This is a genomic window from Streptomyces sp. DF42, from assembly GCF_058267695.1.
Genome location: NZ_CM177859.1, coordinates 5814073 through 5871283, shown reverse-complemented (window position 1 = coordinate 5871283; position 57211 = coordinate 5814073). Strand labels below are relative to the sequence as shown.

48 protein-coding genes, 4 tRNA genes and 5 pseudogenes (2 of these 57 running past the window's edge) are annotated in these 57211 nt (G+C 69.0%); 14 read left to right on the top strand and 43 right to left on the bottom strand.

Features of this window, described 5'->3' with window-relative positions:
• The 4 genes in view from ACYUED_RS26980 to ACYUED_RS26965 are tightly spaced (at most 45 nt apart) and all read left to right on the top strand, a layout consistent with a single transcriptional unit that may run on beyond the window.
• Positions 1 to 2160, top strand: the 3' portion of a protein-coding gene (locus ACYUED_RS26980; RefSeq protein ID WP_491285830.1) for a hypothetical protein. It extends 51 nt beyond the left edge of the window; only the last 2160 of its 2211 coding nucleotides appear in the window; its start codon lies off the left edge, out of view; the stop codon is at positions 2158 to 2160.
• A 29-nt stretch (positions 2161 to 2189) separates the two neighbouring features.
• A complete protein-coding gene (locus ACYUED_RS26975; protein WP_491285829.1) occupies positions 2190 to 3794 on the top strand; it encodes a hypothetical protein in 1605 nt (534 codons plus the stop codon).
• Positions 3791 to 4342, top strand: a complete 552-nt coding sequence (locus tag ACYUED_RS26970; RefSeq protein ID WP_491285827.1) for a Pycsar system effector family protein — start codon at positions 3791 to 3793, stop codon at positions 4340 to 4342. Before ACYUED_RS26975 ends, ACYUED_RS26970 begins: the two co-directional genes overlap by 4 nt.
• 45 nt (positions 4343 to 4387) lie before the next feature.
• Positions 4388 to 5611: a M48 family metalloprotease gene (locus ACYUED_RS26965; RefSeq protein ID WP_491285825.1), complete on the top strand. Its 1224-nt coding sequence runs from the start codon at positions 4388 to 4390 to the stop codon at positions 5609 to 5611.
• Between the two features lie 70 nt (positions 5612 to 5681).
• On the opposite strand, the gene ACYUED_RS26960 is transcribed toward ACYUED_RS26965, so the two are convergent.
• The 11 genes from ACYUED_RS26960 to ACYUED_RS26910 form a co-directional block, all read right to left on the bottom strand.
• Positions 5682 to 9581 (bottom strand): DNA-directed RNA polymerase subunit beta', encoded by a 3900-nt coding sequence (locus ACYUED_RS26960; RefSeq protein ID WP_491285823.1) that lies wholly within the window; start codon positions 9579 to 9581, stop codon positions 5682 to 5684.
• 100 nt (positions 9582 to 9681) lie between these two features.
• Positions 9682 to 13167: a DNA-directed RNA polymerase subunit beta gene (gene rpoB, locus ACYUED_RS26955; RefSeq protein ID WP_491285821.1), complete on the bottom strand. Its 3486-nt coding sequence runs from the start codon at positions 13165 to 13167 to the stop codon at positions 9682 to 9684.
• A gap of 614 nt (positions 13168 to 13781) precedes the next feature.
• The gene (rplL, locus tag ACYUED_RS26950) at positions 13782 to 14165 is read right to left on the bottom strand and encodes a 50S ribosomal protein L7/L12 (protein WP_491294448.1); all 384 of its coding nucleotides are present in this window, start codon (positions 14163 to 14165) and stop codon (positions 13782 to 13784) included.
• A gap of 123 nt (positions 14166 to 14288) precedes the next feature.
• Positions 14289 to 14819 (bottom strand): 50S ribosomal protein L10, encoded by a 531-nt coding sequence (gene rplJ / locus ACYUED_RS26945; protein ID WP_266519626.1) that lies wholly within the window; start codon positions 14817 to 14819, stop codon positions 14289 to 14291.
• 281 nt (positions 14820 to 15100) lie between these two features.
• A complete protein-coding gene (locus ACYUED_RS26940; protein WP_491285819.1) occupies positions 15101 to 15958 on the bottom strand; it encodes an SCO4651 family lipoprotein in 858 nt (285 codons plus the stop codon).
• Between the two features lie 109 nt (positions 15959 to 16067).
• On the bottom strand, positions 16068 to 16979 hold the full coding sequence (locus ACYUED_RS26935) for an SCO4651 family lipoprotein (protein ID WP_491285818.1): 912 nt from the start codon (positions 16977 to 16979) through the stop codon (positions 16068 to 16070).
• Between the two features lie 140 nt (positions 16980 to 17119).
• On the bottom strand, positions 17120 to 17845 hold the full coding sequence (gene rplA / locus ACYUED_RS26930) for a 50S ribosomal protein L1 (RefSeq protein ID WP_266519620.1): 726 nt from the start codon (positions 17843 to 17845) through the stop codon (positions 17120 to 17122).
• Positions 17846 to 17928: 83 nt separating this feature from the next.
• The gene (gene rplK, locus ACYUED_RS26925; protein ID WP_005481290.1) at positions 17929 to 18363 is read right to left on the bottom strand and encodes a 50S ribosomal protein L11; all 435 of its coding nucleotides are present in this window, start codon (positions 18361 to 18363) and stop codon (positions 17929 to 17931) included.
• 169 nt (positions 18364 to 18532) lie between these two features.
• Positions 18533 to 19351, bottom strand: coding sequence for a transcription termination/antitermination protein NusG (nusG, locus tag ACYUED_RS26920; protein ID WP_491285816.1), 819 nt, complete (start codon positions 19349 to 19351; stop codon positions 18533 to 18535).
• Between the two features lie 80 nt (positions 19352 to 19431).
• Positions 19432 to 19716: a preprotein translocase subunit SecE gene (gene secE, locus ACYUED_RS26915; RefSeq protein WP_491285814.1), complete on the bottom strand. Its 285-nt coding sequence runs from the start codon at positions 19714 to 19716 to the stop codon at positions 19432 to 19434.
• Positions 19717 to 19824: 108 nt separating this feature from the next.
• Positions 19825 to 19897 (bottom strand) — tRNA-Trp (locus tag ACYUED_RS26910).
• 282 nt (positions 19898 to 20179) lie between these two features.
• On the opposite strand from ACYUED_RS26910, the gene ACYUED_RS26905 reads away from it, so the two are divergent.
• On the top strand, positions 20180 to 21406 hold the full coding sequence (locus ACYUED_RS26905; RefSeq protein ID WP_491285812.1) for a pyridoxal phosphate-dependent aminotransferase: 1227 nt from the start codon (positions 20180 to 20182) through the stop codon (positions 21404 to 21406).
• A gap of 118 nt (positions 21407 to 21524) precedes the next feature.
• Entirely contained in the window at positions 21525 to 22586 is a 1062-nt protein-coding gene (locus tag ACYUED_RS26900) for an adenosine deaminase (RefSeq protein WP_491285810.1), read from the top strand.
• A gap of 1 nt (position 22587) precedes the next feature.
• Here the strand turns inward: ACYUED_RS26900 and ACYUED_RS26895 are convergent, their stop codons facing one another.
• Positions 22588 to 23184, bottom strand: coding sequence for a TetR/AcrR family transcriptional regulator (locus ACYUED_RS26895; protein ID WP_491285808.1), 597 nt, complete (start codon positions 23182 to 23184; stop codon positions 22588 to 22590).
• A gap of 104 nt (positions 23185 to 23288) precedes the next feature.
• Here ACYUED_RS26895 and ACYUED_RS26890 point away from each other — a divergent pair, with 104 nt between their 5' ends.
• Entirely contained in the window at positions 23289 to 23921 is a 633-nt protein-coding gene (locus ACYUED_RS26890; RefSeq protein ID WP_491285806.1) for an NAD(P)-dependent oxidoreductase, read from the top strand.
• 63 nt (positions 23922 to 23984) lie between these two features.
• Here ACYUED_RS26890 and ACYUED_RS26885 read toward each other — a convergent pair whose 3' ends face one another.
• From ACYUED_RS26885 to ACYUED_RS26850, 8 genes are all read right to left on the bottom strand, one after another.
• Positions 23985 to 25040 (bottom strand): UDP-N-acetylmuramate dehydrogenase, encoded by a 1056-nt coding sequence (locus ACYUED_RS26885; protein WP_491285804.1) that lies wholly within the window; start codon positions 25038 to 25040, stop codon positions 23985 to 23987.
• A gap of 296 nt (positions 25041 to 25336) precedes the next feature.
• On the bottom strand, positions 25337 to 26779 hold the full coding sequence (locus tag ACYUED_RS26880) for a DHA2 family efflux MFS transporter permease subunit (protein ID WP_491285803.1): 1443 nt from the start codon (positions 26777 to 26779) through the stop codon (positions 25337 to 25339).
• Positions 26780 to 26901: 122 nt separating this feature from the next.
• A complete protein-coding gene (locus ACYUED_RS26875) occupies positions 26902 to 27471 on the bottom strand; it encodes a TetR/AcrR family transcriptional regulator (protein WP_491285801.1) in 570 nt (189 codons plus the stop codon).
• Positions 27472 to 27855: 384 nt separating this feature from the next.
• Entirely contained in the window at positions 27856 to 28284 is a 429-nt protein-coding gene (locus ACYUED_RS26870) for a MaoC family dehydratase (protein WP_491285800.1), read from the bottom strand.
• Between the two features lie 7 nt (positions 28285 to 28291).
• Positions 28292 to 28744: an FAS1-like dehydratase domain-containing protein gene (locus ACYUED_RS26865; RefSeq protein WP_491285798.1), complete on the bottom strand. Its 453-nt coding sequence runs from the start codon at positions 28742 to 28744 to the stop codon at positions 28292 to 28294.
• Between the two features lie 262 nt (positions 28745 to 29006).
• Positions 29007 to 29171, bottom strand: coding sequence for a 50S ribosomal protein L33 (rpmG, locus tag ACYUED_RS26860; RefSeq protein ID WP_003948671.1), 165 nt, complete (start codon positions 29169 to 29171; stop codon positions 29007 to 29009).
• A gap of 89 nt (positions 29172 to 29260) precedes the next feature.
• Positions 29261 to 29333, bottom strand: a tRNA-Met gene (locus tag ACYUED_RS26855).
• Positions 29334 to 29378: 45 nt separating this feature from the next.
• Positions 29379 to 29451: transfer RNA gene (locus ACYUED_RS26850), tRNA-Thr, on the bottom strand.
• A gap of 266 nt (positions 29452 to 29717) precedes the next feature.
• On the opposite strand from ACYUED_RS26850, the gene ACYUED_RS26845 reads away from it, so the two are divergent.
• The 3 genes from ACYUED_RS26845 to ACYUED_RS26835 all read left to right on the top strand — a co-directional run bounded on the left by ACYUED_RS26845 (position 29718) and on the right by ACYUED_RS26835 (position 32676).
• Positions 29718 to 31106, top strand: a complete 1389-nt coding sequence (locus ACYUED_RS26845) for an amidohydrolase family protein (protein ID WP_491285782.1) — start codon at positions 29718 to 29720, stop codon at positions 31104 to 31106.
• Between the two features lie 521 nt (positions 31107 to 31627).
• The gene (locus tag ACYUED_RS26840; protein WP_491285780.1) at positions 31628 to 32284 is read left to right on the top strand and encodes an NAD(P)H-binding protein; all 657 of its coding nucleotides are present in this window, start codon (positions 31628 to 31630) and stop codon (positions 32282 to 32284) included.
• Positions 32285 to 32286: 2 nt separating this feature from the next.
• Positions 32287 to 32676, top strand: a complete 390-nt coding sequence (locus ACYUED_RS26835; RefSeq protein ID WP_491285778.1) for a nuclear transport factor 2 family protein — start codon at positions 32287 to 32289, stop codon at positions 32674 to 32676.
• 68 nt (positions 32677 to 32744) lie between these two features.
• On the opposite strand, the gene ACYUED_RS26830 is transcribed toward ACYUED_RS26835, so the two are convergent.
• Positions 32745 to 32957, bottom strand: coding sequence for a hypothetical protein (locus tag ACYUED_RS26830; RefSeq protein WP_491285776.1), 213 nt, complete (start codon positions 32955 to 32957; stop codon positions 32745 to 32747).
• A 252-nt stretch (positions 32958 to 33209) separates the two neighbouring features.
• Positions 33210 to 33682, bottom strand: a pseudogene (locus ACYUED_RS26825) (NUDIX hydrolase).
• A 221-nt stretch (positions 33683 to 33903) separates the two neighbouring features.
• Here ACYUED_RS26825 and ACYUED_RS26820 point away from each other — a divergent pair.
• Both ACYUED_RS26820 and ACYUED_RS26815 read left to right on the top strand, forming a co-directional pair.
• Positions 33904 to 36360 carry an MFS transporter gene (locus ACYUED_RS26820; protein WP_491285774.1) on the top strand — a complete coding sequence of 819 codons (2457 nt, stop codon included), beginning with the start codon at positions 33904 to 33906 and terminating at the stop codon, positions 36358 to 36360.
• 169 nt (positions 36361 to 36529) lie between these two features.
• Positions 36530 to 36640, top strand: a pseudogene (locus ACYUED_RS26815) (IS630 family transposase); the annotation flags it as partial.
• A gap of 20 nt (positions 36641 to 36660) precedes the next feature.
• On the opposite strand, the gene ACYUED_RS26810 reads toward ACYUED_RS26815, so the two are convergent.
• The 8 genes and pseudogenes from ACYUED_RS26810 to ACYUED_RS26775 all read right to left on the bottom strand — a co-directional run bounded on the left by ACYUED_RS26810 (position 36661) and on the right by ACYUED_RS26775 (position 43321).
• The gene (locus tag ACYUED_RS26810; protein WP_491285772.1) at positions 36661 to 37128 is read right to left on the bottom strand and encodes a hypothetical protein; all 468 of its coding nucleotides are present in this window, start codon (positions 37126 to 37128) and stop codon (positions 36661 to 36663) included.
• 227 nt (positions 37129 to 37355) lie between these two features.
• The gene (locus ACYUED_RS26805) at positions 37356 to 38312 is read right to left on the bottom strand and encodes a hypothetical protein (protein WP_491285770.1); all 957 of its coding nucleotides are present in this window, start codon (positions 38310 to 38312) and stop codon (positions 37356 to 37358) included.
• Positions 38313 to 38505: 193 nt separating this feature from the next.
• Positions 38506 to 39957: an amino acid permease gene (locus ACYUED_RS26800; RefSeq protein WP_491285768.1), complete on the bottom strand. Its 1452-nt coding sequence runs from the start codon at positions 39955 to 39957 to the stop codon at positions 38506 to 38508.
• 541 nt (positions 39958 to 40498) lie between these two features.
• A complete protein-coding gene (locus ACYUED_RS26795; RefSeq protein ID WP_491285766.1) occupies positions 40499 to 40675 on the bottom strand; it encodes a hypothetical protein in 177 nt (58 codons plus the stop codon).
• A gap of 330 nt (positions 40676 to 41005) precedes the next feature.
• Entirely contained in the window at positions 41006 to 41785 is a 780-nt protein-coding gene (locus tag ACYUED_RS26790) for an inositol monophosphatase family protein (RefSeq protein WP_491285764.1), read from the bottom strand.
• A gap of 290 nt (positions 41786 to 42075) precedes the next feature.
• Positions 42076 to 42417, bottom strand: a pseudogene (locus ACYUED_RS26785) (transposase); the annotation flags it as partial.
• Positions 42418 to 42810: pseudogene (locus tag ACYUED_RS26780) on the bottom strand (IS982 family transposase); the annotation flags it as partial.
• Between the two features lie 429 nt (positions 42811 to 43239).
• Positions 43240 to 43321, bottom strand: a tRNA-Tyr gene (locus ACYUED_RS26775).
• A 224-nt stretch (positions 43322 to 43545) separates the two neighbouring features.
• Between ACYUED_RS26775 and ACYUED_RS26770 the strand changes: the two genes are divergently transcribed.
• Complete coding sequence (locus tag ACYUED_RS26770; RefSeq protein WP_266519581.1) at positions 43546 to 44034, top strand: YajQ family cyclic di-GMP-binding protein; 489 nt, start codon at positions 43546 to 43548, stop codon at positions 44032 to 44034.
• Positions 44035 to 44143: 109 nt separating this feature from the next.
• Here ACYUED_RS26770 and ACYUED_RS26765 read toward each other — a convergent pair whose 3' ends face one another.
• Positions 44144 to 44410, bottom strand: coding sequence for a GlsB/YeaQ/YmgE family stress response membrane protein (locus tag ACYUED_RS26765; RefSeq protein ID WP_491285761.1), 267 nt, complete (start codon positions 44408 to 44410; stop codon positions 44144 to 44146).
• Between the two features lie 153 nt (positions 44411 to 44563).
• Between ACYUED_RS26765 and ACYUED_RS26760 the strand changes: the two are divergent.
• Positions 44564 to 45376, top strand: a pseudogene (locus ACYUED_RS26760) (APC family permease); the annotation flags it as partial.
• A gap of 92 nt (positions 45377 to 45468) precedes the next feature.
• Here ACYUED_RS26760 and ACYUED_RS26755 read toward each other — a convergent pair.
• From ACYUED_RS26755 to ACYUED_RS26700, 12 genes are all read right to left on the bottom strand, one after another.
• Positions 45469 to 46035: an SMI1/KNR4 family protein gene (locus ACYUED_RS26755; protein ID WP_491285760.1), complete on the bottom strand. Its 567-nt coding sequence runs from the start codon at positions 46033 to 46035 to the stop codon at positions 45469 to 45471.
• A gap of 120 nt (positions 46036 to 46155) precedes the next feature.
• Positions 46156 to 46548, bottom strand: coding sequence for a YccF domain-containing protein (locus tag ACYUED_RS26750; protein WP_266798831.1), 393 nt, complete (start codon positions 46546 to 46548; stop codon positions 46156 to 46158).
• Positions 46545 to 47408 carry a zinc metalloprotease HtpX gene (gene htpX, locus ACYUED_RS26745; RefSeq protein ID WP_491285758.1) on the bottom strand — a complete coding sequence of 288 codons (864 nt, stop codon included), beginning with the start codon at positions 47406 to 47408 and terminating at the stop codon, positions 46545 to 46547. The genes ACYUED_RS26750 and htpX overlap by 4 nt, the downstream gene beginning before the upstream one ends.
• A 193-nt stretch (positions 47409 to 47601) precedes the next feature.
• Complete coding sequence (locus tag ACYUED_RS26740) at positions 47602 to 49125, bottom strand: NADH-quinone oxidoreductase subunit N (protein ID WP_491285756.1); 1524 nt, start codon at positions 49123 to 49125, stop codon at positions 47602 to 47604.
• Positions 49122 to 50696, bottom strand: a complete 1575-nt coding sequence (locus ACYUED_RS26735; protein WP_491285755.1) for an NADH-quinone oxidoreductase subunit M — start codon at positions 50694 to 50696, stop codon at positions 49122 to 49124. Before ACYUED_RS26735 ends, ACYUED_RS26740 begins: the two co-directional genes overlap by 4 nt.
• Before the next feature lie 6 nt (positions 50697 to 50702).
• On the bottom strand, positions 50703 to 52697 hold the full coding sequence (locus ACYUED_RS26730) for an NADH-quinone oxidoreductase subunit 5 family protein (RefSeq protein WP_491285753.1): 1995 nt from the start codon (positions 52695 to 52697) through the stop codon (positions 50703 to 50705).
• Complete coding sequence (gene nuoK, locus ACYUED_RS26725) at positions 52694 to 53083, bottom strand: NADH-quinone oxidoreductase subunit NuoK (protein WP_491285751.1); 390 nt, start codon at positions 53081 to 53083, stop codon at positions 52694 to 52696. Before nuoK ends, ACYUED_RS26730 begins: the two co-directional genes overlap by 4 nt.
• Positions 53083 to 53775, bottom strand: a complete 693-nt coding sequence (locus ACYUED_RS26720; protein ID WP_491294446.1) for an NADH-quinone oxidoreductase subunit J family protein — start codon at positions 53773 to 53775, stop codon at positions 53083 to 53085. Before ACYUED_RS26720 ends, nuoK begins: the two co-directional genes overlap by 1 nt.
• 65 nt (positions 53776 to 53840) lie before the next feature.
• Positions 53841 to 54485, bottom strand: a complete 645-nt coding sequence (locus tag ACYUED_RS26715; protein WP_491285750.1) for a NuoI/complex I 23 kDa subunit family protein — start codon at positions 54483 to 54485, stop codon at positions 53841 to 53843.
• Positions 54485 to 55453, bottom strand: a complete 969-nt coding sequence (locus ACYUED_RS26710) for a complex I subunit 1/NuoH family protein (RefSeq protein WP_491285748.1) — start codon at positions 55451 to 55453, stop codon at positions 54485 to 54487. Before ACYUED_RS26710 ends, ACYUED_RS26715 begins: the two co-directional genes overlap by 1 nt.
• Positions 55450 to 57150, bottom strand: coding sequence for an NADH-quinone oxidoreductase subunit C (locus ACYUED_RS26705; protein ID WP_491285746.1), 1701 nt, complete (start codon positions 57148 to 57150; stop codon positions 55450 to 55452). Before ACYUED_RS26705 ends, ACYUED_RS26710 begins: the two co-directional genes overlap by 4 nt.
• Positions 57147 to 57211, bottom strand: the end of a protein-coding gene (locus ACYUED_RS26700) for an NADH-quinone oxidoreductase subunit B (protein WP_491285744.1). It continues 577 nt past the right edge of the window; 65 of the gene's 642 nt are visible here — the last part of the coding sequence; its start codon lies off the right edge, out of view; the stop codon is at positions 57147 to 57149. The genes ACYUED_RS26705 and ACYUED_RS26700 overlap by 4 nt, the downstream gene beginning before the upstream one ends.

Here is a 57211-nt window from a genome sequence, read left to right as displayed (position 1 = left end):
GACCAGCGCCCCGCCGACCCCGACGCGAAGGACGAGGCCCGAAGAGAGGGCGCGGACGACGAGTCCGAGGAGCGCGACCAGCCGCAGAAGGCCTGGTCGGCCCGGCGGGACCTGGTCGACCACAGCCCGCGGAGCATGAGCATCGGCGCCCGGGCGCGCTTCGGCGGCGGCACGGTGAGCGGCGACCAGAACAACGTCACCGGCAACCAGGTCAGCGGCGACGTGATCATGGGCACCAAGACGGAGGTCTACCACTTCTCCATACCCGGGTTCGGATCGTCGGCGTCGGCGTCGGGGGAGGTCCCCCGGGCCGCCCTGGACCACCTGGACGAGCACTTCACCGCCGACGAGGAAATCGTGGCGAGCCTGCTCGACCGGCTGCGCCACGACCACGTCCTCGTCCTCTCCGGTGCCCGCTTCACCGGCCGCCGCACGGCCGCGCTGATGCTCCTGCACCGCCTCGGCGTCGCCTCGGTGCGCACCCTGGACCGCGACACGGGCCCGAGCGCCCTCGCCGACCAGGTCGCCGCCGCGCAACCCGACGAGGATCCGTCGCGCGGATACGTCCTGTGCGACCTGGCCACCCGCCGCGACCGCCCGCTGCGCGAGCCGCACCTGCTCGCGGCCCGCGACCGGCTCGGCGAGCACGGGTACCTGATCGTCACCGTCGACGACACCGCCGTACTGGAGGACGTGGCGTTCACCGCGGCCTGGCGCCCGCCCGCCCCCTCCGACGTCCTCGCCGCCCATCTGCGCACCCGCACCGATACCGAGACCGCCGCCAAGCTGCTCCAACTCCCGGACGTCACCGGGTTCCTGGACCGCAGCCACCAGTTGCGCGAGGTCGCCGCCTTCGCCCAGCTGCTCGCCCGGCACGCGGCCGGCGAGGTCGGCGCGGACGCGGTCGCGCAGTTCTCGCTCGTCTCGCTGGAGAACCAGGTCCAGGAGTGGTTCGAGGAGGACGAGGCGTCGATCCACCTGCGGGACAAGGCGTTCCTGGTGGCCCTCGCCGCCTTCGACGGCGGCCCGTACGCGCTCACCGCCGAGGTCAGCGACCTGCTCTACCGCCTCCTCCAGGAGACCTGGAACCGGTCCCAGGTCCCGGAGGTCCCCGTCTTCGGCACGCACATCGGCAAGCGCCTCCAACTGGCCCGTGCGGAGAGGTTCGAGGAGGACGAGCACACCGAGTGGGGGCCGGTCCCCCAGCAGAAGGCCAGGTTCCTCGACGAGCGGGCCTCCCTCGTGCTGCTGCGCGAGGTGTGGCTCGGCCATCCCTCCGCCCGGCCCGCGCTGATCGGCTGGCTGCGCCGGCTCGCCGACGACGGCCGTCCCCTGGTCCGCACCCGCGCCGCGTCCACCGTCGCGGTCCTCGCCCGCACCGACCTGCCCTCGGCGATGGCGCTGGTCATCGAGCCCTGGTGCACCTCGAAGCGGTACCGGCACCGGCTGGTCGCCGTCAACGCGCTCACGCTCGCCCACCTCATCGACACTCCGTACATCCCGCGCATCCTCGACGACTGGTGCGAGGGCGAGGACGCACGGCTGCGCTGGGTTGCCGTACGGGCGTACGGGCTGATCGGTCCGGAGCGGCCTGAGCAGGCCCTCGCCGCGCTGCGCAAGGCCGTACGCAGGTTCTACGAGGACAATCCCGACGACATGGACGGCGAGATGGCAGGCGAACTCGCCGAAGCCGTCGAGCTGTTGCTGCTCTCCCCCGCCGGTGACCGGGTCCTGGCCGGGCTGCGCGAGCACCTCGACGACGATCGCGCCGTGCACGACCTGACGCTCGGCGGCTTCGTGGGCGCCTGCCTCCGCACGCAGGACGACGAGCGGTACGGCACCCCGCTGGTCCTGGACTGGTACGCCCGTACCGCCCACGAGGACGGTGACCCCGCGCACGGCATCCCCACCCTGTGGCGGGCGGCGCTCGCCGACCCGCGGACCACCCAGGACGCGCTCAAGGTCCTGAGCGACTGGGTGCTGATCGCCGACCGCTCCACGGCCACCGAGTGGGCGCTGGCCGCCCTGCTGCCCCGGCTCGTCACCACGCCCGCCGAGCACGACCGGCTGAGCCATCTGCTGCGGACCATGCCCGGCGAGGACGGCAGTGCCCCGCCCAAGGTGGCCGCCCGCCTGCTGGCCGTCCTGCCGAACCGCTGACCTGTCACGTCCCCGAGGAGAAACGCACCATGCCCTCTTTCCACCGCCCGCCCGAGTGGCAGCAGCAGGCGGACCGGCACACCGAACTGGTCGACCCCGTGCTCACCGTGCGCCAGCTGGGCCGCTTCGACCTCAACCTCAAGTCGCTGATCCGCATCGACCACGCCCTGGTCTTCTCCACCCCGAAAGGAGGCTACGACCCGTATCTGCCGCCCCGCCGCCCCACGCGCAGCGAGATAGCGGCGAATCGGTACACGGCCGTGTACGAGGTGGACATGGGCGTGCACCCGTTCTCCGCCGAACTCGCCCTGCCCAGCGACAACGACGCGTTCGAGTTCACGGCCGCGGTCGAACTGTCCTGGCAGGTCCTGGACCCCGCCCGGTTCGTGGCCGGCGGACACCGGGACGTGCCGGGTCTGGTGCTGGGCGAGCTGCAACGGGCGGCCAGGCCGGTGACCCGGCGCTTCGCCATCGCCGACAGCGCGGACGCCGAGCGCGAACTGCTGCGGGCGGTCACCGTGCTGGGGCCGCTCGGGGCGCCGGCGGGGCTGCAGGTGACCTGGACCCTGCGGCTGAGGCGCGACCAGGAGAACATCGACCACCAGCGTCGGCTCCAGGCCATCGACCACTCCGCCACCGAGCAGATCCGTGCGGCCGAGCGGGGCATGGAGATCGACGTCGAAGTCGACCGCCGCAACCGGCAGCAGGACCATCTGCAGATCGGACGGGCCACGGAATACGGCCGTCAGCAGCAGGAGTTGATCCTCCAGCAGCAGCGATGGCAGCACGATCAGGCGATGCTGGCGAGCGGTCAGCAGCACGAACTGGCTCTGCAGCAGGGGGAGCAGATGCTGGAGCTGCAGCGCATCGAGGCGCAGAAGATCGAGTTCTTCCAGTGGCATCTGTCGCAGGGCGGCGTCCAGGCCTGGGCCATGCATCTCGCCCAGCACCCCGAGGACTCCCGGCTGGTGATGACCAGCATGCGCGAGGACCAACTCCGCATGATCCAGGCCCAGATGGACCTTGTGGGCCAACTCCTCAGCGGCGACACGGCCGAGAGCTACGAACTGGAGGGCCCGAAGCAACTCGCCCTGCGCACGGTCAGCGACATCCTGAACCAGCGCCTTCCCGGCGTCCCCCAGACACCGCCGCTGATCGCGCCGCAGGGGGACGGACCGGGGTACCCCGACACTCCGGACCACCAGGGCCCGGGCGGCCGGGCTCCCGCTCAGACGACGCCGGGCACCCAGGCGCCCGGCCCGGGAACCTACGCCCCGCAGCCACCAGCCCCTCCGGGACCCCAGGAACCCCAGGCACCCCCCACGCAGCATCCCGCCGCTGCCGCCCCCGGCACCCCTCTGCCCGACCGGACCTCCTGGGGGCCGTCGACGCCCTACGCTCCCCCGCCCACGCCGTACGCCCCTCCGCTCACGCTCCCCGGTTCCCACCCCGGCGCTCCCGCCCCGCCGGCGGCTCCTGAGCGGACCCCGGCCTGGCAGCCGCCGCCCGGCTACGGCAGCACCCCGACCCAGCCCGCGCAGGCGCCACCGCCCGAGCCCGGCCATCCGTCCGACCAGGCTCCTCAGCCCCACGCGGACGACCCGAACAACTCCCAAGAGGCAAGCAGCACATGACGACCACCGACCCGGCGCCCGCACCCACCGTCGGCACCCCCCGGCCCGTCGGCTCCGCGGAGCGCATACGGCTCTGCGAGCGCCTCCTCACCGAGCTGCGCATCGAGATCGCGCGGGCCGACAGCAAGGCCTCCGTGCTGGTGGCCGCACTCGGCCTGACGGCCGGCGTGTTCAGCGGGCTGCTCGCCGGACGGGGCTGGACCCCGGCAACGCTGTCCGGCGCGGGCACGGCACTGTGGTGGTCCGGGACGCTGTTCCTCGCCGTATCCCTCTTCGCCATGCTGCTGGCCGTACTCCCGCGTTACCGCTCCGGATCGTGGCGGCCGGGGCAGCCGCTGACGTACTTCGGCGACATCCAACAGGCGGTCCGGCAAGGCCACTTGGAGTCCGCTCTCGCCGACACGGAACAGGATCCCGTCGCCGGTCTGACCGTGGCCCTCACCGAGTCCAGCCGCCTCGCCGCCCGCAAGCACCAGTGCATCCGTGCCGGCCTGATCGCCTTCTGCCTCGGCACGGTCCTGCTGCCCGCGTCCCTGCTCATCGGCTGAGCCGCCGCACAGCGTCCCCCACTGAAGCAACCACTAGGAACCGCCGTGACCCAGCAACCTCCGGAGTATCCCCCGTACCCGACGCATGCGTCCCAGCCGTCGTCACCGCCGCAGTACCCGCCACCGGCAGAGCCTCCCCAGTACCCGCAGGCACCCCAGTACCCGCAGGCACCGCAGTACCCCACCGCTCAGACGCCGCCCCCGTACCCGCAGGCCACCCCGCCCCCGCAGTATCCGCAGACACCCCCTGCCGCACCCACTCCACCGCCCACACCATCCATACCGCTCACACCGCCCACACCGCCCGCTCGCTCCACCCACGCGCACCACATCAGCACCGACCACGGCCGCGTCCACATCCGCCGCGATCAGCGCCGCACCGACGCCACCACCGTCGGCAGCCTGCTGCTCCACCTGCCGAACTTCCTGTGCAGCCTGTTCGTCGTCGGCCTCTTCTCGCTCTTCTTCGGCGGGTTCGGCATCGTCGTCATGCTGGCCTGGCTCGCCAGCGGCGCCCTCGTGTTCCACCGCCCCACCGAAAGCGCCATCGCGCGCCGTCTGCTCCGTTTGCGCTACCCCACTCCGCAAGAACAGGCCAAACTCGAACCGGTCTGGCGCGAGGTCACGGCCCGCGCCGGCGTGGAGGGCCGCAACTACGAGCTGTGGGTTGAGGACAGCGACGGCCTGAACGCGGTCGCCGCGGCGGGCCACATCGTCGGCGTCACCCGCTTCGCCATGAACGAGCTGCCCAACGGCGAACTCGCCGCCGTCATGGCGCACGAGCTGGGCCACCACGTCGGCGGCCACGCCTGGTCCGGGCTTCTCGGCTACTGGTACGCGCTGCCCGGCCGGATCGCGTGGCGCGTCCTGAAGGCGTTCTCCGGCTTCGTGTTCAAGGTGTCGAGCGCGTTCGGCTGCATCGGCACCGCCGTGGTGGCACTGGTCATCGGAAGCATCGCCCTGGCGACGATCAGCACGCTGTACGGACTCCCCCTGCTCGTCCTGGCCGTGCCATACGCCCTCGCCGCGGTCGGCCGGCGTTCCGAGCTGCGGGCGGACCAGCATGCGGCCGCGCTGGGCTTCGCCCCGATGCTGGCCGCCGTACTCGACAAACTGCACCGGCAGGAGCAGCACGCCCAGGCCGCGCTCACCGCGGCGAACGGCGGCGTGCAGCTCGAGGAGGGCGCGCTCAGCAAACTGCTCTCCTCACACCCGGACTACCACACCCGCCTGCACCACCTGCAGCCGTATCTGCAACCGCCGAGCTGACGCCCCGCGCACACGCCGAAGGGCGGCCACCCCGTGGGGTGACCGCCCTTCAGTGCTTCAGACCTACGCCTTACTGGTTGTACGGACCGTAGTCGTAGTCCTCCAGCGGCACGGCCTGGCCGGAGCCAGTGCCGAACGGCGAGTAGTCGATGTCGTCGTAGCCGACGGCCGAGTACATCGCGGCCTTGGCCTCCTCGGTCGGCTCGACCCGGATGTTGCGGTAGCGGGACAGGCCCGTACCGGCCGGGATGAGCTTACCGATGATGACGTTCTCCTTGAGGCCGATGAGGCTGTCGGACTTGGCGTTGATCGCCGCGTCCGTCAGAACTCGGGTCGTCTCCTGGAAGGAGGCGGCCGACAGCCAGGACTCCGTCGCCAGCGAGGCCTTGGTGATACCCATCAGCTGCGGACGGCCGGAGGCCGGGTGGCCGCCTTCCTGGACCACACGACGGTTCTCGACCTCGAACTTCGAGCGCTCGACCAGCTCGCCGGGCAGCAGCTCGGCGTCGCCCGACTCGATGATCGTCACACGGCGCAGCATCTGCCGGATGATGATCTCGATGTGCTTGTCGTGGATCGACACACCCTGCGAGTTGTAGACCTTCTGGACCTCGCCGACCAGGTGGACCTGGACGGCACGCTGGCCCAGGATGCGCAGCACGTCGTGCGGGTTGGTGGCACCCACGGTGAGCTTCTGGCCCACCTCGACGTGCTCGCCCTCGCTGACCAGGAGTCGGGCACGCTTCGAGATCGGGAACGCCGTCTCGTCGCTGCCGTCGTCCGGGGTGACGACGAGCTTCTTGGTCTTCTCGGTCTCCTCGATCCGCACGCGGCCGGAGGCCTCGGAGATCGGGGCGACACCCTTGGGCGTACGGGCCTCGAAGAGCTCGACGACACGGGGCAGACCCTGGGTGATGTCGTCACCGGCCACACCACCGGTGTGGAAGGTACGCATCGTCAGCTGGGTACCGGGCTCACCGATGGACTGGGCGGCGATGATGCCGACCGCCTCACCGATGTCGACCAGCTTGCCGGTGGCCAGCGAGCGGCCGTAGCACATGGCGCAGGTGCCGACCTGGGACTCGCAGGTCAGGATCGAACGGGTCTTGACCTCCTCGACACCGTGGTGCACCAACTGGTCGATGAGCACGTCGCCGAGGTCCACGTTGGCCGGCGCGATCACCTTGCCGTCGATGACGACGTCCTCGGCGAGCATGCGGGCGTAGACGCTGGTCTCGACGTCCTCCGCCTTGACCAGCACACCCGCGGCGTTCTTCGAGGCGATCCGCAGCTTCAGACCGCGCTCGGTGCCGCAGTCCTCCTCGCGGATGATGACGTCCTGCGAGACGTCCACCAGACGACGGGTCAGGTAACCCGAGTCGGCGGTACGCAGGGCGGTGTCCGCCAGACCCTTACGGGCACCGTGCGTGGAGATGAAGTACTCCAGCACGGACAGGCCCTCACGGAAGGACGCCTTGATCGGACGCGGGATGGTCTCGTTCTTCGCGTTCGACACCAGACCACGCATACCGGCGATCTGCCGCATCTGCATCATGTTTCCTCGGGCACCCGAGTCAACCATCATGAAGATGGGGTTCGTCTTGGGGAAGTTCGCGTTCATCGCCTCGGCGACCTCGTTGGTCGCCTTGGTCCAGATCGCGATGAGCTCCTGAGTGCGCTCTTCCTTGGTGATCAGACCGCGCTCGTACTGCTTCTGGACCTTCTCGTCCTGCGCCTCGTAGCCCGCGACGATGGCCTTCTTGGCCTCGGGGACGACGACGTCGGAGATGGCCACGGTGACACCGGAGCGGGTGCCCCAGTAGAAGCCGGCCGCCTTCAGGTTGTCGAGCGTCGCCGCCACGATGACCTTGGGGTAGCGCTCCGCCAGGTCGTTGACGATCTCGCCGAGCTGCTTCTTGCCCACCGAGTAGTCGACGAACGGGTAGTCCTCGGGCAGCAGTTCGTTGAAGAGCGCGCGGCCCAGGGTGGTGCGCAGGCGGAACGTGTCCCCCTGCTGCCACTCCGGCTCGCCCTCCTCCTGCGCCGGGGGCATCCAGCCGCGCGGCGGGAAGGTGCCCACCGGGAAGCGGATGTCCACGGCCGACTGCAGCGCGAGCTCGCCGGCGTCGAACGCCATGGTCGCCTCGGCCGTGGAGCCGAACGCGCGGCCCTCGCCCTTGGTGTCGCGCAGCTCGCCGTCGGTGGTGAGGAAGAACAGACCGAGGACCATGTCCTGGGTCGGCATCGTCACCGGACGACCGTCGGCGGGCTTGAGGATGTTGTTCGAGGACAGCATCAGGATGCGGGCCTCGGCCTGCGCCTCCGCGGAGAGCGGCAGGTGGACGGCCATCTGGTCACCGTCGAAGTCCGCGTTGAACGCGGTGCAGACGAGCGGGTGGATCTGGATGGCCTTGCCCTCGACCAGCTGCGGCTCGAAGGCCTGGATGCCGAGGCGGTGCAGGGTGGGAGCACGGTTCAGCAGAACCGGGTGCTCGGCGATGACCTCTTCGAGGACGTCGTACACGACCGTGCGGCCGCGCTCCACCATGCGCTTGGCGCTCTTGATGTTCTGCGCGTGGTTCAGGTCGACCAGGCGCTTCATCACGAACGGCTTGAAGAGCTCCAGCGCCATCGCCTTCGGCAGACCGCACTGGTGCAGCTTCAGCTGCGGACCGACGACGATCACGGAACGCGCGGAGTAGTCCACACGCTTGCCGAGCAGGTTCTGACGGAATCGACCCTGCTTGCCCTTCAGCATGTCGCTGAGGGACTTCAGCGGGCGGTTACCGGGACCGGTGACCGGACGGCCACGACGACCGTTGTCGAACAGCGCGTCGACGGCCTCCTGGAGCATGCGCTTCTCGTTGTTCACGATGATCTCGGGCGCACCGAGGTCGAGAAGGCGCTTCAGTCGGTTGTTGCGGTTGATCACACGGCGGTACAGGTCGTTCAGGTCGGAGGTCGCGAAGCGGCCACCGTCCAGCTGCACCATCGGGCGAAGGTCCGGCGGGATGACCGGGACGCAGTCGAGGACCATGCCCTTGGGGCTGTTGGAGGTCTGCAGGAAGGCAGACACGACCTTCAGCCGCTTCAGCGCACGGGTCTTCTTCTGGCCCTTGCCGGTACGGATGATCTCGCGGAGACGCTCGGCCTCCTCCTCGAGGTCGAAGGACTCCAGGCGCTTCTGCAGCGCCGCGGCACCCATCGAACCGTCGAAGTACGTGCCGAAGCGGTCACGCAGCTCGCGGTAGAGCAGCTCGTCACCTTCGAGGTCCTGGACCTTGAGGTTCTTGAACCGGGTCCACACCTCGTCGAGACGGTCGATCTCGCGCTGCGCACGGTCGCGCAGCTGCTTCATCTCACGCTCGGCACCCTCGCGCACCTTGCGGCGCACGTCGGCCTTGGCACCCTCGGCCTCGAGCTCGGCCAGGTCGGACTCGAGCTTCTTGGCGCGGGTCTCCAGGTCGGCGTCCCGGCGGTTCTCGACCTGCTGACGCTCCACGGAGACGTGCGCCTCCAGGGAGGGCAGGTCGCGGGTACGACGCTCATCGTCGACGTACGTGATCATGTACGCCGCGAAGTAGATGACCTTCTCGAGGTCCTTGGGCGCCAGGTCCAGCAGGTAGCCGAGGCGCGAAGGAACACCCTTGAAGTACCAGATGTGCGTGACGGGGGCGGCCAGCTCGATGTGGCCCATCCGCTCACGACGCACCTTGGCGCGAGTGACCTCGACGCCGCAGCGCTCACAGATGATGCCCTTGAACCGGACACGCTTGTACTTGCCGCAGTAGCACTCCCAGTCCCGGGTCGGACCGAAGATCTTCTCGCAGAAGAGTCCGTCCTTTTCGGGCTTGAGCGTGCGGTAGTTGATCGTCTCGGGCTTCTTGACCTCGCCGTGGCTCCACTGACGGATGTCGTCAGCGGTGGCCAGACCGATCCGGAGCTCGTCGAAGAAGTTGACGTCGAGCACTATGCGTCAATCCCTCTCAGGGTTGTAAGTCTGTGGGGTCTGATACGGGGGTCCAGGGGCCGGCCGGAGTTCCTCACCAGGTCCTCCGGCCGGACTCCCGTCAGACCTCTTCGACGCTGCTCGGCTCGCGCCGGGACAGGTCGATGCCGAGCTCCTCCGCAGCGCGGAAGACATCCTCGTCGGTGTCACGCATTTCGATGGACATACCGTCGCTGGACAGCACCTCCACGTTCAGGCAGAGCGACTGCATCTCCTTGATGAGCACCTTGAAGGACTCGGGGATGCCGGGCTCGGGGATGTTCTCGCCCTTGACGATGGCCTCGTAGACCTTCACGCGGCCGGTGACGTCGTCGGACTTGATGGTCAGCAGCTCCTGGAGGGCGTATGCGGCGCCGTATGCCTCCAGCGCCCACACCTCCATCTCGCCGAACCGCTGGCCACCGAACTGGGCCTTACCACCCAGCGGCTGCTGGGTGATCATCGAGTACGGACCGGTCGAGCGGGCGTGCAGCTTGTCGTCGACCAGGTGGTGGAGCTTCAGGATGTACATGTAGCCGACCGAGATCGGCTCCGGGAACGGCTCGCCGGAGCGGCCGTCGAACAGCGGCGCCTTACCGGTCGGGAGCACCATGCGCTCTCCGTCGCGGTTCGGGATCGTGTGGTTCAGCAGACCGGCCAGCTCGTCCTCACGCGCACCGTCGAAGACGGGGGTGGCGACGTTCGTGCCGGGCTCGACCTTGTCGGCCGCGATGGCCTGGAGGCGCTGCGCCCAGTCGTCCGCGAGGCCGGAGACGTCCCAGCCGCGGCTGGCGAGCCAGCCGAGGTGGATCTCCAGGACCTGTCCCGGGTTCATTCGGGACGGCACGCCGAGCGGGTTGAGGATGATGTCGACCGGGGTGCCGTCCTCCAGGAACGGCATGTCCTCGATCGGCAGGATCTTCGAGATGACACCCTTGTTGCCGTGTCGGCCGGCGAGCTTGTCACCGTCGGTGATCTTGCGCTTCTGCGCCACGTACACGCGCACCAGCTGGTTCACACCGGGGGGAAGCTCGTCGCCCTCCTCGCGGTCGAAGACGCGGACGCCGATGACCTTGCCGATCTCGCCGTGCGGCACCTTCAGCGAGGTGTCACGGACCTCACGGGCCTTCTCACCGAAGATCGCGCGCAGCAGGCGCTCCTCCGGGGTCAGCTCGGTCTCACCCTTGGGCGTGACCTTGCCGACGAGGATGTCGCCGGCGACGACCTCGGCACCGATACGGATGATGCCGCGCTCGTCGAGGTCGGCGAGGACCTCCTCGGAGACGTTCGGGATGTCCCGGGTGATCTCCTCCGGGCCGAGCTTGGTGTCACGGGCGTCGACCTCGTGCTCCTCGATGTGGATCGAGGAGAGGACGTCGTCCTGCACGAGGCGCTGCGACAGGATGATCGCGTCCTCGTAGTTGTGACCCTCCCACGGCATGAACGCCACGAGCAGGTTCTTGCCGAGAGCCATCTCGCCGTTCTCGGTGGCCGGACCGTCGGCGAGCACCTGGCCCGTGATGATCCGGTCGCCCTCGTTGACGATGACCTTCTGGTTGACCGAGGTGCCCTGGTTGGACCGGGAGAACTTGGCCAGGCGGTACGTGATGTACGTGCCGTCGTCGTTGGCGGTGGTGATGTAGTCCGCGGAGACCTCCTGGACCACACCGTCCTTCTCGGCCTTGACCACGTCACCGGCGTCGACGGCGGAGCGGTACTCCATGCCGGTGCCGACGAGCGGGGCCTCGGACTTGATGAGCGGCACGGCCTGACGCATCATGTTCGCGCCCATGAGGGCACGGTTGGCGTCGTCGTGCTCGAGGAACGGGATCATGGCGGTCGCGACCGACACCATCTGGCGCGGCGAGACGTCCATGTAGTCCACGTCGTCACCGGCGACGTAGTCGACCTCGCCGCCACGGCGGCGGACCAGGACGCGGTTCTCGGTGAAACGCAGGTCGTCGTCGAGCGTGGCGTTGGCCTGCGCGATGACGAACCGGTCCTCTTCGTCGGCCGTCAGGTAGTCGACCTCGTCGGTGACGACACCGTCGGTGACCCGGCGGTAGGGCGTCTCCACGAAACCGAACGCGTTGACACGGCCGTAGGAGGCGAGCGAGCCGATCAGACCGATGTTCGGGCCTTCGGGGGTCTCGATCGGACACATGCGGCCGTAGTGGGACGGGTGCACGTCACGGACCTCGAAGCCGGCCCGCTCACGGGAGAGACCACCCGGGCCGAGCGCCGACAGACGGCGCTTGTGGGTGAGACCCGACAGCGGGTTGTTCTGGTCCATGAACTGCGACAGCTGGCTGGTGCCGAAGAACTCCTTGATGGAGGCGACGACCGGCCGGATGTTGATCAGGGTCTGCGGCGTGATCGCCTCGACGTCCTGAGTCGTCATGCGCTCACGGACGACGCGCTCCATACGAGCCAGACCCGTACGGACCTGGTTCTGGATGAGCTCGCCGACGCTGCGCAGACGACGGTTGCCGAAGTGGTCGATGTCGTCGGTCTCGACAACGATCGTCTGACCGTTGTCCGCCGCCGTCTCGGTCTCGCCGGCGTGCAGCTTCACCAGGTACTTGATCGTCGAGATGACGTCCTCGACGGTCAGGATGCCCGCGTCGAGCGGGGCCTCCGCACCCAGCTTCTTGTTGACCTTGTAGCGGCCGACCTTGGCGAGGTCGTAGCGCTTCGGGTTGAAGTACAGGTTCTCCAGAAGCGTCTGCGCGGCCTCACGCGTGGGCGGCTCGCCCGGACGCAGCTTGCGGTAGATGTCGAGCAATGCGTCGTCCTGGCCCTGGGTGTGGTCCTTCTCCAGGGTGGCGCGCATGGACTCGTACTCGCCGAACTCCTCCAGGATCTGCTCGGTCGTCCAGCCGAGAGCCTTGAGCAGAACGGTCACGGACTGCTTGCGCTTGCGGTCGATGCGGACACCGACCATGTCGCGCTTGTCGATCTCCATCTCCAGCCAGGCACCCCGGGAGGGGATGATCTTGGCCGAGAAGATGTCCTTGTCGGACGTCTTGTCGATCGAGGAGTCGAAGTAGACGCCCGGCGAGCGGACCAGCTGCGACACGACGACACGCTCGGTGCCGTTGATGACGAAGGTGCCCTTGTGGGTCATGAGCGGGAAATCGCCCATGAAGACCGTCTGGGACTTGATCTCGCCGGTTTCGTTGTTGGTGAACTCAGCCGTCACGAAGAGCGGAGCGGCGTACGTGAAGTCGCGCTCCTTGCACTCGTCGATGCTGTTCTTCGGCGGCTCGAAACGGTGGTCGCGGAACGTCAGCGACATCGACCCGGAGAAGTCCTCGATCGGAGAGATCTCCTCGAAGATCTCCTCCAGACCGGACTTGGTGGGGACGTCCTGACCGGACTCGAGAGCCGCCTCGACCCGACTCTGCCAGGCGGTGTTCCCGAGCAGCCAGTCAAAGCTCTCGGTCTGCAGCGCGAGCAGGTTGGGAACCTCGAGGGGCTCCTTGATCTTTGCAAAGGAGATGCGCAGCGGGGCGGTGCTGGCGCCGTTGTTCGTATTCGCGGTCGAGGCAGTGCGCGAGGCGGCCAAGAGGGGGTCCTTCCGAGGGCTCGGACTCACTACGCGCGTACCGGCCCCTCTCATGCACACAGAGACAGCACTCCCCGATTTGGCCGAAAGGCCAGGTCGGGGACGTTCTGATCGTCGGTGCTCAAGCGAGGGCATGCCCCTGGTGACGGGCAGGGGACAGCTAACAGGCAGCGCAAAGGGTCAGTGTAGCCACTCGGCACACTGATGTCCAGCCCCGATTTTTTGAGACCGTCGTTGTCTCCACACCTGCTGCAAGCCCACGCCCTCAATGCACGTTGATACTGCCCTCTTCGCCGTCGATCCATGCCTCGGATTCGGATCCTTGTGACGACGCGTCCTGAGAATTGCGCGCTGCGTGCGGTTCGTCAAGGCCCCGCTTGCCCAAACCGGGTGCTGCCATCGTCACTTGCAGCCTGCACCGGGGCCTCTCGGAGGCACAACGAAGATCACCATACTCTCCGCGGACCCGGTGCAAGGCAGCCGCCACACGGTCTCCCGGAACGCCGAAGAGCGACCACCCGGATGGATGATCGCTCTTCAGTGCGTCAGCGTTACAGCCCTCTGCGAGGAGCCGTGTCAGCCGGCAAGGGAGCCCCCTGCGGGACTCCGTGGGGTCACTTGACCTCGACGGAGGCGCCGGCGCCCTTGAGGGACTCGGCGGCCTTCTCGGCGGCGTCCTTGGCGACCTTCTCGAGAACGGGCTTCGGGGCGCCGTCCACGAGGTCCTTGGCCTCCTTGAGACCCAGGGAGGTCAGCTCACGCACGACCTTGATGACCTGGATCTTCTTCTCGCCGGCACCCGTGAGGATGACGTCGAACTCGTCCTGCTCCTCGACGGCCTCGGCGGCGGCGGCCGGACCGGCCGGACCGGCGACGGCAACCGCGGCGGCGGCGGTGACGTCGAACTTCTCCTCGAACGCCTTCACGAACTCGGAGAGCTGGATGAGGGTCATGCCCTCGAACTCGGCGAGCAGTTCGTCCTGGGTGAGAGCCACGATGGCTTTCCTTCCACTAATTTCGGCTGGTGCCGGGATGTACATGTCTGGCGGGCGTACGTTCGGCCCGCTACGACCTCTGCCTCAGGCGGAGAGCCTCAGGCGGCGGTCATTTCGCGAGCCGAATTACTCGGCACCGCCCTGCTCGGCCTGCTTGGCACGAAGCGCCTCCGCGGTGCGGACGAACTTCGACGGGAGCGCCTGGAAGACCTGGGCAGCCTGGGTCTGCTTGCCCTTGAAGGCGCCCGCCAGCTTGGCGAGCAGAACCTCGCGGGACTCAAGGTCCGCAAGCTTCTTGATCTCGTCGGCGGACAGCGCCTTGCCGTCAAGGACACCGCCCTTGATGACGAGGTTCGGGTTGTCCTTGGCAAAGTCACGAAGACCCTTCGCCGACTCCACCGGGTCACCGGTGACGAAGGCGACCGCCGTCGGACCGTTGAACAGGTCGTCGAGCGTCGAGATCCCGGCCTCGTTGGCCGCAATCTTGGTCAGCGTGTTCTTCACCACGGCGTACTGGGCGTTCTCACCGAGCGAACGGCGCAGCGTCTTGAGCTGCGCCACGGTGAGACCCCGGTACTCGGTCAGCACGGCGGCGTTCGAGCTGCGGAACTGCTCCGCGAGCTCGGCCACCGCGGCAGCCTTGTCGGGCCTTGCCATGAGCGTCGGCCTCCTTCCGGGTGATGACGACCGCTCGGAAGGGGCTGGGGAAAACGAAACGCCCCGGCGCAAGCGCTCGGGGCGTAGCTCGACCGATTGTGCGCGGCGTGAGCAGCGAACTGTCGGGAGCGTTTCCACGATCACCTGCGCGGGTCGTCCGCGGTTCAGCGGATCCTTCGGCCACCGCGCCCTCCAGGAGCGCACGGCAACGACCAGCGGTCTTTGGCTTCTCAAGGAGGGTACGCGAACGGATCGCCGTCAAGCAAATCCGCTCCTACGGCTCAGCCCTGGGCGCCCTTCAGCATCTCTGCGAGGTCGGCCGTGTCCTTGGCGGGCGGGGCGGTGACCTTCACCGGCTCGTTGATGTCGAGGAAGGTGATCTTCATGTCGAGGCGGCCCTTGTCGGCGTCGCCGCGCATCCGGAACTGCTTGGTGTGGTGATCGCCGTCGACCCACATGTCCATGGTCATCGAGTCGATGCCCATCTTCTCGTACTGGTCGAGGCTCTTCTCGCGCTGCTCCCGGACGGCCTTGTTCTCGTCCTTGAGGGAGGCCTTGATGCCGGCGACGGTGACCGTGCCCTCGTAGTGGGTGGTCTTCACGCCGTCGACGGTCTCGGTGCCGACCTTCTTCACGTCCTTGGAGCCGGTGAGGAAGGTGGACTCACTCGCCGGGTTCTTGCCGGCCTGGCCTGCGCCCAGCTGGTCGGCGTTCAGCTCCTTGCCGGCGCCGAGCGCGGACATGTCGAACTTGATCCAGCTCTTGCCGTCCATCTCCTTGGTCATGGAGGCGTTCCCGCCGACGTACATGGCCTTGTCGACGAGGCGGATCTCGACCGGGCCGTCGGTGGCCTGGCCCTGGGCCGTGATCTTCATGCTCATCGCCAGCGGCTTCATGCTCATCGCGGCGTCGCCTGTGACCCGGCCCTGGCCCGGGATGTCGCCGGTCATCCTGTAGCGCAGGGACGTGATGTCCTCGCTGTTCTTCGCCGCCTTGGCGACGGCCGCGGCGGGCGTCATGTCCGGCGACTGCTCCGCGGCGCCCTTCTGGCAGCCGGCCGCTCCCCCGGCGAGCAGCAGAGCGGCGAGACCGGCAACCGTCGCTCTACGGCGCGCCGAACCACGTACGGAAGACTCCATCGATTCCCCCCAAGGAATGCATGGCAGATACACAGTAATGACGCGAGCTTAGCCTCAGGAGGTGACAGGAGTCACCCGCATTCCCGTGGGCACCAGGGGAAACAGCGGGTCAGGACGTGGTGCCCGACCCTGCGCCCTTCTTCTTCAGCAGCTCCTTGAAGTCCTCGGTGTCGGCGGCCGCGGGCTTGGTGGCGGAGACCTTCACGCCGTAGTCGCTGTAGTACGCGGTCTGGGTGTACTCGCCGGCCGTCATCCGGCCCTTCTCCGTCTTCTTGACCAGGAGGTCCTGGCCGTCCACCCAGATGTCGACGGTCTCCGTGGTGACGCCGGCCTGGGTGAGCTGCTTCTTCAGGCCGGCGAGCTGGCTCGCGGTGAGGTTGGAGTTCTTGCCGGCGAGGTCGGCGACGTCCACCGTGCCCGAGTAGTGCGTGGTGTTCACGCCGCGCACCTTCTCGGTGCCGGCCTTCTTGACGTCCCCGGAGGCCAGCAGGAGCTTCACCGACTGGTTGGGCGTCGTGTTCTGCATCTGGTCCTTGAGGTAGGCGCCTGAGCTGCCGCCGAGGTCGGCCAGGTCGGTGTAGCCGTACCGGATCCAGTGTTTGCCGCCCGCCTGCTCGGCGAACTTCTCGCCCATCTTCGCGTAGTACGCGTCGGGCAGGTAGCGGGCCTCCATCGACGTGGTGCCGAGCTGGCGCATGGTGTCGGCCATGGTGCCGCCGGTGTAGGTGATGGTGAGGTTGCCGGTGAGGCCGTCGGCCCAGCCGAGGGCGCCGTCGGCCGTCATGGACATCAGGGAGCCCATGGTGGTCGTGGACTCGACCTTGGCGGAGTCGGCGCTGTCGGTGGACTTCTCGGCGGTGCGCAGAGCCGCTATGGGGCTGAGGTGCGTCGCGGCCCTCCCGGCTGCCTTGCCGTCCTTGCCGTCCCTGCCGGAGCCCGAGGAGCTGCAGGCGGCCACGGCCGACAGCGCGGTCAGTGCCGCGATCGACAGGCTCACGCGGCGCACGGTCGTGCTCTTCATTGGTCCCCACCCCTATGCGATTGCTGTGCCCGCACGCTAACGCAGGGCACTGACACACGTCCGGGGAAAGGGACGAGCCCCGCACCTCGAAAGGTTGCGGGGCTCGTGTCAAGAACGCGTACGCGCGACTGCCGTCCGGATCAGACGGCGGCCGGGTCCTCCTCGACGAGGAGGTTGCGGGTGCGGTTGGAGTCGACCGGAATGCCGGGGCCGATCGTGGTGCTGATCGCGGCCTTCTTGATGTAGCGACCCTTGGCGGCGGACGGCTTCAGACGGAGGATCTCGTCCAGTGCGGCGCCGTAGTTCTCCACCAGCTTGGTGTCGTCGAACGACACCTTGCCGATGATGAAGTGCAGGTTCGAGTGCTTGTCGACGCGGAACTCGATCTTGCCGCCCTTGATGTCGTTGACAGCCTTGGCGACGTCCGGGGTCACGGTGCCGGTCTTGGGGTTCGGCATCAGACCACGGGGACCGAGCACGCGGCCGAGGCGGCCGACCTTGCCCATGAGGTCAGGGGTGGCGACGACGGCGTCGAAGTCCAGACGGCCCTTCGCCACCTCGTCGATCAGTTCGTCGGAGCCGACGATGTCGGCGCCCGCGGCCTCTGCGGCGGCTGCACGGTCACCGGTCGCGAAGACCAGGACCCGGGCGGTCTTACCGGTGCCGTGCGGCAGGTTCACGGTGCCACGGACCATCTGGTCGGCCTTGCGCGGGTCGACACCCAGACGGAAGGCGACCTCGACGGTGCCGTCGAACTTGGTCGTGGAGGTCTCCTTGGCGAGACGGACGGCCTCGAGCGGGGCGTAGAGCTTGTCCCGGTCGATCTTGGCGTCCGCAGCGCGGAGAGACTTGCTGCGCTTGCTCACTACTGCTCCTGTGGATTCTTAGGAGTCGTGGTCCGGGCCGAGCAGGCCCTGCCACTTCTGCTGACGTGCGGGGAGGTTGGGGCTCAGCCCTCGACCGTGATGCCCATGGAACGGGCGGTGCCGGCGATGATCTTCGACGCGGCGTCCAGGTCGTTGGCGTTGAGGTCGGGGAGCTTGGTCGTGGCGATCTCGCGGACCTGCGCCTCGGTGATCTTGGCGACCTTGGTCTTGTGCGGCTCGCCGGAGCCCTTCTCCACACCCGCGGCCTTGAGGATCATCTTCGCGGCCGGCGGCGTCTTGGTGACGAAGGTGAAGGAGCGGTCCTCGTAGACCGTGATCTCCACCGGGATCACCCAGCCACGCTGCGACTCGGTCGCGGCGTTGTACGCCTTGCAGAACTCCATGATGTTGACGCCGTGCTGACCCAGCGCGGGGCCGACCGGCGGGGCCGGGTTCGCCGCACCGGCGTTGATCTGGAGCTTGATGAGCCCCGTGACCTTCTTCTTCTTGGGAGGCATTACTCTCCGGGTCCTTTCGATTGAGGCGTGCCTGCGCCCGGGTCGCGTCCCGGATGAAGGCATACCGCACAACGATAACGGGTATAGGTGTGCGGCCAAAAACCGAGCAGGTCAGACCGGCTGTCGAGAGCCTGTCTGACCTGGTCGGAGGCGCGTGTTCCAGGAAGAACTAGTTCTTCTGGATCTGGTCGAACGACAGCTCGACCGGGGTCTCCCGACCGAAGATCTCCACCAGGCCCTTGACCTTCTTCGAGTCGGGGTTGATCTCGTTGATGGTCGCCTGGAGCGTGGCGAACGGGCCGTCGGTGACGGTGACCGAGTCGCCGACCTCGAAGTCCAGCACCTGGACCTCGACCTTGCGCTGCGGGACGGGCTTGCCCTCGGCCTCGGCGGCCTCACGGGCTGCCTTCTCCTCGGCCTCGGGGGCGAGCATCTTGACGATCTCGTCCAGGGTCAGCGGGTAGGGGTCGTAGGCGTTGCCCACGAAGCCGGTGACGCCGGGGGTGTTGCGGACCACACCCCAGGACTCGTTCGTCAGGTCCATGCGGACGAGGACGTAGCCCGGGAGCTTGTTCTGCTTGATGGTCTTGCGGTCGCCGTTCTTGATCTGGACGACCTCTTCCTGCGGCACCTCGGCCTGGAAGATGTAGTCCTCGACGTTCAGCGAGACGGCGCGCTGCTCCAGGTTGGTCTTCACGCGGTTCTCGTAACCGGCGTAGGTGTGGATGACGTACCACTCGCCGGGCAGGGAGCGAAGCTCCTCGCGGAGCGCCTGGACCGGGTCGACGGGCTCGACCGGCTCGGGCTCCTCCTCGGCGATCTCTTCCTCGTCCACGACCTGCAGGGCGGCCTCCTCGGCCGGCTCCTCCGCCTCGGCCTCGGCAGCCTCGAACTCGTCCTGCTCGTCCGCGCCCTCGACGATGTCGAGTTCGTCGTCCACGGACTCGTCCGGCTCGATGGCGTCGTCGTTCAGGTTCGTGTCAGACACGGTGGCTGCTTCTTCCTGGATACATGGGGGTGGAACATGCGAAAGGGGCGCCGGGTACCTCGGCGCCCTTCGCTCTCTGCTCAGCCGAAGACGTACTTGGCCGCGTGGTTGAGCCCATAGTCAATCACGGTCACCAGGCCGATCATGATGACGACGAAGACAATCACCACGGTGGTGTACGTCGACAGCTGATTCCGCGTAGGCCAGACGACCTTGCGGAGTTCGGCGATGATCTGGCGATAGAAGAGGGCAAGCCTCTTGAACGGGCCCTTCTTGGCCCTCTTGCCGCCCTTGCGGGACTTCTTGGTCTCCCGCGCCTCATCCTGGGCATCAGGCGTGTCGATGGAGCCCACGGCGTCCGCCATTCGTCCTCACCTGTTCCCGGGTCGTGGCCGTGCCGCGCCCGGTCTGAGCCGCACGGCGTTGCAATGCAGTACGTACATGCGCACACATCCTGGCGAAGGTGTGTGTAGCAGGGCCGGAGGGACTTGAACCCCCAACCGCCGGTTTTGGAGACCGGTGCTCTACCAATTGAGCTACGACCCTTTGTGTGTCCACCAACGTACCGCATCCGACCGAGTGCTCGGTGTGCACCGTCTGCGGCGCGGCTGCTGATGGCCAACGAGGTGAGAGTGTACGTGGTCCGAAGCGCCCCGTCGAACAGAAAGCGCCCGTAAGGGCCTTGGGGAAGGAAGATCGCCGGAAATCCCTCGGAAGATCACCCAGGCCATCGTGTGAATCCGGATACGTGTTCAGTGGTCGACCCCAGGATGTTCAGTCCGTGAAACCCGTGTGCCGGGGACGTTTCCGGTCTGAAACGATGGGGGCATGAGCGCTGCAACCCCTCCCACCGAGCGCCGGGTCTCCGCCCGAGTCGGCGCGATCTCCGAGTCCGCCACCCTCGCCGTGGACGCCAAGGCCAAGGCCCTCAAGGCCGCCGGGCGTCCGGTGATCGGCTTCGGCGCAGGTGAACCCGACTTTCCCACTCCGGACTACATCGTCGAGGCCGCGGTCGAGGCCTGCAGGAACCCGAAGTACCACCGGTACACGCCGGCCGGCGGTCTGCCCGAACTGAAGGCCGCGATCGCCGCGAAGACACTGCGCGACTCGGGCTACGAGCCGGACGTCTCGCAGATCCTGGTCACCAACGGCGGCAAGCAGGCCATCTACGAGGCCTTCGCCGCGATCCTCGACCCGGGCGACGAGGTCATCGTGCCGGCGCCGTACTGGACGACGTACCCGGAGTCGATCCGTCTGGCCGGCGGTGTCCCGGTGGACGTCGTCGCGGACGAGACCACCGGTTACCGCGTGAGCGTGGAGCAGCTGGAGGCCGCGCGCACGGAGAAGACGAAGGTCGTCCTCTTCGTCTCGCCGTCCAACCCGACCGGCGCGGTGTACTCCGAGGCCGAGACCGAGGCGATCGGCCGCTGGGCCGTCGAGCACGGCCTGTGGGTGCTGACCGACGAGATCTACGAGCACCTGGTCTACGGCGACGCCGTCTCCGTGTCCCTGCCGGCGCTGCTGCCCGAGCTGCGCGACAAGTGCATCGTGGTCAACGGCGTCGCGAAGACGTACGCCATGACGGGCTGGCGCGTGGGCTGGGTCATCGGCCCGAAGGACGTGGTCAAGGCCGCGACGAACCTGCAGTCGCACGCCACGTCGAACGTGTCGAACGTCGCACAGGTCGCCGCCCTGGCCGCCGTCTCCGGTGACCTGGACGCGGTCGCGACGATGCGCGAGGCCTTCGACCGCCGCCGCAAGACCATCGTGCGGATGCTCAACGAGATCGACGGCATCGTCTGCCCCGAGCCCGAGGGCGCGTTCTACGCGTACCCGTCGGCAAAGGGCCTGCTCGGCAAGGAGATCCGCGGCAAGCGTCCGCAGGACACGGTCGAGCTGGCCGCGCTGATCCTGGAGGAGGCCGAGGTCGCGGTCGTCCCGGGCGAGGCCTTCGGCACGCCCGGTTATCTGCGGCTGTCGTACGCCCTGGGTGACGAGGATCTCGTCGAGGGCGTCAGCCGGATCCAGAAGCTGCTCGCGGAGGCGCAGGACTGACCTCGCCGCAAGTCACAACGGGCCCCCTCGGATGAGGGGGCCCGTTTTTTTGTGCGAGCAAGACCACGTACGGGGAATCCGCTTCCGGGACGGCTGGGGCATACGGCAGGATCCTGGAATGCTGAGCTCTTCAGGGGGACACCCCCCGAACCCCCCGGGTGTACGTGATGTCTCCGAGCTGCCGAAGGCCCATCTGCACCTGCACTTCACCGGGTCGATGCGGCCCACGACCGTGCTGGAGCTGGCCGACAAGTACGGGGTGCGTCTGCCCGACGCGCTGACCGAGGCGCTGACCAGCGGGGAGCCGCCGAAGTTGCGGGCGACGGACGAGCGGGGCTGGTTCCGCTTCCAGCGGCTGTACGACGCCGCGCGCTCGTGCCTCAGAGAGCCCGAGGACATCCGGCGGCTGGTGCGGGAGGCCGCGGAGGAGGATGTGAAGGACGGCTCGGGGTGGCTGGAGATCCAGGTGGACCCGACGTCGTACGCGCCTCGGCTGGGTGGGTTGATCCCGGCGCTGGAGATCATCCTGGACGCGGTGGAGACCACGTCGCGCGAGACGGGGATCGGGATGCGGGTCCTGGTCGCCGCGAACCGGATGAAGCACCCGCTGGACGCGCGCACGCTGGCCCGGCTGGCGGTACGGTACGCGGACCGGGGCGTGGTCGGCTTCGGACTCTCGAACGACGAACGCCGGGGTATGGCGAGGGACTTCGACCGGGCGTTCAACATCGCGCGCGAGGGCGGCCTGCTGTCCGCCCCGCACGGCGGCGAGCTGACCGGGCCGGCGTCGGTGCGGGACTGCCTCGACGACCTGGACGCGAACCGGATCGGGCACGGCGTGCGGGCGGCGGAGGACCCTCGTCTACTGAAGCGCCTGGCGGACCGGGGTGTGACATGCGAGGTGTGTCCCGCCTCGAACGTGGCCCTGGGGGTCTACGAGAAGCCCGAGGACGTCCCGCTGCGCACGCTGTTCGAGGCGGGGGTCCCGATGGCGCTCGGCGCCGACGACCCGCTGTTGTTCGGCTCGCGGCTGGCCGCCCAGTACGACATCGCCCGGCGCCATCACGCCTTCACGGACGAGGAGTTGGCGGAGCTGGCCCGCCAGTCGGTGCGCGCTTCGGCGGCGCCGGAGGACGTGCGGGCGAAGCTGCTGGCGGGGGTGGACGACTGGCTGGCCTAGGTCAGTCGGCGATGCCGATCAGCAGGGTCCGTGCCAGGCGCGCGGCGAAATCGTCCACCGGCGGTCGTAGGGCCTCCCTTGTCGCGTCGTAGGCGAACGCCCGCTGCGCGCAGGCGCCCAGCAGCAGTGACGCGGCCGCGAAGGTGTCCGCGTCGTGGCTGACCCGGCCGAGTTCCTGCTCGGCCCGCAGGTAGGTGTCCAGACCCTGGATCGGCTTGTGCGGGCCCGTTCCCATCTGCCGCATCGCGTCGTCGTGGCGCCGCTTGAGCTGGGTCTCGGCGTACAGGGACGCGGCGATCGGGAAGCTCTCCTCGTAGAAGAGGGCGGCGTGTCGGGCGATCTCGGTCAGGTTCTCCTCCAGCGTGCCCTGTCCGGGCTCGGCGGCCAGCCTGCTCAGCAGCGGCGTCAACTGGGACAGCCGTTCCGAGAGAACCCGGATGAACAGCTCCTCCTTGCTGGCGAAGTACTTGTAGAGCGCGGCCTCGGAGCAGTCGGCCGCCCTGGCGATCTCCTTGGTGGTGGTGCGGGCCAGCCCGACGGTGAGCATCAGCTCGTGAGCGGCATCGAGGATGCGGACCCGGGCCGGCTTCGTTTCCATGGGTCGTCCAATCATGCTTGACGGGTGGGTGAGTGCCCACTCACTCTAGTGGGGAGAAGTGGTGAGTGAATACTCACCCACCATCCAGAGGCACGGGAGTAGCCATGAAACTCACCGTTTTCGGCGCCACCGGCGGCATTGGCCGGGAGATCGTCCGCCAGGCCCTGGGCGCGGGCCACGAGGTGACGGCGGTCGTGCGGGACCCCGCACGCCTGTCCGTGACGGGCGATCGGCTGGAGGTGTTCCGGGACGACCTCGCCGACCCGGAGAAGGTGCGGCCCGCGGTGGCCGGCCGGGACGTGGTGCTGTCGGGGCTCGGCGCGCGCAGCCGCAAGGAGGCGGGGGTGGCGACCAGGCTGACGCGCACGGTGCTGGGTGCCATGGAGGCGGAAGGGGTGCGGCGGCTGCTCGTGGTGAGCGCGAGCCCGGTCGGCCCGCAGCCCGAGGGGGACGGTCCGCTCGACCGCACGATGCGCGCCCTCATCTCCGCCCTGCTCAAGGACGTCTACGCCGACCTGGGCGCCATGGAGGGCGAGCTGGCCGGCAGCGCGTCGGACTGGACGGTCGTACGGCCGCCGCGGCTGCAGGACAAGCCGGTGACGGGCGCCTACCGGACGGTGGTCGGCGGCTTTCCGGCCCGAGGCCGCTTCATCGGGCGCGCGGATGTGGCGCACGCGATGCTGGCGATGACGGAAGATCCGGGGACGGTGAAGCAGGGGGTGGGTGTGGCGTACTGAGGCGAACCGAGGCGTTCCTGCGCCCGCCGTGCCGGCCTCCTGCCGGTCCCTGCGAGCCACCCTCTACAGGCTGACGCCGACTGTCACCGGCTCGTTGACGAGTGTGATGCCGAAGGCCTCGCGGACGCCGGCGACGACCTCGCGGGCGAGTGCGAGCAGGTCCTCGGTGGTGGCCTCGCCCCGGTTGGTCAGGGCGAGGGTGTGCTTGGTGGAGATGCGGGCGGGGCCGGTGCCGTAGCCCTTGGTGAAGCCGGCCTTGTCGATCAGCCAAGCCGCGGAGGTCTTGGTGTGCCCCTCCCCCGCCGGGTATGCGGGCGGCTCCACGCCGTCGCCGAGCCGCTCCCGCACGCGCGCGTGGAACGCGGCGTACTGGGCGTCTGTGAGGATCGGGTTGGTGAAGAAGGAGCCGGCCGACCAGGTGTCGTGGTCCTCGGGGTCCAGGACCATGCCCTTGCCGGAGCGCAGCTTGAGGACGGTCTCGCGGGCGGCGGCCAGCGGGACGCGGTCCCCGGGCTCGACGCCGAGGGCGCGGGCGGTCTCGGCGTACTTGAGGGGCGCCGAGAGTCCGTCGGCGTCCTCCAGCTCGAATCGCACGCGCAGGACGACATACCGCTCGGGGTCGGCCTTGAAGCGGCTGTGCCGGTACGAGAACGCGCAGTCGGCGCTCGGGACGGTGACCGTCTCGCGCGTGTGCCGGTCGTAGGCGATCACTTCGGTGATGGTGGAGGAGACCTCCTGGCCGTACGCCCCCACGTTCTGGATGGGGGTGGCGCCGGCCGAGCCCGGGATGCCGGCCAGGCACTCGACGCCGGCCAGACCGGCCTCCACGGTGTGGGCGACTGCGTCGGTCCACACCTCTCCGGCGGCCAGTTCAAGGCGGGTGCCGGCCAGGTCGAAGCCCTTGGTCGCGATGACCAGTGCGGTGCCCGCGAAGCCCTTGTCGCCGATGACCAGGTTCGAACCGCCGCCGATCAGCAGCAGCGGCGTCCCGGTGTCGTCGGCCTCGCGGACGGCGGCGATCACCTCGGCATCGGTGGTCGCGGTGAGCAGCCGGGTCGCGGGACCGCCCAGCCGGAACGTGGTCAGCGGGGCGAGGGGAGCGTCGTGGAGTTCCTGCACGCGCCAAGACTACGAGACGCCGCTGACAGCCCCGGCAGCGATCGGCCGACAGCCCGGCCACGCGCGCGTGCTCAGGTCAGGCGCCGGAACTCCTGTCTCCAGTGGAGCGGGAGTTCGTCGCCGGACGCCTTCCAGCCGGCGGACTTCGCAACCCGCATCTGTGCGGCCGGACCGCCGGCGGTCGGGGCGTGGGTGCCGGAGTGCGCTGCTCCTCCAGATCGGGATGTCGGTCGGGCTCCAGATCGAGATGTCCGTGGGACGCCAGATCGGTGTCCATGGGACGCCAGATCAGAGGGTCAGTGGGACGCCGTCTCCAGCGCGGGCGCCTGGGCCTCTTCGGCCGCCTCAACGGTCTCGGCGGCGCGGCGCCGGGCGGGGATCAGCAGGGCGGCCACCGCGGCGACCGCGACGACCGCGGAGCCCGTCACCAGCGCGGGCTGCAGGCCGTCGACGAAGGCCTGCGCGGACTCGTAGCCACCCTGTGCCGAGAAGATCGACGCCATGATCGCGATGCCGAGTGCGCCGCCGACCTCGCGCAGTGCGTTGTTGGCTCCGGAGGCGATGCCCTGCTCCTTGGGCAGAACGCTGGACATGACCAGGTTGGCGGCGGGGGCGAAGTAGAGGGCCATGCCGATGCCGCTGATGATCAGGGCGGGCAGCTGGGCGGCGTAGGAGACGCCTGGTGCCACCACTGCGGCCATCCAGCCGAGGCCGGCGGCCTGCAGGAAGAGGCCGGTGGCGACGACGGGCCGGCCTCCGATGCGGTCGGACAGGATGCCGGCGATCGGCGCGACCAGCATCGGCATGCCGGTCCAGGGCAGCATCCTGAGGCCCGCCTCGGTGGGCGAGTAGCCGAGGACACCCTGCATGAACTGGCTGAGCAGGAAGATCGAACCGAACATGCCGAGGAACATCAGCAGGCTGGCCGCGTTGATCCCGGCGAAGGCACGGGAGCGGAACAGCCGCATCGGGAGCATGGGGTTCTTGGCGCGGATGCTGAAGCCGACGAAGCCGACGAGGAGCGCGGCGCCGGCGAACAGGCCGGTGAGCACCAGGGAGCTGGTCCAGCCGTCGGCCGGCCCGCGGACCAGGCCGTAGACGATCCCGAACAGGCCGCCGCTGGCGAGCAGGGTGCCGGGGACGTCCAGCGGGGCGCCGGTGCCGTACGACTCGGCAAGGCGCAGGCGGGCGAGCGGCAGCAGGGCGATGCCAAGCGGGACGTTCAGCCAGAAGATCCAGTGCCAGGAGACATGCTCGGTGAGGCTGCCGCCGATGAGCGGTCCGGAGGCCACGGCGAGCCCGTTGACGGCACCCCAGATGCCGTACGCCATGCCGCGCTTGGCGGCAGGCACGGCCGCGGTCAGCAGGGTGAGTGTCAGCGGCATCATGATCGCCGCACCGACGCCCTGGACCGCGCGGGCGGCGATCAGGGAGTTGATGCCGGTCGCCATGGCCGCGGCGGCGGAGGCACCGGTGAAGACGGTGAGGCCGACGAGGAAGAGCCGGCGGCGGCCGAAGCGGTCGCCGAGCGCCGCCCCGAACATCAGGAGGACGGCGAAGGTGAGTGTGTACGCGCTCACCGTCCATTCCAGGTCACCCAGCGCCCCGCCGAGGTCCTTGCGGATGGAAGGCAGGGCGGTGGTGACGACGAGGTTGTCCAGGGCCGCCATGAATCCGGCGACGCTGGTGATGACGAGGGCCCAGACGGTTCCCCCGCGCCGTGCGGTCTGCTGTGACATCGCTCCCCCAGCGGGTGATCGGTCGTACATATCGATGGATGTAGAGTCAATTTAGTTATTGATCACTAACTTCAATGGTCATGAAAAGGCGTCTGCGAGCAGTTACGAGCCCCTCCCGCGGACTACTTCTCCAGACGGCCCTTGAGCCGCGCCTCCGGATAGACCCCTTCCCAGACTCGATGTCCGGGAGGAAATCCCATGGCCACCAGGCAGTTGATGAGCATCCCGCACGCCATGAACGACGTCGTCTCGTCGATGTCGGCGCCGAGCGGCAGATGAACCGTGTCCCAGAGTCGCATCCAGCCCGCCCGCACCTCCTCGCCGAGTTCGTGGTCGCCGGCCTGCTCGGCGGCGGCCACGGTGACGTACATCTGCATCTGCATCAGCAGCCGCTCGGGCCGCTCCGCGATCACCTGGGTGTACGCGTTCGCCATGGCAATCCGGGCCTCTTCGCCCTCCAGCCCCTCGGCGGCCTCCTCGAACGTGCGGATCGTGTCCTCCACACAGCGCTGCGCCACCGCGAGGAACATCGCCTTCTTGCCCGGGAAGAGCCGGAAGAGATACGGCTGCGAGACGCCGACCCGTTTGGCGATCGCCTCGGTCGACGTGCCGTAGTAACCACCGCGGGCGAACTCGGCGGTCGCCGCACGGATGACGCTCTCGCGCCTCTCCTCTGCGCTCATCCTGGCCATGCCAGTAAGTTAGTACTCAATCACTAACTACGTCAAGAGGGTGGAGGAGGGGGCCGAAGGCAGGGAAGGAGGGGCGAAGGGGCGAAGGGGGAGACAAAGGGGAGGAGGAAGGGAGGTGGGGGAAGCGAAGGGATGCCGGCGCTACTGCCAGACGGCCGTCGGTGAGGCCGCGGGCCGCGGGCCGCGGGCCGCGGGCCGCGCCGGAACGCTCTCTCACCACGAGTCGTTGTCGCAGGCAGGGGGCTACATATACGTAAGGGGCGCCTCGCAATGGAGAACGCCCCTTACATCGCCGCGTCGCAGCATCGCCGCATCAAGGGACCAAGGCATCAAGGGACCAAGAGACCAAGGCATCAAGGCATCGACTGGGATGCAGTGCCCTCCTCAGGCCAGCCGTACGACCGCCCGCGACATCCCCAGCACCTTCTGCCCGGCGCTGGTCGCCGTGAGGTCCACGCGGACTGTGTGGTCGTCGAGCTTGGCTGCCACCTTGCCGCTGACCTCGATGACGGCACCCTGGTCGTCGTCCGCGACGACCACCGGCCGGGTGAAACGGACGCCGTACTCGACGACCGCGCCCGGGTCGCCGGCCCAGTCGGTGACCACTCGGATCGCCTCGGCCATCGTGAACATGCCGTGCGCGATCACGTCCGGCAGCCCGACCTCCCTGGCGAACCTCTCGTTCCAGTGGATCGGGTTGAAGTCCCCCGAAGCACCCGCGTACTGCACGAGCGTGGCCCGCGTCACCGGGAACGCCTGGCCAGGCAGTTCGGTCCCGACCTCGACCCCGTCGTAAGCGATCTTCGCCGTCATCGGTTCCTCACGCCTCCTCGGCCGCGCGGGCCACCAGCTTCGTCCAGGCGGTCACCACATGCTCGCCCGCCTCGTCACGGACCTCGCCCCGGATGTCCAGGATGTCGTTGCCCGCCATGGACCTGATGGCCTCGATGGACGAGGTGACCGACAGCCGGTCACCGGCACGCACCGGACGGACGTAGGCGAACTTCTGGTCACCGTGCACCACACGGCTGTAGTCCAGGCCGAGCTGGGGATCCTCGACGACCTGTCCCGCGGCCTTGAAGGTGATCGCGAAGACGAACGTCGGCGGGGCGATCACATCCGGATGCCCCAGCGCCTTGGCGGCCTCCGGGTCCGTGTACGCCGGGTTGGAGTCCCCCACTGCCTCCGCGAACTCACGGATCTTCTCCCGGCCCACCTCATAGGACTCGGTCGGCGGATAACTCCGCCCCACGAAGGACTGGTCGAGCGCCATGGCCCGCACCTCCCGATGTCTACCTGCTGATGCGCTGATATCTGCCTGTGCGCCGACGTCTACCAGATGCCTGCGACATGCCTGCCTGACGCCTGACATCTGCCTGACGTCGACCTGGTGTCTGACGTCGACCTGATGTCTGACGCCGGCTCGTTGTCCGCTCTGGGCGCCCTGTAGTCGGCTGGAACCGGTCGGTAACCGGCGTCGAAACGACGCGAGGCCGCCCCCGACTAGTGGGGGCGGCCTCGCGTACGAGCCTGATTTATCGCGTTTCGCGGTGCGCGGTGTGCGCGTTGCAACGCGGGCAGTGCTTCTTCATCTCCAGTCGGTCCGGGTTGTTACGCCGGTTCTTCTTGGTGATGTAGTTCCGCTCCTTGCACTCCACGCAGGCCAGCGTGATCTTCGGGCGGACGTCGGTGGCAGCCACGTGAGTGCTCCTTGACGAACGGATAGGACGGTTTAACGCATAAAAGAGTAGCCGATCGAAGGACCGACCCCGCAATCGGCTACTGTCAGTAGCGGTGACCGGACTTGAACCGGTGACACAGCGATTATGAGCCGCTTGCTCTACCGACTGAGCTACACCGCTGTGATGCGATCGGCCCCGCCTTGCGGCGGGGACCTCTCACACCAGAGCCCCAATACGGAATCGAACCGTAGACCTTCTCCTTACCATGGAGACGCTCTACCGACTGAGCTATTGGGGCGAGCGATGAAGACATTACACGCTCGCCCGCCGTTCGCCCAAATCCGTTTCGGGGCCCCCGTCCGGCCTTGTTCCACCCGCTGTCCAGGCCCCTGCCGCAGCCCGTCCCACGGCGCTCCCACCAGTCACTGAGGCCTCTCCGGTACGCCGGACCACACCGGTACGACTATTGCGCTCCTCCCCGACGCGAGCGGATCGCCACCCTAGGCTCGACTCACTCTGCGTGATCTTGCGTCCTGCTGCGCAGTCCCCGATCCCTGGAGCGCGATGCCCGACAGCCAGCCGCAGCCGCCCCACTCGTCGTCCTCATCGGGCTCGTCGTCCTCCAGTGCCTCCGGTGCTTCGGGTTGTTCCGGTTCTTCTGGTTCTGCGGGTTCTACGGGCTCTTCACGCTCTTCGGGTTCTTCGGGTTCGCCTTCTTCGGGTTTCCCGGGCTCCGCGGGACAGGCGGGTGACCCGGCCGCCTTGCTGCTGTGCGGGGCGCGGCTGACGGACGGCCGGACCGTGGACGTACGGCTGGGCGGCGGGCGCATCGAGGCGGTCGGTACGGCCGGCAGCCTGGCTGCGGGCGGAGTGCGGGGCTGTGGCACGCGCGTGGACCTCACCGGCTATCTGCTCCTGCCGGCGCCGGCTGAACCGCACGCCCACCTGGACACCGCGCTGTCGGCAGAGGGCGACGGCCCGGCCTCGTACGAGGCCCAGGAGGTCCAGCGCCGGGCCACCGAGGCGGCGCTGTTGCAACTGGGGCACGGGGCGACCGCGTTGCGGGCACACGTGCGCGTGGGCGATGTTCAGGGGTTGGGCGCGCTGGCCGCCGTACTGCAGGCGAGGCGTTCGCTGCGCGGGCTGACGGAACTGACGACGGTGGCGATGCCGAGGGTACTGACCGGCGTGGCGGGGGCGGACGGGCTCTCGATGCTGCGGGACGCGCTGAAGATGGGCGCCTCTGTGGTGGGCGGCTGTCCGGACCTGGACCCCGATCCGACCGGATACGTGGAAGCGGTCCTCGAGGTCGCCGCCGAACACGGCTGCCCGGTCGACCTGCACACCGACGCCGCCGATCCGGCCCGTCTCGCGCGGCTCGTGGCGATGGCCGGCGGGCTGCGCCCCGGGGTGACGATCGGCCCGTGCGGCGGCCTCTCGCGGCTGCCTGACGAGACCGTCCGACGCACCGCGGACCAGCTCGCGGCGGCCGGGGTGACGGTGGTGTGCCTGCCCCAGGGCGGCTGCGGCGGCACCGACCAGCGGGACACGGCTCCCGTACGGCTGCTGCGGACGGCCGGCGTGCGCGTCGCCGCGGGCAGCGGCGCCCTGCGCGACATGTCCAACCCGGTGGGGCGCGGCGACCCCTTGGAGGCGGCCTACCTGCTGGCCTCCCGGTACGGGTTGCGGCCCGAGGACTCGTACGACGCGGTCAGCTCGTCGGCACGGGCTGTGATGGGGCTGCCCGAGATGCGCGTGGAGGCGGGTTTCCCGGCCGAGTTGCTGGCCCTGCGCGGTGACCGGCTGGCGGGCGCGCTGTCGCTGGCGTACAGCCGGATCGTGGTGCACCGGGGGCGGGTGGTGGCGCGGACGAGCGCTGTACGGGAGTACTGCAACTCGGCTGCGGCGGTGGAACTGGGGTTGCCTCGGCAGGGGCGGGGGGCGTTGTCGTGAGGGTGGGGCGGAGTAAGCGAGGGATGGGCAGACGCTCAGCGCGCGGGGTCGGGAGTGGTCCGGGAGTGGTCCGGGGGCGATGGCCCCGGACAGGTTGTCTGAGCGGGCGGGCGCTGAGGCGTTGGGGCTCGCGGTAGGCCCAGCATGCGCGGGGCGCGCAGGGCAGGCACGTGCGCCGGGTGAGTCCTGTCTACGTGTACGCCGAGGGCACATCGTCGTGAACGTACGAGGAGTCCTGTACGGCATCGCCGCCGGGCACTGAGCGTGATCGCTTTCGGCTCATGCGCCGCCACCCAAGAGTCCGAAGAGCCCGAAGAGCCCGAGCCCTCAGTCCATGCGGGGCGCCACGACAGAAGTCGTCGAGGCGCACTAGGGAGCGCGCAGGCGAAGGTCGTGCGCCCAGCGCGTGAGCGCTTCGTGTGCGCTCCGCATGCGGCTCCGTACGCGGTTCCGCATGCGCACCCTGGGACGTGGCTCAAGTCGTGCGGCGGATGCGGTCGTCCGGGCGTACGGTCGGAAACATGCGCATTGTCATCGCTGGTGGTCATGGTCAGATCGCGCTGCGGCTGGAGCGGTTGCTCGCCGCGCGCGGAGACGAGGTTGCGGGGATCATCCGTCACGCCGAGCAGGGCGACGACCTGCGGGAGGCCGGTGCCGAACCAGTTCTGCTGGATCTTGAGTCGGCCTCGGTCGAGGAGGTCGCGGCGTGTCTGCAGGGCGCCGACGCAGCGGTCTTCGCGGCGGGCGCAGGTCCGGGCAGCGGGGCGGCCCGCAAGGACACCGTGGACAAGGAGGCGGCGATCCTGTTTGCGGACGCGGCGGTTCGGGTCGGCGTACGACGACACGTGGTCGTCTCGTCGATGGGCGCCGATCCCGCACACCAGGGGGACGACATCTTCGACGTGTACCTGCGCGCGAAGGGCGAGGCCGACGCCCACGTACTGCGGCTGGACGCGCTCGACGCGACGATCCTGCGCCCCGGGATGCTGACGAACGACGCCGGTACCGGCCTGGTCCGGCTGGAGGCGCACACGGGCCGCGGCACGATCCCCCGTGACGACGTGGCCGCCGTACTCGCGGAGTTGGTGGACACCCCGGCGACGGCCGGCCTGACTCTGGAACTGGTCAGTGGGTCGGCTCCGGTGTCGGTGGCCGTGAAGTCCGTCGCCGGGAACTGAGCATGGCAGGCGAGGTGGCGCCGGCCGCACAAGAGGCCCTGCTGCGGCGGATGTACGAGGTCTTCTCGACCGACGAGCGCGACACCTTCGTACTCCTGTGTCTGGCGCCGGACGTGGACTGGCCGAACGTCCTCGACGGCGCCCGTCTGCACGGCCGCGAGGAGGTACGCGCCTACTGGACGCGGCAGTTCGCGGCCGGGCATCCCCTCGTACGGCTGGAGGGGGTGCGGCTCGACGGGGATGGCGAGGGCGTGGTGGCGACCGTACGGACCGGGATGCGGGACGCGTCGGGTGACCGGTGGGCGGAGGGGACGGTCGAGCACGTGTACCGGTTCGGCGGGGACGGGCTGGTGACGCGGATGGACGTACGGGCGGGGGCCCAGGAGCCCTAGCAGGCGGCCGTCCGCGGCGGCCTCCAGAAGGAGGTCGTCCAGAAGGCGGTGGTCCAGAAAGTGGCCATCTAGAACAGGGGCAGTTGGCCCGGAATCTCGGGGATGACGAAGGCGTCCAACGACGGTTGGGCCGCGTCGAGTTGAGCCTGTCGGCGGGAGCCGGGGCAGGAGACGAGTGCGCCGTTCCGGCGTACGCCGGGCGGGTCATGCCGTGCGAAGCGTCCGGCGACGATGGCGATCTCTCGACGGCATTCGGGGCAGCGTCTGCGGCGAGTGGACATGCGGTCAGTGTGCCAGTGTGCCCTGGGCAGAGGCGTGTTGTGCGTGGGGCACCCGCCCTGGGAGGGGTGGCTGCGGCGCGGGCGGAGCTGTGCCTGCTGCCTGCTGCCTGCTGCCTAGGAGTAGGGAGGGGGAGGTGCCGTCGGGTCTGGGGCGTCCAGGGCTGCTTGGTCGGGACCGGACCGTCAGCCCACGCCGCCGGCGCCTACCGAGGTCAACTGAGGTCAACTGAGGTCAACTGAGGTCAACTGAGGTCAACCGATATGGGGAGACGTGCGTGTCCGGTCCATCGCGTGGTCGATGCGCAGGCGCATCGTCGGATGGACGTCCAGGTCGGAAAGGTCGGCCGGGTCGACCCAGCGCACGGCCGTGCTTTCACTGCTCGTGCGGAGTTCGCCGTCGGTGGGGCGCGCGCGGAAGCAGATGCTGAACTGCTGGCGGATCTCGCCGTCGTCGTAGCGCATCACATGGCCCGGATCGGTGTAGATCCCGGAGAGATCGACGACGTCGACCTTGATCCCGGTCTCCTCCCAGACCTCGCGTACCACGGTGTCCCTGATGGACTCCCCCACCTCATGGCCCCCGCCGGGCAGTGCCCAGCGGCCGCTGTCGGAGCGCCGGACCATGAGCATCTGTCCCGCGCCGTTCTGCACGAACGCCACCACGGAGGGCACCACGAGTTGGCCGGTGGGGCGGCAGGGTCGTGCAGGTAGTCGATCCGTCCCATGCCGACGTATGTACCCCTTCGCGCCGGGGCAGACCCGCGCCGGAGTAGATCCGCTCCGCCCAGTCCGCCACCTCGAACCCTTCACCGAGCCCTTGCGCACCAACACAGCACTTGCTTAAGTCAATCAACTGACTTAGCTTGAGGATGAAGGACACACCCCATGCGCCTGCGCATGGGGATGCGTATGCAGCACATGCCCCATGTCTACGGAGGCCCGGCACATGTCCCACGCCCTTCCCCAACCCGCCGCCGACGACGGGGTGGTGTCCGCAGCGCCGCGGGCCAATGCCGTCGTCGCGGTCCTGGCCTTCGGCGGGATCGTGGTCTCGTTGATGCAGACCCTGGTGATTCCGATCGTCCCGGAGCTGCCGAAGCTCCTGAACGCCCCGGCGTCCGACGCCGCCTGGGCCGTCACCGCCACGCTGCTCGCCGCAGCCGTGGCCGTCCCGATGATGGGGCGGCTCGGAGACATGTACGGCAAGCGGCGCTTGCTCCTGGCGAGCCTGGTCCTGCTCATCGCCGGTTCGGTCACCGCCGCCTTCAGCGAGTCGCTGGCCCCGATGATCGTCGGCCGGGCGCTGCAGGGCACGGCGAGCGGTGTGATCCCGCTCGGTATCAGCATCATGCGGGACGAACTGCCCACCGAACGGCTCGGTTCCGCCACCGCGCTCATGAGCGCCTCTCTCGGTGTCGGCGGTGCCCTCGGCCTGCCGGCGGCCGCCGTGATCGCCGACAACTTCGACTGGCACGTACTGTTCTGGAGCTCGGCCGCGATGGGCGCCGTAGCCCTCCTTCTGGTCCTGCTCGTGGTGCCCGAGTCGAAGGTGCGCACGGGCGGCCGGTTCGATGTCCTCGGCGGCATCGGCATGGCGGCCGGTCTGATCTGTCTGCTGCTGCCCATCTCCAAGGGTGGCGACTGGGGTTGGGGCAGCGGCACCACGCTCGGCCTCTTCGGCGCGGCCGTCGTGATCCTGCTGCTGTGGGGCTGGTACGAGCTGCGTGCCGAGCAACCGCTGGTCGACCTTCGTACCACCGCCCGCCGCCAGGTCCTGGTCACCAACCTCGCCTCGATCGCGCTCGGCTTCGGCATGTTCGCGATGTCCCTGGTGCTTCCGCAGCTCCTGCAGTTGCCTGAGGCGACCGGCTACGGTCTCGGCAAGTCGCTGCTCACCGCCGGCCTGGTCATGGCCCCGTCCGGCCTGGTGATGATGGCGGTCGCCCCGGTCTCCGCGGCCCTCTCCAAGGCCAGGGGCCCGAAGGCCAGCCTGATGCTCGGCGCCTTGATCGTGGCCACCGGCTACGGCCTGAACATCCTGCTGATGGCCGAGGTCTGGCAGTTCGTCCTGGTGTCCTGCGTCATCGGTTCCGGTATCGGCTTCACGTACGGTGCGATGCCCGCGCTCATCATGAGCGCCGTGCCGCCGTCGCAGTCGGGCGCCGCCAACAGCCTCAACACCCTGATGCGGTCCATCGGTACGTCGACGGCCAGCGCCGTGGCCGGCGTCATCCTGTCGCAGATGACCACGAACCTCGGCGGGGTGCCCCTCCCCTCCGAGAACGGCTTCAAGACCGTCCTGGCCATCGGCGGCAGCGCGGCACTGCTCGCCTTCGCGGTCGCGTCGTTCATCCCGCGGCATCGGGCGGCTGCGGCGACCGGGGGCTCCGCAGGCGAGGGCGCTGCGGCCGGGGGACAGTCCGCCGCCGTCCCGGCTCCGTCCGCAGCGGCCGCGGTCGATACGGGTGCCTCGGCCCGGTCCGCCTCGGCCGCGATCGAGGAGGGCGCGCCCGGGACGACCGGCGCGGCCACTCGTCCCAACGGAGCCGAGCCGGGGCATACGGGACCCACAGGGCCTACACCCTCACCTGCCTCTGTCGTGACCGCCGCCGAGCAGGACGGACCGAGTGGCTCCGCCGACGGCGGAATCCGGGTGAACGGTCATGTCCTGGGGGCGGAGCACGTCCCAGTCGCCGGGGCCGCGGTCACGCTCATCTCACTCGGCGGGAAGCAGCTGAGCCGGTCGGTCTCGCGGAGCGACGGTTCGTACGGTGTCGATGCGCCCGCCGCCGGTTCGTACGTCCTGATCGCCTCCGCCGCGAGCTGCCAGCCGCAGGCCTCGACACTCGTGGTCGCCGACGGGCCGGTCCGGCACGACGTTCTGCTGAGCGGCACGAGCGGCCTCGCCGGGCTGGTGCGGTCCGCCGAGGGCGGGACACCGGTCGCGGATGCCGTGGTGATCGTGACCGACGTGCGCGGGGAGGTCCTGGCGACCGGACGGACCGACGTACTGGGCGAGTTCAGGGTCACCGACCTGGTGCCGGGGACGGTGACGCTCGCCGTGAACTCCCCCAAACACCGTCCGTTGGCCCTGCCCGTCGAGATCGGCGGCGCCGGCACCACACGCATCGAGGTCGAGCTCAGGCCCGGCGCCCATGTCCGGGGCACGGTGCGCGGAGCGGGCGCCCCGCTGAGCGACGCCCGGGTCACCCTGGTGGACGCAGCCGGCAACGTGGTCGCCACGACAAGCACCGGGCACGACGGTGCATACGCCTTCTCCGACCTGGACAGCGGCGCTTACACGGTCATCGCGACGGGCTATCCACCGCAAGCGGCCACGGTGTCGGTGACGGGTGGCGGCCCGGACGACCACGACATCGAACTTGCACACACCGGGGAGTAGTTCACAGTCCACACGGAGCCTCACCCAAATTCCATATCCGCGCGCCGCCTTCGCGATCCAAAGGATCTTGGGCGGCTCATGGACTCGGAATGGCGTTTACATCTGACCGAATTCGCGGAGCCTTACCTAACCCCGTCCGACATGCACTTCCTCGGCATGGACTCAGTGACTCGACCAGCTCACCGCGGTGGTGAAGACGCGGCTGAAGCGGATGCAGTACCGCCCCCGCCTCATCGAGGGCCTCATCGCCAGGACCGGGCTCGACCTCCAACCGCCGTAACCTCGGCTGTTAGAGATCGCCTAGTCCGTCCGAGCCGTTCTGTCGAGGTTGGAGTGCACCAGGCAGTCTTCGGGTTCGTACCGCGGCACCTTGCTACTGACTGGCTCGCCTTCTACCACCCAGCCGTTGATGCCTTGGCGGACGAAGATCCGGACGGCGCCGGGCTGTACCGCAAGTGCCTGCCGGTAGTCCTCAACCACCCGATCGGCGAGGCCTGGATCGGAGTCCAGGACGTCCGCGGGCAGTCTTCGGACGAGGCCCTCGACGGCACAGTACGTGCAGCGTTCCGCCACTCGGCGGCGCACCGCGCGCCAGCGCATCGAGCGGTTGTAGCCACGAGCGACCAGCCCCACTGTCCCGTCGCGGGGAACAAGCACGGTCAGCTCGCCCAAGCCGCGCGTCCGAAGGATCCGGGCGACCTCGCGGTCCAGGTTCACCGCCGTCCGGAACAGCACCACCTGTCGCGACCGCAGCCGCCAGCTACCCATCGTTCCCCCTCCCACCGCACCGTACCCCCAGGGTAGTTCGACTCGTCCATCCATTCGGTGTGCACGGCCGTCACGCAGCCGAACGGGCGTGTACAGGCAGCGCGTATGGGCGGCACCGCCGACGGCGTGATCGATCGGGAAGCCGCTGGTGGAGAACACGACGCGGGTCGGCCGGGCCGCTCGGACGGCGGTGAGGAACCCGCGGCGTCAGAGATCTCCGGATGGTGTCACCGGCCGGCTTCGGCACGGCCCTGCGCCCGTTGGAACGCGGTCAGCGAATCTCCTTCGAACCGCCAGGGCCAGGTGGTGACCGCACCGCCGATGGCCCGGAAGATGGGAAGGGCCTCACGGTGGCGATCGGCGGACATCAGCGCGTAGGCGAGCGTATTGAGGTCGGCAAGCGCAGCTGCATGGCTGAGGAACGAGGGCTGTGTCCAGTGCTGCGAGGCACGGTCGAGCGCTGCTGTGACATACACATCGGTCCAGTAGTTGCGTGCCATGAGACCCTCCACTCCTCCCCGGGTCCGGATCGATTGATAGTGCAGCACTTGGGAGGTGAGTTCCATCGCCGCGCAGGGCGCATTGGCGGGCATGCGCGACCGGAGGGAGTCGACGAACTCCAGTACCTGCAGTCGCGAACCGGCCTCGTCCGGAGTCAGGTAGCGCATCATGCTCAGGTAGGCATCGCGGTTCCAGCGGTCGCGGAGCAGTAGCTCGTTCCAGACGTAGAAGGTTTCAGCTGCGCGGTGGCGCTCCAGGCGCGCTATCTCCAGCAGGCCGATCCACGGGGTTGGGTCCAGCGGGGCGAGATCCGCAGCGCGCAGGCAGTTCGTGCTTGCTCGCGAGGCACCTCCCGCATTCCCCGTTGCACGCGCCCGGAAGACCTCGGACCAGGCATGCAAAACAAGGGCAGTGGCGCTGTCCGGCTCCCGCTCGGCCCACCTCGAGGGCACCGGCGTATCCGCCAGGAAATGCGCCAGGACCGCCAGACGGAACGTGTGGCGGTCCCAGTCCTGGGAGTGGTGCTTCAGGAAGTCGGCGATCTGCACCACGCGCAGATCCGTGCTCGCGATCGCGCCCGATCGCATCGTGGTGCGCAGCGACTTGAGAAGCTTCCCAAGGTGCACGTCGTCAAGCTCCAGGACGATGCGGGAGGCCTTGCGGCGAGTCGACAGGAATGACATGCGGGGCAACCTAGGAGAGTGGGGACTCGGGCAAGACCTGCTCGCTGATCGTCACCTGATGCGCAGGAAGCAAAGCGGTCCCGGGTGCGGTTCTGCATCAGCGGTCCGGGCCGTACGGGGCGGCGGTGGTGCGGGGGGGAGCGCACCACCGCCGCCGGTCGAGGGCAGGCTGTCGCCCTACAGAGCCCGGCCCCTAGGACGGGGTGACTTCATGCGTACTGTTCCGCCCCAGCCGTTGGCGGACGAGTGCGACGGCCACGACGCCGATGGCCACCAGGGTGGAGAGGATCACCTGGTCGCGGCCGCCGCCGTCGGCCGTGTCGGTCAGCATGTAGCCGAGCACGAACGTGATCAGGGCGATGGTGGCCCAGGTCAGGTAGGGGTAGAGCCACATCCTGACGACGAGCTTCTCCGGCGATTCCCGCTCGATGATCCGGCGCATCCGCAGCTGCGAGAAGCAGATCACCAGCCAGACGAACAGGGCGATCGCGCCGGAGGAGTTGAGCAGGAACTGGAAGACCGTGTCCGGCCACAGGTAGTTGAAGGCGACCGCGACGAAGCCGAAGACCACCGAGGCCAAGATGGCCGCCCGCGGCACACCGCGCTGCGTGGCCCGCCCGAACGCGGCCGGGGCATCGCTGCGCCCGCCGAGGGAGAACGCCATCCGGGAGGCCGTGTACAGGCCGGAGTTGAGGCACGACAGCACGGACGTCAGCACGATGGCGTTCATGATCTGGCTCGCGTGCGGGATGCCGATGGAGCTCAGGGCGGCGACGTAGGAGCCGTCCTTGAGGATGGCCGGGTCGTCCCAGCGCAGCAGCGAGACAACGATCAGGATCGAGCCCAGGTAGAACACGGCGATACGCCAGATCACGCTGTTGGTGGCCTTGGTGACGGCGCCCCGCGGGTCGGCGGTCTCGCCGGCGGCGAGGGTGACGATCTCGCTGCCCATGAAGGAGAAGACCACCATCAGCACGCCGGTGAGGATCGCTCCCGGCCCGTGCGGCAGGAAGCCGCCGTGTCCGGTCAGGTTGGAGAAGCCGGACGCGGGGTGGTCGGAGCCGGGCAGCAGACCGAAGATCGCGAGGCCGCCCACCACGATGAACGCGGCGATGGCGACGACCTTGATGCCGGCGAACCAGAACTCGAACTCGCCGTAGGAGCTGACCGAGGCCAGGTTGGTGGCGGTGAGGACGACCATGACGATCAGCGCCCAGCCCCACTGCGGGACCGCCGGTATCCAGCCGGCCAGGATCCTGCCACCCGCGGTCGCCTCGACCGCGAGCACCACGACCCAGAAGAACCAGTACAGCCAGCCGATGGTGAACCCGGCCCAGCGGCCCAGCGCCCGGTCGGCGTACGCGGAGAACGAGCCCGAGGTGGGGTTGGCCGCGGCCATCTCGCCCAGCATCCGCATGACGAGGACGACGAGGATGCCGACGAGGGCGTACGAGACGAGGATGCCGGGGCCTGCGGCGGCGATGCCGGAGCCGGAGCCGACGAACAGGCCGGCGCCGATGACCCCGCCGATGGCGATCATCGACAGATGGCGGTTCTTCAGGCCGGCCTGAAGACCGGATCCTGCGGAGGCGGCCCCGGTGGTGGTCACCGGGTCCGGAGCGGAAACAGGGGGACGTGTAGTCATCTCGACATCCATTGAGGGAGAGCGGACGTGGGCTGCAGGTGCCGAGACCGGAAATTAGTCCACTGCGATCTAAAAAAACAAGGCATGGTCGCCTTGTTTAAGTGTTCAGCATGCTCTATTTTTTGGCGCATCGCGGAACCGGCCCCCTGGGAGCCCCTATGCGCAACACCGTGACCCAGACTGTTTCGCGGGATCGATCCCCCAAGGCACTACCGGCGTCGGCGGTCAGCCGCACTACCGATTTTCACGCCGGCGAGGCGTCCCGTCAGGGACATGGTGGACTGTTGCGAAAGTGGATCAAGGTCGTGGTGATCGCGAGTTGGCGATAGCGGTGATCTGCCAAACGGTCAGGAGCCGGCTGGAGTGGCTGCTCCCGCAGGACAGGAAGCCTTGTGGGTCGGCCCGCTCGCCGCCCTCGGCGCAGGGCTGCCCCCCGCAAGGCCGGTTCGTGATCCGGAGTGGGTGGCGCTGTGGTGGGGTAAGCCGATGGGTGCAGGCTCCGGACAGTCCAGGAGAAGGACAAGGATTTCGTGACGAACCGTCAGAAATCCGGCCCGCCGCCGTTGCAGGCTTCTACGCCGCGGGCCCGTGTGGTGTTCGACGGGACGACGGTCACTGTCACCTGGCGGCTCAGGCCGGTGCCGCGCTGGCGGACCCTGCGCTTCACGCTGGCCGAGCTGCTGCAGGCGAGCTTCTCCAGCCGCGACGCCGTGGACACGCATCACTTCGGCTTAACGCCGACGGCCGGTCGGCCCGAGGTCTGGGTCCCGGTGTTCATCAGGCGCGGCGAGCAGAAGGCTCGGTGGGCGGCGCTGGCCCAGGCGATCAACGAAGCCTGCGGACAGCGCATGCGCCACGTGCTGCGCACCACGGTGGGGACGGGGCCATGGAGCGAGGCGACCTGGCAGTGCGTGGAGAAACCGGTACCCGAACTGTCGGCCTTCGAGCAGCCGAGTCCGCTCTACGGAAGGCGCAGAGAGGGAATGGAGATCACCAGCCACCGGCGGACAATCGAGGAAGGTCCGCTGAAGACGCTCTTCGTGTCCGGCTACGGACCGGTAGGCACCCAGCCGCTGACCGTGTCGACCATAGCCGCCGTGCCGGCGATGACCACCTCAAGACCGGACTCGCCCCGGAGCCAGCGCACGGTGCCGCCCGCCGCGCGGACCACCGCCAGGCCGGCGGCAACATCCCAGGGCCGCTGCCCGAAACCTACGAAGCCGTCCAGGCCGCCCTGGACAACGTTGGCCAGATCGTAGGCGGCCGAGCCGAAACAACGCACCGCGCCCACGTGCGGAGCGACGTCGGCCAGCAGGTGCAACGCGTCGCGGCGGCATTCGGCGTCGTCCGGGAGCGCGAAACCGAGCACGGCCCGAGCGGGATCCCACTCCGCGGGAATCACCCAGCCCTCCCAGAACTGCGACCCCAGGTCGGTCGGCCCGCAGTCGATCCGGTCAACGAGGGTGGCGCCACTCATCTGCACGATACTGGCGGCCACGGTCTCCCCCTCCACCTCGGCAGCGACGCTCACGGCGTGATACGGCATGAGACGCTCGGAATCGACCGTCCCGTCCAGCGGGTTCACGATCCAGCGCACACCCGACGTGCCGAGAGACTCCTCTGCTCCCTTGACCTGCCAGCCGTCGTGCCGACGGTGGGAGTTGATGCAGTCGACGATGGCGGTCCGGCTGCGGCGGGCGAGGTTCGCCGCGAGATCCTCGGGGCCGTTGCCGTCGAGAAAGGCCGTCAGATTCGTGGACGAATCCCTGATGGCGCGGAAGCCTTCCTCCGAGGCCAGGCACGCGATGTCGTAGAGCTCTTCCTGCAAGAGGCTTCATCCCCCCAGTCGTGAGACGAGTGGCAGTCGCTCAACGGGCCTGGTACGGCCCTGCAGGAGTATGGCAATCCCGTCCCGCCCCTACCAATGCCATGCCGGGGACAACAGCCTCTTCTGGGATCGCTCGGCGCCCGCGAGCGGCTACCGGGGCCACTGGACATGCAGCCCCTTCGTAGCCCCTTCCTGCCGGAACCGCCCTTCCAGCCTTCGAGACGGATTGAGGCGAACTCGAGAGCGATCGCAGCCGTCACTTAGCTCAGGGCGTGCGCTGAATGTACTGGTCACAGCCACTCGTTGATGGCCGCGACGAGGACGGTAGCTTCGTAGCGGACGGCGAGTTCTCGTAACGGGTGGCCACCGCCCGGTGCCTCTTGAGGCGGTTAATGCCGCACTCGACCGCTTGGCGCTCGGGGTAGTCCGCCTTGTCGAACTTCGGCGGGCGGCCGCCGCGAGAGCCGAGCTTCTTGCGGTTGCGGATGTGGTCGGCCTTGTCCGGAATGGTGCAGCGGATCCCGCGTCTGCGCAGGTAGGCGCGGTTCTTGCGGGAGGGCGTACGCCTTGTCGGCCCGCACTCGGGCCGGCCGGGTACGCGGCCTGCCCGGCACCGGACGGCGCACCTGGATCCGTTTGGCCGTCTCGCGGGAGCATCCGCAGCCGACCGGGGTGGAGTCGACCAGCCACACATCGTCGCGCCACAGCGAGGTGTCCCGGGCCAGGATCCGGATCATGCTGGTGAGCAGCGAGGACGCGGCGCGCAGTCGCTTGTTGTAGCCGGACTGCTGGGGCACGTAGGGGAAGAGGTGGCGGAAGTCCCGCCCGACGCGGCGCAGCCAGCGCCGCTCGGAGGTGTAACCGAGCAGCGCCGACGTGACCGCGAGGGTGACCAGTTCAGCGTCACTGAGCGTGGGTGCGATCCCAACGGCGGGTCGGCACGGGGCCAGCCACGGCGAAGCCTTCAACTCGTCGTCGATCCGGGCACAGAGTGCCGTTGCGAGGGTGTCCAGGTCCGTCTTCACACACTGATATGGGACGCCCTCGTCTCATGTCCGCAGGCCATCCCTTGGACTCATTCATCTAGGTGACCAGACGCGATGCACCATCGGAGAGCACCGCTGCGGCGCGTATGTCCTCGGTTGGGGTGCTGCCAACCAGGGCGTGAGCAGCCGCTCCTGCAACGGAGGCAACAACCCAGTATCCGGAAAGGTTTTGGCGCAGGCGCAGGAACGAGCGAACCACCAGATCAAGGCTGGCCCGCGCGAATGGGACGGGACTGTCCCGTCCCCTGGGGGAACGCCTGGGGGACACGCGCTGATCAGGCCTGGGACTCACCCGAGATCAGGGGGACAAGCCATACATTTCGACCCTCGTTCGAATGGCGCTGTTCGAATACGAAGAGACCCCCTCCGCTCTGCGTTTCCGCAGTTCAGAGGGGGTCTCTCTCAGCGTGGCGGCGCCAGGGTTCGAACCTGGGTAGGCTGAGCCGGCAGATTTACAGTCTGCTCCCTTTGGCCGCTCGGGCACACCGCCGGGGTTGCTGCCCTTCGCACTGCTTTTCGGCGGCGCTCCTTGGCAACGACGTAAACAATACCCGATGTGGAGGGGTGCTTCGCCACCCGATTGATCTGCGCCCGGAGGACAACGGGTGGCTAGGCTTGTCCGAATGCGGCCCTGGCACCACGCCGGGGTGGCGGCCACCCCCACGCCCGCCGATACGCACCCCACACGCACCCCGATACAAGGAGCCACAGGACATGGCCGACTCCAGTTTCGACATCGTCTCGAAGGTCGAGCGGCAGGAGGTCGACAACGCCCTCAACCAGGCCGCCAAGGAGATCTCTCAGCGCTACGACTTCAAGGGCGTGGGTGCCTCGATCTCGTGGTCCGGTGACAAGATCCTCATGGAGGCGAACTCCGAGGACCGGGTCAATGCCGTTCTCGACGTCTTCCAGTCCAAGCTGATCAAGCGCGGTATCTCGCTGAAGGCGCTGGACGCTGGTGAGCCCCAGCTGTCCGGCAAGGAGTACAAGATCTTCGCCACGATCGAGGAGGGCATCTCCCAGGACAACGCGAAGAAGGTGGCGAAGATCATCCGCGACGAGGGCCCGAAGGGCATCAAGGCGCAGGTGCAGGGCGATGAGCTGCGCGTCAGCTCGAAGAGCCGTGACGACCTGCAGGGTGTGATCGCCCTTCTGAAGGGCAAGGACTTCGACTTCGCGCTGCAGTTCGTGAACTACCGGTGAGCCACCGACTCCCCATCACCGACTGACCGTGCACAAGAAGGGTGGGCACCTGGCGGGTGCCCACCCTTCTCGTCTGCTGGCTGCGGTCCGGGAGCGTGCTCGGTCGTGCTCAGTTGCGCGAGTTGCCGAAGAGAATGCGGTAGGCGACCAGCAGGACGAGCGATCCTCCGATCGCCGCGGCCCACGTTCCGCCGTCGTAGAAGTTCTTGGTGATCGGGTGGTCCATCCAGCGGGCGGATATCCAGCCGCCGATGAACGCGCCCGCGATGCCGATGAGAGTCGTTCCGATGAAGCCGCCCGGGTCCCGGCCCGGCAGCAGGAACTTGGCGATGGCTCCGGCCAACAGCCCCAGGATGATCCAGCTGATGATGGTCATGCCGTGAACCTGCCCTTCCGCACTGCGCCTGCACTTTCAGGACAGTGTGATTTCAGTCAAGATCCGCTGTGCGTCACGGGCTTGCTCTGCTCCGTTGTTGAGCAGGACGCCGCGCCGAGTCCATCGGTTGCAGTGATCAGTAGGCTGCGAGCCATGTCATCGACCGGTTCCGCATCGGAACTACGGCGCACGCTTGGCGTCGGTGACGCCGTGGTCATCGGACTCGGCTCGATGGTCGGGGCGGGATCTTCGCCGCTCTGGGGCCCGCGGCGCGGGCGGCCGGGTCCGGCCTGTTGCTGGGCCTCGGCGTCGCCGCCTACTACAACGCCACGGCGTCGGCGGGCCTGGCCGCTCTGTATCCGCCCTCGGGCGGCACTTATGTGTACGGGCGCGAGCGGCTCGGCCCGTTCTGGGGCTATCTCGCGGGCTGGTCGTTCGTGGTCGGGAAGACCGCCTCCTGTGCGGCGATGGTGCTCACCGTAGGGGCGTACGTCTGGCCGGGGCAGGCGCACGCCGTGGCGGTTGCGGCCGTGGTTGCGTTGACCGCGGTGAACTACGGCGGTGTCCAGAAGTCCGCCTGGGTGACGCGGGTGATCGTGGCGGTGGTGCTGGCTGTCCTCGCTTCCGTCGTGGTCGTGTGCCTGGGGTCCCGGGCCCTCGACGCCGGGCGCCTGGGCGCCGGGACCTCGGGCGGTGTCGGCGGCGTGTTGCAAGCGCCCGGGCTGCTGTTCTTCGCGTTCGCCGGGTACGCGCACATCGCGACCCTCGGTGAGGAGGTACGGGAGCCGGCGCGCACCATCCCTCGCGCGATCCCCGTAGCTCTGGGCATCACGCTGGCGGTGTATGTGTGTGGCTGTGGCTGTGGCTGTGGCTGTCCTTTCCGTGCTGGGGACGGAAGGTCTCGGGCGCGCGAGTGCTCCGCTGGCCGACGCTGAGCGGGTGGCGCGGTCTTCCGGCTCCTGGCCCGCGGGATCTCCGCAGCCGCCGTACGAGATGGCCGGTTGTGGCGTCATGGTCGGTGTGGCGTCGGGCCGGCCGCACCGATGGTGTCGTGGCGGCTAGGACGCTCGCGCCGTCGTCGTGCGTATGCGGAAGTCGGCCCAAGAGGCCATTTCCAGCTCCTCGTTCGTCTCTTCGTACCAGCCCGTTCCGTCGAGCCAGGAGGTCAGCCAGACCGTGAGGCTGGGGGCGTCGACGTACCAGGCGTGGTCGGCCGCGTCGGTGTTCGGCTCGAAGAGGAGGACGGTGGCCTCCGGGGTGCGGCAGTCCACGCACGCGTACATCGCGCAGCCCCAGTGGGATATCGGCAGGACGCCCTCGGGCCAGGGCCAGTCAGGGTCCTTGCGGGCGCTCTCGCGGTTGGCGAGGTACTGCACGACGGCGGCGGGCTCGCCTGCGGGCGGGCTGTCGAGGAGAGGCAACAGGCCGTATTCCGGGCCGAATCCGCCGTCTCCTATGCGCAGGTAGAGGTCGGCGAGCAGTGGAGGCAGGGCGAAGCCCAGGGCGGACTCGGCGCGGGCCGCCGTGGCCGCGTCCGCGGGCGCCGGGAGTGAGGGCCAGCCCCATGGGCGGGTGTTGTGTGCCTTGGCTGCCACCCGTGCCAGCAACTGCTCGTTCTCGGTCATGGGTTCATGATGCAAGGCGCCACTGACAATCGGGCCGGCCTGTGGACAACCACCGGGTTGTGGAAAACCCGGTGGGTCGGATGGGGCGGGCAAGCCGCCCCCCACCTTCGTCCTGCTCGGTCAGCGAGCTGCGAACGGCTGGTCCGTCCGCACGATTTCGCGGCCGAGGGGCAGCAGCGAGACCGGGATCAGCTTGAAGTTGGCGATACCGAACGGGATACCGATGATCGTGATGCACAGGGCGAAGCCCGTGACGATGTGCGCGATCGCCAGCCACCAGCCCGCGAGGACCAGCCACAGAACGTTGCCGATGCAGGAAGGCGCACCGGCGTCGCGGCGCTCGACCGTCGTGTACCCAAAGGGCCACAGGGCATAGACGCCGATGCGGAACGCCGCGATGCCGAACGGGATACCGATGATGGTGATGCACAGCAGGACGCCTGCTGCCAGGTACCCGAGGAACAGCCAGAAGCCGCTCAGGACGAGCCAAATGACGTTCAGAATAGTTTTCACTGGGGACGACCTGCCATCTTCTCGAGCCGGGCGATGCGCTCCGCCATCGGCGGGTGTGTCGAGAACATCTTGGAGAGTCCCTGACCCGGGCGGAACGGGTTCGCGATCATCATATGGCTGGCGGTCTCGATGCGCGGCTCGGGAGGCAACGGCAGCTGCTTGGTGCCCGCTTCGAGTTTGCGCAGCGCGCTGGCCAGCGCGAGAGGGTCACCGGTCAGCTGGGCGCCGGACGCGTCGGCCTCGTATTCCCTGGAGCGGCTGATGGCCAGCTGGATGAGGCTGGCCGCGAGCGGCCCCAGGATCATGATCATCAGCATGCCGAGCAAGCCCGGGCCGTCGTCGTCACTGGAACGGCCGATCGGGATCAGCCAGGCGAAGTTGACCAGGAACATGATCACGGAGGCGAGGGCTCCGGCGACCGACGAGATCAGGATGTCGCGGTTGTAGACGTGACTGAGCTCGTGGCCGATGACGCCACGCAGTTCGCGCTCGTCCAGGATGCGCAGGATGCCTTCCGTGCAGCACACCGCGGCGTTGCGCGGGTTGCGGCCCGTCGCGAAGGCGTTCGGTGCCTCCGTCGGTGAGATGTACAGGCGTGGCATGGGCTGACGGGCCTGGGTGGAGAGGTCGCGGACCATGCGGTAGAGGGCGGGGGCCTCGAACTCGCTGACCGGGCGGGCGCGCATCGCGCGTAGCGCCAGCTTGTCGCTGTTCCAGTACGCGTACGCGTTCGTGCCCAGTGCGATCACAACCGCGACGACGAGCCCCATACGGCCGAAGAAACTGCCGATGACGATGATGAGGGCGGACAGTCCTCCGAGGAGTACTGCGGTCCTTAGCCCGTTGTGCCGGCGGTGCACGGTACGCCCTCCAAGTCGTGCAGCAGGGGAACCCTTTGCTTGCTGATTTCCGATGCCACTGGTGCCGTGGTGTCACGCCCAGTGGACCCTCCCGTACTGGTCAACGCCAGGCGGGGGTCACTAGTTCCCTTGTGCGTACGGCGGCGTTCGTGGGCCGTTCGGGTGACTTCGGCCCCGAGCAGCCGATGCCCGCTCAGAAGAGAGCGGTGTCCGCGAAGCGCAGGACCAGCTGAGGTGCCCCGGAGAGGACGATTCCAAGGGTGCCGGTGAGGGTGATCGCCACGGTGAGGGGCGCCGGAAGACGGTGCTTGACGGGCTCACCTTCGGGGGCACGGAACAGCAGTGCCGTCCATTGGAGGTAGTAGAACAGGGCGATGACGACGTTCGCGGCCATGGCCACGGCCAGCCAGCCGAGCCCCGCGTCGACCGCTGCCGAGAACACGGTGACCTTGGCGAAGAGGCCGATGATGCCCGGGGGCAGTCCGGCCAGGCAGAGCAGGAAGAAGGCCAGTAGGAGAGCGGCGAGCGGGTTCGTCGCGTAGAGGCCGCGGTAGTCCGTGACGCGGTTCGCGGACCTGGTCCGACCGACCAGTGCGGCCACCGCGAAGGCCCCGAGGTTCATGGCTGCGTACATGAGGGCGTAGGCGACAGTGGAGCCGATGGAGCGCTCGGCGTCGTCGGAGTAGGCGGCCGCGGCGATCGGTACGAGGAGGTAGCCGGCCTGGCCGACCGACGACCAGGCGAGAAGTCGTACGGCGCTGTACGCGCGCGTGGCCTGCTGGCGCAGGGCGCCGACGTTGCCGACGGTCATGGTCAGGGCGGCCAGGCCCGCGAGTGCGGGACCCCAGACGTCGGCATACGACGGGAACGCGATCACCGTGACGAGGATCAGCCCGGAGAAGCCGACGGCCTTGCCGACGACCGAGAGGTAGGCGGCGATCGGCAGTGGCGCCCCTACGTAGGTGTCCGGGACCCAGAAGTGGAAGGGCACGGCCGCCGTCTTGAAGGCGAAGCCGACGAGAGTGAGGACGACGCCGGTCTGGGCGAGGGTGTGGAGCTGTCCGTCGACGTGCTGGATCCGGTGGGCGACCTGGGTGAGGTAGAGGGTGCCCGTGGAGGCGTACACGAAGCTGATGCCCATGAGGCTGACGGCGGTCGCGGTGACCGACGACAGGAAGAACTTCAGGGCCGCTTCGGAGGACTTCTTGTCACCCTGCCGGATGCCGACGAGGGCAAAGGCCGGCAGGGAGGCGACCTCCAGGGCGACGATCAACGTCGCGAGATCCCGGGAGGCGGGCAGGAGGGCGGCGCCGGCGGCGGAGGACAGCAGCAGGAACCAGTACTCCCCTTCGGGGAGTTGTTTGTCCGCGTCCTTGAGAGCTGTCACCGACAGGAGGGCGGCGAGGAGTGCGCCTCCGAGGACCAGGAACTGGATGACCAGGGTGAAGCGGTCCGCCGCGTAGCTGCAGACGTGGGCGTTGCCGGTCAGGCAGAACGTGGACCGGTCGTCGTTCACGAGGGGCAGCAGCAGGAGCGCGGAGGCGGCGAGGCCGGCGACCGACACCCAGCCGAGAAGTGCCTTCCTGGTGTCGCCGACGAACAGGTCGGCGACCAGGACGACGAGTCCGACGACCGCGGTCAGGGTGGGCGGCGCGATGGCGAGCCAGTCGACGGACTGGACGAGATTCGCGGCCAGCGGCTGGGCCAGGCTGGTCATCGGTTGCCTCCTGCGAGGAGCTGCTGCACGACCGGGTCGGTCAGGCCGAGGAGGGCCTTGGGCCACAGCCCGGCGACGACGGTGAGGGCGACGAGCGGGGTCCAGGCCGCGAACTCGTATGTCTGGACGTCGGCGAGCTGCGGCGCTTCCTGCGGTACGGCGCCCATGCAGACCCTTCGGACGACGACGAGCATGTACGCGGCCGTGAGGAGGGTGCCGAAGGCCGCGATCGCCATGAAGGTGAGGAACGCCGGGCGGCTGAGGCCGGCGGCCGGTTTGAACGCGCCGAAAAGGGCCAGCATCTCGCCCCAGAACCCGGCCAGGCCGGGCAGTCCGAGCGAGGCGACGGCGCCGAAGGCGAGCAGGCCGCCCAGACGCGGGGCCTTGCCGTAGAGCGCGGCTCCCGTCTTGTCTGCGAGGGCGTCGAGGTCGGTGGTGCCCGCCCGGTCCTTCAGAGCGCCGACCAGGAAGAAGAGCAGGCCGGTGATGAGGCCGTGGGCGATGTTGGCGAACAGGGCGCCGTTCACGCCGGTCGGGGTCATGGTCGCGATGCCGAGCAGGACGAAGCCCATGTGGCCGACGGAGGAGTAGGCGATGAGGCGCTTGAGGTCGCCCTTCGCGCCCCGCTTGGCCAGCGCCAGGCAGGCCAGGGATCCGTAGATGATCCCGACGACGGCGAAGGCGGCGAGGTAGGGCGCGAAGGTGCGGAAGCCGTCCGGCGCGATCGGAAGGAGGATCCGGACGAACCCGTAGGTACCCATCTTGAGCAGAACGCCTGCCAGCAGGACCGAGCCGACGGTCGGCGCAGCGGTGTGGGCGTCGGGCAGCCAGCTGTGCAACGGCCACATCGGCGTCTTGACCGCAAGCCCGACACCGATCGCCAAAACCGCGATGACCTGCACGGACGCGGTCAGCGAACGGCCGTTGTCAGTGGCGAGTGCCACCATGTCGAAAGTGCCGGCCTTGATCCCGATCAGGAGCAGGCCGAGCAGCATGACGACCGAACCGAGCAGTGTGTAGAGGATGAACCGCCAGGCGGCCTGGGTCCGGCCCTCGCCGCCCCAGCGGGCGATGAGGAAGTACATCGGGATGAGCACCGTCTCGAACGCGAGGAAGAACAGCAGCAGATCGAGAACGGAGAAGCTCGCGAGAGTGCCGGACTCGAGGACCAGCACCAGTGCGACGAAGGCCTTCGGGGTCGGACCCGAGGGCATCTTGAAGTACGAGTAGAGCGCGCAGAGGAAGGTCAGCAGCGCGGTCAGGACCAGAAGGGGGAGGGAAATGCCGTCGATGCCGAGGTGGATGCGCACGTCGAGTGCGGGGATCCAGCTGATGTCGGTCGTGGCCTGCATCTTCGACGGATGGTCGTGGTCGAAGCCGAGCGCGAGGACGATCGCGGCGATGAGCACCGCACCGGTCACGGCGACACCATGCCGCAGCACGGCCTGCTCGGGCGACTTCCCCTTCAGCCCGGGCGGTGCGGGCAGCAGAGCCGCCGCGGCGCCGAGGAGCGGGCCGACGACGACGAATGCCAGAAGAAACTGCATCACGGACTCGTTGATATCGATCACGCCTGCTCACGCTCCCGTGGCGACGAGGAGGGCGGCGACCGCCAGGACGACGGTGCCGGCGAGCAGCGCGCTCACATAGGTCTGCACATTGCCGGTCTGGGCGCGCCGTACGGCGGTCCCGAGCAGCCTGGGCAGGGCACCCGCACCGCGTACGTAGGTCTCGACGACCTCGCGGTCCAGGAACCGGACGAGACTTGCTCCGGCCAGGACCGGGCGGACGAAGAGGGCCGCGTAGACGGCGTCGAGGTGGAAGCCGACGGCCGCGTGCCGGTGCAGCGGGCCGAGCAGCAGCCGCCCGGGGTCCGACGGGTCGGGCGCGGAGACGACGTCGCCGTACGCGGGTGCGTGGCTGGCGATTGCCTCGGCCTCGACCAGTCCGGCGTCGCCCTCGGGGTGGGCCGCGACCGCACCCAGCGGGACGCGAGCCGCGAGGGCGGTGGTGTGTCGCCAGGCCCCGTACGTGACGATGCCGCCCACCAGCGCCACACCCGTGCCCAGTACGGCGGTGGTGAGGGTCGGGGTGAGGTCGCGGCCGTCGAACCAGTCGGGCAGCGAGCGGTAGGCGAGCCCGCCGAGCGCGAGGGACGGGACGGCGAGCACCCACAGCACCACGGTCATGGTGAGTGGCTGGCGGCCGTGGTCGGGGGCCTCGGTGCCCCGGCCCTGGAACGTCAGCAGCCAAAGGCGTGTGGCGTACGCGGCGGTGAGTGCCGCGGCGACGAGGCCGGCGACGAGGGCGATCCAGCCCGCTGCGGCCGGGGCGTGCTCGGTGTGGCCGGTGGCGACGTGCTCGGCGGCGCCGAGGACGGACTCCTTGGAGAAGAAGCCGCTGAAGGGCGGGATCGCGGCGAGGCTGAGGAGCGCCACGGTCATCGTCCAGTAGGCGTCGGGGACACGGTCGCGCAGGCCCCGCATCCGGGACATGGCGGCGAGCGAGTTGGTGCCGGCGGCGTGGATGATCACGCCGGCCGCGAGGAACAGCAGCGCCTTGAAGGCGCCGTGCGTAAGGAGGTGGAAGACGGCGGCACCGCGGTCACCGACCGCGAGGGCGCCGGTCATGTAACCGAGCTGGCCGATCGTCGAGTAGGCCAGGACGCGCTTGATGTCGTCCTGGGCGAGCGCGGCCAGACCCGAGCCGACCATCGTGACGGCTGCCATGACGGCGAGGACGATCATCGCGGCAGGGGAGGCCTCGAAGACCGGAAGGAGACGGGCGATGAAGTAGACACCGGCGGCGACCATCGTCGCGGCGTGGATCAGCGCGGAGACGGGTGTCGGGCCCGCCATGGCGTCGGGGAGCCAGGTGTGCAGCGGGAACTGGGCCGATTTGCCTGCCACGCCGGCCAGGAGCAGCAGCGCGATCAGTGTCGGGTGGTCGAGTCCGCCGCTCGCGACCGTGCCGAGGACCCTCGTGATGCGGAAGGAGCCGGCATCGGTACCGAGCGCGAACAGGCCGATGAGGAAGGGGACGTCACCGAGCTTGGTCACCAGGAAGGCCTTGATGGAGGCGGCGCGGGCCTCCGGGGTCTCCCAGTAGTGGCCGACCAGGAAGTACGAGCAGATGCCCATGATCTCCCAGCCGACCAGCAGCACGATCAGGTCGCCGGAGTAGACGACGAGCAGCATCGCGGAGGTGAAGAGGGAGACGAGGGCGGCGTACGACGGGTAGCGCGGGTCGTCGCGCAGGTAGCCCGTCGAGTAGATCTGCACGCAGGAGGCGACCAGGGCGACCAGCACGGCGACGAGGGCGGCGAAGCCGTCGATGTGCAGGGCGAGTTCGACCGGGACCGAACCGGTGGGCGTGAGTTCCGTGGCGGCGTCGATCGCCTGGTCGCCACCCTGGCGCAGGGCGACGAGCGCGGCCAGCACGAGGGAGGCGAGGGGCGGCAGGACGGCGAGCGGGCGGACGAACCCGGGGGCCGTGCGGCCCAGGAGCAGGCCGGCCGCGGCGCCCAGGAACGGCAGGAGGGGGACGAGGGCGGCGAGGGTGGTCGTGGTCACGCGGTGGCCTCAGCCTTCCCGGTCTGGTCCGTCGTCAGGGCGTCACCGTCGGGGCCGTCGCTCTCGTGGCCCTCGGCGCTGTCGCGGAGCTTGTCGATGTCCGAGGTGCCGCGGTTGCGGTAGACGGAGAGGACGATCGCGAGGCCGATACCGATCTCGGCGGCGGCGATGGCGATGGTGAACAGGGTCAGCGCCTGGCCGGAGTGCAGTGTGTCCCGGGCGGCCTTGCTGAGCCAGACATCGAAGGCGACGAGGTTGAGGTTGACGGCGTTGAGCATCAGCTCGACGGACATCAGGACCAGGATCGCGTTGCGGCGAGCCAGGACGCCGTACAGGCCGGTGCAGAAGAGAAGCGCGGAGAGTACGGCGGGATAGGCGAGGTGCATCAGCGGGCGCCTTCCTGCTCGGCCGGGTCCTGTCCCTCGACCGGGTGAATCCGGGGATCCGGGACGGAAGGGGAACTGCCGGTCGCGGCTCGGGAGTTCACAGGGGGAGAGCTCATCTCCGCCTTCGCCTTGCGGGACAGGACGATCGCACCGACCAGGGCGGCGAGGAGAAGGACGGAGAGGGCCTCGAAGGGAAGGACCCAGTTCTGGAAGAGGCTCGCTCCGGTGACGGCGGTGGAGCCGGCGGCCGGGCCGTCCAGGTCGATCCAGGTTGCGCGGAAGGCGTCGACGACGACCCAGACCAGGGCGGCGGCCGCGGCGACAGCCACGGTGAGGGCGGCCCAGCGGTTGCCTGAGTCGGCGTCCGGAGAGCGGCCGATGGGGGCCTTGGTGAGCATCAGACCGAACAGAAGGAGGACGACGACGGAACCCACGTAGATGAGGACCTGCACCCAAGCGATGAACTCGGCGGTGAGCAGGAGGTATTCGACGGCGAGGCCGCCGAGCGTGACCACCAGCCACAGTGCGGCGTGCACCAGTTGCCGCGTGGTGACGGTGACGAGGGCGGCGCCGAAGGTGGCCAGGCCGACGAGGAGAAAGGCAATCTCTACACCGGTCGGTGAGAGGAAGCCGTGGGTGCCCGCGGCGGCCGTGGTCGCGGTGGCGTGGGCTGCCGTCGCGTGAGCGGCCATCGCATGGGCGGCCGGGGCGTGGGCGGCCATGGCGTGCGCCGCCGTCGCAGCGACTGCGGTGACGGTCACGACGCGCCTCCCTCGGGTTCGGTCGGGCCGGCCGGTGGCTCGGTCGGCTGGTGCCGCTCGGGCGACGGCTCGACGGGCTCGGCCGCGGCGGCTGACGCGGCGGCCAGCTTCTCGGCGGTCTTGCGGGCGGCGGCGATCTCCTTCGGCTCCTCCGCGCCAGGGTCGAGGGCGGGGGGAGCCGGGACCGTCCACATCCACTCGCGGAGCTTGTCGCGCTCGTGGGTGAGTTCGTGGATGTCGGTCTCGGCGTACTCGAACTCCGGGGACCAGAACAGGGCGTCGAAAGGACAGACCTCGATGCAGATACCGCAGTACATGCACAGGGAGAAGTCGATGGCGAAGCGGTCGAGGACGTTGCGGCTGCGTTCACGGCCGCCGGGGGTCGCCGCCGGGACCGTCTCCTTGTGGGAGTCGATGTAGATGCACCAGTCCGGGCACTCGCGGGCGCACAGCATGCAGACCGTGCAGTTCTCCTCGAACAGGCCGATGACGCCGCGGGTGCGGGGCGGGAGGTCGGGCTGGACGTCCGGGTACTGCTCGGTGACCGTCTTCCGCGTCATCGTGCGAAGGGTGACGGCCAGGCCCTTGGCCAGGCCGGAGCCGGGGATGCGGGACCGGGTGGACGGCAGCGGCTCAGCCATCAGGAGATCACCACCTTGACGATGCCGGTGAGGGCGATCTGGGCGAGGGAGAGGGGGACAAGGAGGGTCCACGAGAGTTTCTGGAGCTGGTCCTCGCGCAGGCGGGGATAGGTGACGCGAAGCCAGATCACGAGGAAGGCGAGGACGGCCGTCTTCAGCAGGGTCCAGACCCAGCCGAGGCCGTCGGCACCCCAGGGACCGTGCCAGCCGCCCAGGAAGAGGACGGTCGTCAGACCGCACAGGACGACGATTCCGGCGTATTCGGCGAGGAGGAACAAAGCGAAGCGCAGGCCCGTGTACTCGGTGTACGCGCCGAAGATGATCTCCGAGTCGGCGACCGGCATGTCGAAGGGCGGGCGCTGGAGTTCGGCGAGGCCGGCGACGAAGAAGACGATCCCGCCGACGATCTGCCAGGGCAGCCACCACCAGTGGAACGCGTCCAGGATGCCGGGCAGGGAGACCGTGCCGGCGGCCATCGCGACGGAGGCGGCGGCGAGCAGCATCGGGAGTTCGTAGGCGAGGAGCTGGGCGGCGGTACGGAGGCCGCCAAGGAGGGAGAACTTGTTGGCGGAGGCCCAGCCGGCCATGAGCGAGCCGAGGACCCCCACGCCCATCACCGCGAGCACGAAGAAGATGCCCGCGTCGAGGACCTGACCGACCGCGCCCTCGCCCGGGCCGATGGGAATGGCCAGAAGGACCAGAAGGTACGGGAGGAGGGCTACGGCAGGGGCGAGTTGGAAGACACGCCGGTCCGCGCCCGCCGGGACGATGTCTTCCTTCTGCGCGAACTTCACGCCGTCGGCGACGAGTTGGGCCCAGCCGTGGAAACCGCCGGCATACATCGGGCCGAGGCGGCCCTGCATGTGAGCCATGACCTTGTGCTCGGTCTGGCCGACGATCAGAGGGAAGGTGAGGAAGACGACGAACACGATCAGGAGTCGCAGGACGACGTCCAGAGCGTCGGTCACTGCGGGCCTCCTGCGGGGTCTTCGGGATTCGCGACCGGGGGTTCGGTGTCCTGCTCGGCGGAGGTCTCCTCGGAGACGGACGGCTCCGAAGTGGGTTCAGCGGGCTCGGATTTTCCTTCGGACGCATCCGAACCGCGAACGGCGGCCCCGGCGCCGGGGGGTCTCGGAGTGGGCTCGGCTTCGCCCGCCGGTTCCGCGACGGGCTCCGTCTCCTGGCCTGCCTCTGGCCCCGGGCCCGGCTGCGGCACCTGTTCCTGCTCCGGCTTTGGGCCCGCCTCAGGCTCAGGGCCGGACTTCGTTGCAGGGCCTGGCTCCGGCTCCGGGCCCGGCTGCGGCACCTGCGCCTGCGCCTGCGCCTGCAGCTCCTTCACCGACTCCTGTTCCTGCCCCGGCTCCCGCACCGACTCCTGTTCCTGCCCCGGCTCCTGCTCGTCGAAGGCCGGGCGGGCGTGATGCCACGGGGCGTCAGAACTGCGGGCGGTGTGAGCGGGTGGGGTTGTTGCCCCCTCTGTCGGGATGGGTCGTGCGGTCTGCGAGGCCGAGCCTTCGCTCGCGCTGCGTGCGCGTCGCGGCGCGTTCGCGCGGGCACTCGCACCCGCGCCCGCACCGGCTGTTCCCGGCTGCCGGTCGGCCGGTGCCTCTGCGGCAGAGGGCTCGCCACCCGATGCGGACGGGGCAGCCGGGGCTCCCCCAACCGGAGACGACGCCGCCTGACTCGTCGATCCTCCCGCGGCGGAACGGGCACGCCGCGGCCGAGCCTCGGCATCGCCGGGCCCCGAAGCATCACCGGACCCCGAACCCGCCGCCCGACCAGACGCGCCCTCCACCTGACTCGTCGAACCCTCAGCAGCCGAACGCGCGCGCCGCGGCCCAGTCGGAGCATCGGCAGACCCTGGCGTCACCGCCTGACTCGCCGAACCCTCCCCCACCAAACGCCCACTCCCGGCCCCGGCATCGTCCGAACCGGAACCGGAACCCGCCATCTGGCTGCCGGACCCCGCCGTCTGGCTGGCCGAGCCCTCTGCGGTTGTGCGGGTGCGGCGGGGCGGGCGGTCGGCCGGTGTGCGGGTGGGGCGGTCGGCTGCTGGTCGGCCCGCGGCCCTGGTGGGGCGGGCCGGGGCCGGGGGGAGCTGGCCCTTCAGGGGACCCCATTCGTTCGGGTCGGGGACGCCGGGGGGAAGCATCTGGCGGCGCTTGGGGCCGCCGTGCTCGGACTCGCCCGGTTCCTTGGCGCCGGGCCAGGCCTTGGCCACGCGGGCGGCCAGGACGAAGTCCTTGCGGAGGGGGTGGCCTTCGAAGGTTTCCGGGAGGAGGAGATGATCCAGGGCCGGGTGGCCCTCGAAGACGACGCCGAACATTTCGTGGGTCTCGCGTTCGTGCCAGGCCGCGCCCGCGTAGACGCCGACGGCGGAGGCCAGCGCCGGCGCCTCGTGCGGGACCGTCGTGCGCAGCAGCAGGCGGCGTACGGGAGACAGGGACACCACGTGGGCGGCGACGCGGAACCCCGTACCCGGTTCGTCCACCGCGCTCAGCCAGTCGAAGTACGTGCAGGACAGCCGGTCGCGCGCCACCTCCAGCGCGGCGAGCCAGGTCGCCGGCGGGACGTCGACCGTGAGGACCTCGTACGCCTCCTCGGCGGTGGCCTCCGTGCCGAACAACTCGTCGACGGAGGCGGGGAGCCAGCCGACCGTGCTCATCGGTCCTCCCGCCCCGAGGCCTCGGCGGCCGGCGGCTTCACCAGGCCGGTCTGCAGAGCCG

Excerpts from the sequence above, each read along its gene's own strand:
- ACYUED_RS26975 (WP_491285829.1), top strand. The coding sequence starts at position 2,190 with ATGCCCTCTTTCCACCGCCCGCCCGAGTGGCAGCAGCAGGCGGACCGG.
- ACYUED_RS26970 (WP_491285827.1), top strand. The coding sequence starts at position 3,791 with ATGACGACCACCGACCCGGCGCCCGCACCCACCGTCGGCACCCCCCGG.
- rplJ (WP_266519626.1), bottom strand. The coding sequence starts at position 14,819 with ATGGCAAGGCCCGACAAGGCTGCCGCGGTGGCCGAGCTCGCGGAGCAG.
- ACYUED_RS26940 (WP_491285819.1), bottom strand. The coding sequence starts at position 15,958 with ATGGAGTCTTCCGTACGTGGTTCGGCGCGCCGTAGAGCGACGGTTGCC.
- ACYUED_RS26935 (WP_491285818.1), bottom strand. The coding sequence starts at position 16,979 with ATGAAGAGCACGACCGTGCGCCGCGTGAGCCTGTCGATCGCGGCACTG.
- rplK (WP_005481290.1), bottom strand. The coding sequence starts at position 18,363 with ATGCCTCCCAAGAAGAAGAAGGTCACGGGGCTCATCAAGCTCCAGATC.
- secE (WP_491285814.1), bottom strand. The coding sequence starts at position 19,716 with ATGGCGGACGCCGTGGGCTCCATCGACACGCCTGATGCCCAGGATGAG.
- ACYUED_RS26905 (WP_491285812.1), top strand. The coding sequence starts at position 20,180 with ATGAGCGCTGCAACCCCTCCCACCGAGCGCCGGGTCTCCGCCCGAGTC.
- ACYUED_RS26900 (WP_491285810.1), top strand. The coding sequence starts at position 21,525 with ATGCTGAGCTCTTCAGGGGGACACCCCCCGAACCCCCCGGGTGTACGT.
- ACYUED_RS26895 (WP_491285808.1), bottom strand. The coding sequence starts at position 23,184 with ATGGAAACGAAGCCGGCCCGGGTCCGCATCCTCGATGCCGCTCACGAG.
- ACYUED_RS26890 (WP_491285806.1), top strand. The coding sequence starts at position 23,289 with ATGAAACTCACCGTTTTCGGCGCCACCGGCGGCATTGGCCGGGAGATC.
- ACYUED_RS26880 (WP_491285803.1), bottom strand. The coding sequence starts at position 26,779 with ATGTCACAGCAGACCGCACGGCGCGGGGGAACCGTCTGGGCCCTCGTC.
- ACYUED_RS26875 (WP_491285801.1), bottom strand. The coding sequence starts at position 27,471 with ATGGCCAGGATGAGCGCAGAGGAGAGGCGCGAGAGCGTCATCCGTGCG.
- ACYUED_RS26870 (WP_491285800.1), bottom strand. The coding sequence starts at position 28,284 with ATGACGGCGAAGATCGCTTACGACGGGGTCGAGGTCGGGACCGAACTG.
- ACYUED_RS26865 (WP_491285798.1), bottom strand. The coding sequence starts at position 28,744 with ATGGCGCTCGACCAGTCCTTCGTGGGGCGGAGTTATCCGCCGACCGAG.
- ACYUED_RS26845 (WP_491285782.1), top strand. The coding sequence starts at position 29,718 with ATGCCCGACAGCCAGCCGCAGCCGCCCCACTCGTCGTCCTCATCGGGC.
- ACYUED_RS26840 (WP_491285780.1), top strand. The coding sequence starts at position 31,628 with ATGCGCATTGTCATCGCTGGTGGTCATGGTCAGATCGCGCTGCGGCTG.
- ACYUED_RS26835 (WP_491285778.1), top strand. The coding sequence starts at position 32,287 with ATGGCAGGCGAGGTGGCGCCGGCCGCACAAGAGGCCCTGCTGCGGCGG.
- ACYUED_RS26830 (WP_491285776.1), bottom strand. The coding sequence starts at position 32,957 with ATGTCCACTCGCCGCAGACGCTGCCCCGAATGCCGTCGAGAGATCGCC.
- ACYUED_RS26820 (WP_491285774.1), top strand. The coding sequence starts at position 33,904 with ATGTCCCACGCCCTTCCCCAACCCGCCGCCGACGACGGGGTGGTGTCC.
- ACYUED_RS26810 (WP_491285772.1), bottom strand. The coding sequence starts at position 37,128 with ATGGGTAGCTGGCGGCTGCGGTCGCGACAGGTGGTGCTGTTCCGGACG.
- ACYUED_RS26805 (WP_491285770.1), bottom strand. The coding sequence starts at position 38,312 with ATGTCATTCCTGTCGACTCGCCGCAAGGCCTCCCGCATCGTCCTGGAG.
- ACYUED_RS26800 (WP_491285768.1), bottom strand. The coding sequence starts at position 39,957 with ATGACTACACGTCCCCCTGTTTCCGCTCCGGACCCGGTGACCACCACC.
- ACYUED_RS26770 (WP_266519581.1), top strand. The coding sequence starts at position 43,546 with ATGGCCGACTCCAGTTTCGACATCGTCTCGAAGGTCGAGCGGCAGGAG.
- ACYUED_RS26765 (WP_491285761.1), bottom strand. The coding sequence starts at position 44,410 with ATGACCATCATCAGCTGGATCATCCTGGGGCTGTTGGCCGGAGCCATC.
- ACYUED_RS26755 (WP_491285760.1), bottom strand. The coding sequence starts at position 46,035 with ATGACCGAGAACGAGCAGTTGCTGGCACGGGTGGCAGCCAAGGCACAC.
- ACYUED_RS26740 (WP_491285756.1), bottom strand. The coding sequence starts at position 49,125 with ATGACCAGCCTGGCCCAGCCGCTGGCCGCGAATCTCGTCCAGTCCGTC.
- nuoK (WP_491285751.1), bottom strand. The coding sequence starts at position 53,083 with ATGCACCTCGCCTATCCCGCCGTACTCTCCGCGCTTCTCTTCTGCACC.
- ACYUED_RS26720 (WP_491294446.1), bottom strand. The coding sequence starts at position 53,775 with ATGGCCGCTCACGCGACGGCAGCCCACGCCACCGCGACCACGGCCGCC.
- ACYUED_RS26715 (WP_491285750.1), bottom strand. The coding sequence starts at position 54,485 with ATGGCTGAGCCGCTGCCGTCCACCCGGTCCCGCATCCCCGGCTCCGGC.
- ACYUED_RS26705 (WP_491285746.1), bottom strand. The coding sequence starts at position 57,150 with ATGAGCACGGTCGGCTGGCTCCCCGCCTCCGTCGACGAGTTGTTCGGC.